Annotated in this window: 24 protein-coding genes and 3 pseudogenes (1 of these 27 only partly in view); 4 read left to right on the top strand and 23 right to left on the bottom strand. The window is 41.0% G+C overall.

From position 1 onward, the window contains the following. Positions 1 to 118: 118 nt before the first annotated feature. The 3 genes from V7K56_RS05885 to V7K56_RS05895 form a co-directional block, all read right to left on the bottom strand. Positions 119 to 1,168: a DUF1350 family protein gene (locus V7K56_RS05885; protein WP_334908497.1), complete on the bottom strand. Its 1,050-nt coding sequence runs from the start codon at positions 1,166 to 1,168 to the stop codon at positions 119 to 121. 295 nt (positions 1,169 to 1,463) lie between these two features. Next, on the bottom strand, positions 1,464 to 2,096 hold the full coding sequence (locus V7K56_RS05890; protein WP_334908499.1) for a hypothetical protein: 633 nt from the start codon (positions 2,094 to 2,096) through the stop codon (positions 1,464 to 1,466). Between the two features lie 193 nt (positions 2,097 to 2,289). Next, positions 2,290 to 2,739 (bottom strand): hypothetical protein, encoded by a 450-nt coding sequence (locus V7K56_RS05895; RefSeq protein WP_334908501.1) that lies wholly within the window; start codon positions 2,737 to 2,739, stop codon positions 2,290 to 2,292. Between the two features lie 683 nt (positions 2,740 to 3,422). Here V7K56_RS05895 and V7K56_RS05900 point away from each other — a divergent pair. From V7K56_RS05900 to V7K56_RS05910, 3 genes are all read left to right on the top strand, one after another. Continuing rightward, positions 3,423 to 3,617 carry a hypothetical protein gene (locus tag V7K56_RS05900; RefSeq protein ID WP_334908503.1) on the top strand — a complete coding sequence of 65 codons (195 nt, stop codon included), beginning with the start codon at positions 3,423 to 3,425 and terminating at the stop codon, positions 3,615 to 3,617. Between the two features lie 46 nt (positions 3,618 to 3,663). Continuing rightward, the gene (locus V7K56_RS05905; RefSeq protein WP_334908505.1) at positions 3,664 to 3,810 is read left to right on the top strand and encodes a hypothetical protein; all 147 of its coding nucleotides are present in this window, start codon (positions 3,664 to 3,666) and stop codon (positions 3,808 to 3,810) included. Between the two features lie 325 nt (positions 3,811 to 4,135). Continuing rightward, positions 4,136 to 5,671 (top strand): phytoene desaturase family protein, encoded by a 1,536-nt coding sequence (locus V7K56_RS05910; RefSeq protein ID WP_334908507.1) that lies wholly within the window; start codon positions 4,136 to 4,138, stop codon positions 5,669 to 5,671. Here the strand turns inward: V7K56_RS05910 and V7K56_RS05915 are convergent. Further along, positions 5,668 to 5,862 (bottom strand): hypothetical protein, encoded by a 195-nt coding sequence (locus V7K56_RS05915; protein ID WP_334908508.1) that lies wholly within the window; start codon positions 5,860 to 5,862, stop codon positions 5,668 to 5,670. The two genes, V7K56_RS05910 and V7K56_RS05915, sit on opposite strands and share 4 nt — an antisense overlap. 324 nt (positions 5,863 to 6,186) lie before the next feature. Here V7K56_RS05915 and V7K56_RS36955 point away from each other — a divergent pair. Beyond that, a pseudogene (locus tag V7K56_RS36955) lies at positions 6,187 to 6,483 on the top strand (IS630 family transposase); the annotation flags it as partial. Here the strand turns inward: V7K56_RS36955 and V7K56_RS05925 are convergent. From V7K56_RS05925 to V7K56_RS06010, 19 genes and pseudogenes are all read right to left on the bottom strand, one after another. Continuing rightward, positions 6,377 to 6,910 (bottom strand): annotated as a pseudogene (locus V7K56_RS05925) (IS1634 family transposase); the annotation flags it as partial. The pseudogenes V7K56_RS36955 and V7K56_RS05925 sit on opposite strands and share 107 nt — an antisense overlap. Positions 6,911 to 7,378: 468 nt before the next feature. After that, positions 7,379 to 8,410 carry a sucrase ferredoxin gene (locus tag V7K56_RS05930; protein WP_334908510.1) on the bottom strand — a complete coding sequence of 344 codons (1,032 nt, stop codon included), beginning with the start codon at positions 8,408 to 8,410 and terminating at the stop codon, positions 7,379 to 7,381. Between the two features lie 160 nt (positions 8,411 to 8,570). Continuing rightward, a complete protein-coding gene (locus V7K56_RS05935; protein ID WP_334908512.1) occupies positions 8,571 to 10,388 on the bottom strand; it encodes an ABC transporter ATP-binding protein in 1,818 nt (605 codons plus the stop codon). Positions 10,389 to 10,642: 254 nt separating this feature from the next. Then, on the bottom strand, positions 10,643 to 12,679 hold the full coding sequence (locus tag V7K56_RS05940; RefSeq protein ID WP_334908514.1) for an ABC transporter ATP-binding protein: 2,037 nt from the start codon (positions 12,677 to 12,679) through the stop codon (positions 10,643 to 10,645). A gap of 65 nt (positions 12,680 to 12,744) precedes the next feature. After that, positions 12,745 to 15,369: a TonB-dependent receptor gene (locus tag V7K56_RS05945; RefSeq protein WP_334908516.1), complete on the bottom strand. Its 2,625-nt coding sequence runs from the start codon at positions 15,367 to 15,369 to the stop codon at positions 12,745 to 12,747. Between the two features lie 437 nt (positions 15,370 to 15,806). Next, on the bottom strand, positions 15,807 to 16,574 hold the full coding sequence (locus V7K56_RS05950; protein WP_334908518.1) for a class I SAM-dependent DNA methyltransferase: 768 nt from the start codon (positions 16,572 to 16,574) through the stop codon (positions 15,807 to 15,809). A 47-nt stretch (positions 16,575 to 16,621) separates the two neighbouring features. Next, on the bottom strand, positions 16,622 to 18,058 hold the full coding sequence (locus V7K56_RS05955; RefSeq protein ID WP_334908520.1) for an aspartate aminotransferase family protein: 1,437 nt from the start codon (positions 18,056 to 18,058) through the stop codon (positions 16,622 to 16,624). A 9-nt stretch (positions 18,059 to 18,067) separates the two neighbouring features. Continuing rightward, positions 18,068 to 23,878: an amino acid adenylation domain-containing protein gene (locus tag V7K56_RS05960; protein ID WP_334908522.1), complete on the bottom strand. Its 5,811-nt coding sequence runs from the start codon at positions 23,876 to 23,878 to the stop codon at positions 18,068 to 18,070. Between the two features lie 20 nt (positions 23,879 to 23,898). Continuing rightward, a complete protein-coding gene (locus tag V7K56_RS05965; RefSeq protein ID WP_334908524.1) occupies positions 23,899 to 24,963 on the bottom strand; it encodes a TauD/TfdA family dioxygenase in 1,065 nt (354 codons plus the stop codon). A gap of 25 nt (positions 24,964 to 24,988) precedes the next feature. Then, positions 24,989 to 29,665, bottom strand: a complete 4,677-nt coding sequence (locus tag V7K56_RS05970; RefSeq protein ID WP_334908526.1) for an amino acid adenylation domain-containing protein — start codon at positions 29,663 to 29,665, stop codon at positions 24,989 to 24,991. A gap of 19 nt (positions 29,666 to 29,684) precedes the next feature. Further along, positions 29,685 to 34,265 (bottom strand): amino acid adenylation domain-containing protein, encoded by a 4,581-nt coding sequence (locus tag V7K56_RS05975; RefSeq protein WP_334908528.1) that lies wholly within the window; start codon positions 34,263 to 34,265, stop codon positions 29,685 to 29,687. After that, the gene (locus V7K56_RS05980) at positions 34,262 to 36,814 is read right to left on the bottom strand and encodes a condensation domain-containing protein (protein ID WP_334908530.1); all 2,553 of its coding nucleotides are present in this window, start codon (positions 36,812 to 36,814) and stop codon (positions 34,262 to 34,264) included. Before V7K56_RS05980 ends, V7K56_RS05975 begins: the two co-directional genes overlap by 4 nt. A 212-nt stretch (positions 36,815 to 37,026) precedes the next feature. Further along, entirely contained in the window at positions 37,027 to 37,815 is a 789-nt protein-coding gene (locus tag V7K56_RS05985) for an aspartyl/asparaginyl beta-hydroxylase domain-containing protein (RefSeq protein WP_334908531.1), read from the bottom strand. A gap of 49 nt (positions 37,816 to 37,864) precedes the next feature. Then, positions 37,865 to 38,824 carry a cupin-like domain-containing protein gene (locus V7K56_RS05990; RefSeq protein ID WP_334908533.1) on the bottom strand — a complete coding sequence of 320 codons (960 nt, stop codon included), beginning with the start codon at positions 38,822 to 38,824 and terminating at the stop codon, positions 37,865 to 37,867. Between the two features lie 65 nt (positions 38,825 to 38,889). After that, positions 38,890 to 39,654 carry an aspartyl/asparaginyl beta-hydroxylase domain-containing protein gene (locus tag V7K56_RS05995; protein ID WP_334908536.1) on the bottom strand — a complete coding sequence of 255 codons (765 nt, stop codon included), beginning with the start codon at positions 39,652 to 39,654 and terminating at the stop codon, positions 38,890 to 38,892. A 46-nt stretch (positions 39,655 to 39,700) separates the two neighbouring features. Further along, positions 39,701 to 42,715 carry a KR domain-containing protein gene (locus V7K56_RS36960; RefSeq protein ID WP_442939926.1) on the bottom strand — a complete coding sequence of 1,005 codons (3,015 nt, stop codon included), beginning with the start codon at positions 42,713 to 42,715 and terminating at the stop codon, positions 39,701 to 39,703. A 108-nt stretch (positions 42,716 to 42,823) separates the two neighbouring features. Next, a pseudogene (locus V7K56_RS36965) lies at positions 42,824 to 45,547 on the bottom strand (type I polyketide synthase); the annotation flags it as partial. Beyond that, positions 45,547 to 48,894, bottom strand: a complete 3,348-nt coding sequence (locus tag V7K56_RS06005; RefSeq protein WP_334908540.1) for an amino acid adenylation domain-containing protein — start codon at positions 48,892 to 48,894, stop codon at positions 45,547 to 45,549. The gene V7K56_RS06005 and the pseudogene V7K56_RS36965, both read right to left, overlap by 1 nt. Beyond that, a protein-coding gene (locus tag V7K56_RS06010) for an amino acid adenylation domain-containing protein (RefSeq protein WP_334908542.1) crosses the window boundary here: on the bottom strand, positions 48,863 to 57,671 show its 3' portion. 518 nt of this gene lie beyond the right edge of the window; only the last 8,809 of its 9,327 coding nucleotides appear in the window; the start codon falls outside the window, past its right edge; it ends in the stop codon at positions 48,863 to 48,865. Before V7K56_RS06010 ends, V7K56_RS06005 begins: the two co-directional genes overlap by 32 nt.

Genomic DNA, 57,671 nt, shown 5'->3' on the forward strand with positions numbered 1-57,671 from the left:
GTAGAAAATGATAATAGCCCTTTCAAAGTGAATGTTTGTACTATAAAATCAATGATGTTTTTAACCCAATTTTGGGATTTTGGCGGAGGAAAAATCGAAATTATTTGTTATTGTCTTTTCACTTTTGTTCTAAATGATTGAGCAGTTGGAGTACGTACACTTCAAATTCTGCATTTCTTCGGTTTACAGATTCAATAGGAGTAACAAAAAAATTATTTGGAAAATTGAGAACTAAATTACCTAGACGTAATCCTAAAGGTCTTAAATGTCCTCCTTTGAGTTTTGCTCGAAAATCTTCTGGGGGCTTTTTTAAGTGATTGAAGAACCATTCCCGTGTAGATTTACCTATATTATCTAAAGGGAAATAAACCAAGCCAAGCAAATTAAAGAATTTACTATTTTCAATTAAAGCCTCGGTTTCTTCGGGAGTTGGTTTGACATTCAAACCAAGATTGATAAGAAAATTTGCTAAGGCTTTAGGTTTAATGGCACTGTCAAGCCCTGTATTGACGGGTGCTAATAGTATAGATAGTTGACTTTTAATAAATATACTGTTAATTTTTACATCTGATTCATCAAAATGGATTTGGAGTTTTGCTACATCTTGATTGACATAATAGGAAGTTAGTTTTTTAGCTTCTGAGCGTTTATCATCAAGCTCACCAATTAGATTCTCTAAATCATTAACAATACTTTTAACTTTTTCTATTTGTTTGTGTGGGGATAATTTTACCGAAGTTTTTTTGATAATTTCCAGAATAAATACTTCTAGTTGATCTCGTTCTTTAGGTAGGGTGCTAAAAGCTTCTAAAAGTGCAATGTATTTACAGCCAATACTATGAGCTATCCAAGAAAAGTTAGAATCATCTAGGTAAGTTTTATAGTCATAACCTGCTAATTCTGCCATTCTCACCAATTCTGGCATGAGTTTATACTGTTCTCTAATGAGAAAACCCGCTTCTGTATAGTGGTCAAAAGTAAAGTTAAATGGTAGGAGAATTATTGTATACCCCTGCCTGAATAAACATTCGAGTAGATAACGATAAAAAAACATAGGGAGAAATGTACCAAAAAAAGCTCCACCAATAAATTGTATTACTCCTTTTGGTTGGGGATGTAGAGCAACCCAACTAAAAGAAACTGGTTGAAATCTTAGCTTTAGATTCATAATCTTCTTAATTGAGCAATAGTATCAATCATGGCGACTATAATTATTTTTAACGTCACACTAGGCTTGAATTAAGTTGAATATTTTCTAGAAATATAGAATTCGCCAATCACTAAAAATTTCATATTTAAGTGCAGTAGCCTTGGCAGTATATTTTCCAGAAGTTCAGTAATTTTTCTAATTTATAATTAAAGACTTTAGATTGACTGTATATTACATTTTCTGTGAGTTTTTGAAACACTTTATAAATTGTTATAAGCAAAAATTGTTATAAGCAAAAAAGGATTTTTATGCTCTAGGCACCTTTGCCTTGGACACTCAATCTAGGCATTCCACTAGAAATCTCCTCAGTTAACAACAAACTTATAGCCATTAAAAATTCAGATGTGCTACCAGCGAGTGTACCTACTAGAGAAGAGGGTATAGCGTTACCAACAATAGCAATCAACGTTCCCACAAACAACCACCACCATTTCTGCCTAATCCAAATACCAATACCAATTAGTAGGACAAACAGATTAATTACAATCGTGATAATTGGAAGACCACTTAAATTGGCGACATGATAGCGTAAGACACCCATAAACTGGACTGGAACTAGTTCCAATCCTATATAGTTACTGGCAACATCTATCGCAGCAAGTCCTAATGCAATTACCCAAGATAAAATCCGTACTACATTATTTGCCCAACCAGCACCAGCGCGGTGAGCGAGTTCAACACCAATTACAATAAATAGTGGTACAACTGAGTAGTGTAAGAAAAAGCGTAGTATACTGAGAGTTTTTAAAACCTCTCCTTCACCAATTAGACTTCCTATTGAAAGAATAAAATTGTCATAGCTAATGCTTGCTAGCACTATAGGCAAAATAATCATTGCTAGGCTGGTTGATTGCCGCCACTGATTAATTGCCCAGCTTATTAACACCCATTCGCTCAATGCAAGACTTAAATGTATTAAGGGATAAATTATTAGCATAAGTCATGTATGAAAATAGCAAGATTTATTCCAAGCACAAATATTTTGCGCTGAAGTTGATTCAGATAATTTGTACTTGGAATTCAAACTAGAGCAACTTATTCACGAGTCTTGTAACTGTAATTAACGTTGAAACTGTTATCTAAAAGTCATCTGATAAAACAACTTTTATATTCGTGTTAAGTTTCGGTGCAAAATCACTTCCTTCAGCTACATAAGTAAGTGCTCCGCCTGCTTCTAAAACCGCAGGGCCACCACAAGCTTTAATTAAATCAACCCCGTCCTTCACCTTAATATCTTGACACCCAAATTCGACTCCATTTGGGCCAGTAATTTTAATCTTATTGATTGTGCCTGTTTCACCAGGTACCAAAAAAAGTTTAGCAGAGCGAACGACTGTTTTAGCTGGCAAAGGTTGAGTCGTTGTGTCGATACTGAACTTCCCATCAGTAATTTGAGCTTTTTCCGTGATAATTAAGGTAGCAAAAGTGTTTGGAACTGCCATAGATGTTGTGGTGAAACATAATATAAGAAGTGACAGAGCAAATGCCAAAATCTTTGCTGACTTTATGAACATCTTCAATAAATTCATGATGATTCTCCTTGTTTAACTTTTACAAATTTTCTGGATACACATTCAATAGTCGAATCAAGGCAGTGAGCTTTAATTGTCTTATCTGTGGATTTTTAGCTATTTATGCAGATTTTAGAAAAATTTATTATGGATTTTAAACAGTTGGCTATTTTTGTCATACTGTCTATATTCATTACCCAGTTAATTGTGTATTTATACCAAATTTTTTGTATTAATTAAAATAAGTATTTATATTACAAAATGAAGTGCAGAATGTGGATTTTAGCGTTCGCAGGGACACTATCGCTAGTAGCGATACAAAGCGCTCCGACGTAGCCTGTTGCAGGTAATTTTTTGGTAAGCATTTTTTCTAGATTCAATCAACTATATGTACTGCGGGGAGGGGGCAAAGCAATTCCATCACATCACGTAACAATTTTAATGTCAATAGTTCTAATCTGAATACTGCACGCGACTAACACAGAGTCTCTAACCCACTAACGCTGATGAAGAATTTCTCCCTGCCTTAAAGCCTTCCCCACTAAGAAACTCTTCATTTATCAGCAACAGAATTTTATCAGTGTCTTTTCCTTTGTAGCTAATACGCGATAAGGACTGTTTAACTTAATCGTCAGAATTACGGGAATAGGCCCGGAAGTTTCCCCTGTCTGTGGATTCTTCCACGTCGTTTGTATACTCCCTTGCCAAGTCCCTTCAAGGTACGGAAATGGAACAAGCCAAGCGATCGCTCCTTATCGCTTTCACTCTACAATCAGTTCATTGCTATCAAAATTGATATCAAATGGCTGACGTCCAGAGTGCGATCGCTTTTCGGTGCAGTGCCAAGGCGATCGCCATTATTCTTAGAGGAACATGGTAAAAAAGCCTGCTTATAAGTGGTATGAGCAGGCTTGAAAGTAAGATGTATAGGCAATGCCAAAGGTGGCAAGCTACGCATCCATTGAGGTATCTGGCGGAATCCGCAAGATTTGGCGATCGCCTGTTAGTGAAACAGCAACTTCATTAGAGAAGCGATCGCTCTTGCCATCTCACCTTTTTAGTTCCCTCACCAAAGCACCAATAGCATAGAGAACTAGAAAAATGCCAACTGCGTTAGCGAAGCTCGCCGTAGGCATCGCAGCTAGTTCCAATTCTGGGGGAAGGGGCGATCACCAAGACTACAGGCATAACCAAGCTGTTATTTGATGCACCTTCTATAAAGTTTAAGAATATAAGGAACGCTGATTGAAAAAAGATGTGAATCAAACAAAAACAGAATAAAAAACTGACAAAATTCCCGCCTTGAAAAATGACATAGCAAACCCAAACATTAGAAAATCTGCTTTCTCCTCAGTTGTTGAGAGTGAAAAACTTGGCACAATAACTATAGACTATGCACTAATGACTAATGACTATGAACCAAAAAGATGTAGTTGTAATTGGTAGTGGTATAGGGGGGTTGAGTTGTGCTGCTGTTTTGGCGCGACATGGTTTTGATGTGACTGTTTGTGAAAGTCATACAATTGCTGGTGGAGCGGCGCACAGTTTTGAACGTCAAGGATTTAAGTTTGATAGTGGCCCTTCTCTTTACTCTGGGTTGTCTTACACTCCTTCCGTTAACCCTTTACGACAAGTGCTAGATGTAATTGGTGTGGATTTGCCATGTGTGACTTATGATACTTGGGGTTGTCGGCTACCAGAAGGTGATTTTGATACATCTGTGGGTGCAGAACAGTTTTGTGAAGTGCTGGCAAGACTGCGAGGTGAAGATGCAGTGTCCGAATGGCGACGCTTGCAAGCGGTGATGACACCACTAGCCGCAGCTGCGACCGCTCTTTCTCCAACTGCATTACGTTTAGATACAGGTGCAGCTTTGACTATCAGTAAATTTGCTCCATCGTTAGCTAAACATACTGCCAATATTCTTAAGTTAACGGGGTCTTTTGACCGGATCATGAATGGTGTTGTCCATGACCCCTTTATTATTAACTGGTTGAACTTGTTATGTTTTCTCCTCTCTGGACTACCAGCATCAGGAACTAACGCCGCGGAAGTCGCATTTATGTTTGCGGAGTGGTACAAACCAGGAGTAGCGTTAGATTACCCTGTTGGTGGTAGTGGTGCTTTAGTCAATGCACTGGTGCAAGGACTAGAAAAACATGGCGGGAAATTAATGTTAGGCTCTCATGTTGAGCAAGTTTTGGTACAAGGTAAACGGGCGGTAGGTGTCAAACTGCGAAATGGGGAAGAAATTCGGGCGCGGCGAGCAGTTGTTTCTAATGCTTCAGTATGGGATACGTTAAAACTATTACCAGAAGGAGCAATACCAAAAAAATTCCGCAGCCAACGCCAAGCGATACCAGAGTGTGATAGTTTTATGCACTTGCATCTTGGTATTGATGCTCAAGGTTTACCAGCAGATTTAGCTTGTCATTATATTGTGGTTAATGATTGGCAATTGGGCATTACTGCACCGCAAAATGTTGTGGTGGTATCAATACCCTCAATTCTTGATCCATCCCTTGCACCCCCAAGTAAACACGTAATTCACGTTTACACTCCCGGTAATGAACCCTACGCACTTTGGCAAGGGCTAGATAGGAGAAGCCAGGAATATGAGCAACAAAAGCGATCGCGCGCCGAGGTGATGTGGCAAGCTTTAGAACGAATCATTAGCGATATCCGCAACCGTTGCGAAATCACCCTGGTTGGTACACCCCTCACCCACGAACGTTTTTTACGCCGCCATCATGGTTCCTATGGCCCGGCAATTTCTGCCGCTAAAGGTTTGTTTCCTGGTCACGGTACACCTTTAGCGGGGTTGATGTGCTGCGGTGACTCTACATTCCCCGGCATCGGTTTACCCGCCGTCGTCGCTAGTGGGATGATTGTTGCTAATACCCTGGCTCCTTTGAGTAAGCATTTAGCTATGTTGGAGGAGATAAGTTAGGCACAAGACTGGCTTTTAATCATTAGCCTTCGGACAACTTCTTCAGGAGTAGCCGTCCCATCAATTACCTTTGGTATAATCGCTATCACTTCCAAAGCCAGGTTCGTAGGAATTCCCCTTGCTTCTAACCGCTTCAATTCCAAAATATCAATACCTGCTGCCAATCCCTCTAAATACTCTTCTACACTCATATGATGTCCGCCAAATCACCCATAATATATATCAGGATGCATTTGAGTGCGATCGCAATTCTCTAAAAGCTAGTGTAAATTGGCGCTTTCAAGCTACTGATGCACGTAAGAAAATGGGACGTTTATATCCACCTGTCTCACCAAGCAAAGTTGACTTGCCAGACCACTAGTTTCACGATGGTGGGTTTAGATTATTGCGCTAGCTAACGCATACCATCAGCAGCCCGTGAAACGTCTTCCCATTCCGACCAGACCTTTAACCGCTGTTCATAGATCTGCGGCACAATCTGAGTTGGAGCCGCCCCCAAAAGCAGACGCAATGGTGGATTCTCGGCATCAACAGTCAGCTTTTTAGAATACCTTCAATCTCAACGACCCGGAGCAAAACTTTTGATTATTTGGGACGGTGCAAGCTATCATCGCTCGCAGCAGATTAAGGATTATTTGGACTCACTAAACCGTGAAAAAGAAAGAGCGCAATGGTTAATAACTTGTGAGCGGTTTACTCCTAATGATCAGACTCCTTTCTCTCCTGACTTTGTACAACTAACCATCTCTGTTTTATTCCTCCATAGTTATTTGTTTTTACTACAAATGAATATCCTAATAATTCGCTTTTGATAAATTCTGACTCTGGAGTTGTTGACACTAACAATTCCGCCTCTTTAATACTTAAAGTGACTCTAGATAACCATTTAATCTCGGACATTAACTTAATATTTTCTTCTGTATACAATGCATAGTCCGCAACCATTAAGCTATCTATTTGTGTTTGTTTCTTATACTCAATAGCAATCTTGCCAAAAGAGTGAGAATCTGATTGATTACCAGATGCTGATTTGAAAAATATTGGAATATCTCCGTCGCTACTACATATTAGTTCAAGTAGAAATTGTTTTAAATCTGGTCTGTGGTCATGGGAATACCCATAGGTTATATTTATTGCTTTCTTACTTCTTAATTGTGATTCATCTTCTTGATTTTTAAAGATGACTTCTGGTAAAGATGATTTATATTCACCATCTACATGCATTGATGATGAGCGGAGCCGGAGACGCTCTGCCTCCGGTCTAAGTGTGATGTCAATTTCAAATTCTGTCCAGGGTATTAAATCAGCCATTATCACCCAACGATTATCTGATAATAACTTGCCCTCGAACGGAAGTTCAAAGCTTGACGCTGGAATTGGAGTTGATTCTTCTTTTCGGTACATAGTTATTTATGATACACTATGTTGAAGCTAACCATTTGATGCAAGGATATTGGGCTATTTTACCCTCTTTCCTTGCACCTGAATGTACTTATTTGGTTTGAGAATCTAGATATTGTCTCCTTTTCTTTTTTTCAGCAAGCCCTATTTATTGATGCGTTTACTAGAGAACATGTATTAATTTATTATTTTTAAAGATATTTTATTCCGTGATTACCGATTGTGACAGTTGAGGTGCGGAATATGGGTTAACAAGCGATGCTTCAGCAACAAAACTTTGTGTATCTTGTGGCATTGACGTTGAGTTTACTCAACCTTAACCAAACGGCTAACGTAATACTGCTTCACTGTTTTTAATTCCATTTGTTTTGCTGAGTTCAATGCACTCATAACCTCACCACAGACTTCAATTCTGGCTTCATAGGCACCTGTTGTACTACCATCAGTCTCAGCAAAATCAATCCGAACTTCTGCCCATTCAGCCTCCTGTCTTTGAGTAACTTCTTCCATTGCAAGTACTTTACCTGCTTTCAAAGAATCTAACCAACTCCAGCCAGACTGCATCCAAATTTCGCGTTCGGCAATTTGCTCAAATTCGTTTAAACCTGTCCATCCTCGGTAGTATTGACGCAAAGCAGAAACTGAACCATTTCGCTGCACCAGTAGATCCAGTATCTCTGGCTTTAGATGTCCCCACAAGCATCCTTGAGGTAAATCAATTAGGGTAGGAGCAAACTGATGACCACCAAAGTGAGTTGTTTGCCAGACTCTTAACCTTCCGTTGGCAGCAGGAGCATATTCCTTACGTAATTGTCGATATATAGGAGTCCCAAATCTGCCACAGGCAAGGTCTACTTGAGTATGGGTGCAAACCATGAGTTCACGAATATGACTCGTTTGTTGTTGATATTGCTGAAATTCGGATAAATTATTGGGTTGTTCCATTAATTGCTTGAATATTGCTGTCACCAAAGCAGCAGCTTTGCTTTCTGGAACAACAAACTCCTGTTTCTCAAACTGAGAAAATAGTTTTGCAGGGCGATAGTAGTAGAAAACGCGGGTAAAGCCAACATGAGAGTATTCGCGATCAGGAGCAATTAGTATCGGTTTCAACTTTACCCCATGCTTAAAAACTAACTCTTGGAATAAACCCATTAATGACTTGAGGGTTGGATTTTCCTGAAATATTTCTTGCGGCCAAGGTTGTGGAACTTCCATAATCAACCAATGATCGTAAGTACCTGCTGTACCAATTGGATCTTCTCCATTAGCTTTAGAAACCAACGAACAAAAACGACAGTCTCTTGTGAGGAGTTGGTGAGTATGTTGAGTTTGCATATTTACTATTTTTCTAGACACTAATTGGGAAGCAATACGATTTTGTCACATCGGGTTCTTTCACTAACTTGATTCACTTACACTGAATCACACTACTTGGGCGTGTCTTTTGATACGATGATAAACTTTAACAAAAATTATCATTTTACTAGAGATTTCATCAAATACTTCCTTGTGCTTGCACTCTACCTGCTTTCAATACAATCACTTTGTCAGCGCGGCGCAAAACTGAACGTCGATGAGAAACCACAAAACAGGTCGGTGTCCAATTATTTTGCTTTGGTTTTGTACTGTTAATAAATATCCGCGACCATAACGCCAATTCTGTTTCCACATCTAAGGCACAGGAAAGGTCATCAAACACTAGCAACTCCGGTTGACGTATAAACATTCGCGCTGCTGCTACGCGCTGTATTTGTCCACCAGAAAGCCGCACGCCCCTCGACCCTACCAAAGTCTCTAGATTATCATTCATAGTTGCTAAATCTTGCTCGAACACAGCCATGTTTAAAGCTGTTGCAATGTCACGATCATCTTTAGACAAGCCCAACAAAATATTTTCTCGCAGGGTGTAACTAAACAACTGGGGAATTTGGGGAGTATAAGCACTACGAGGTGGAATAAAGAAACTGGCGGGGTTTTCAACGAGATGCCCATTCCAGTAAATACATCCACCTTGGATAGGTAATAATCCTAATAATACCCGTAGCAATGTAGTTTTCCCAGAACCAATCTGACCAGTAACTACAGTCAAACTACCGCGCTGAATTTCAAAGCTAACATCTGTAATTCCTTGAGTCGTACCAGGATAATAATAAGTTAAATTAGATACTCTCAATGATTGCAGGCGGTAAACGCTAGCTATGCCGTCAGGCTTATCACTCTCGTTCCTCAACGGTTGTTCAACTGCTTGCAAGGATTTTTTATTTCCCTTGAGATCATTGAGATCCAATCGATTGGGAGCCACTAAAGTATCTGGTGATACACCAGATAGTAAACTAGCCATACGTTCAAAGGATACTTCTGTGTACTTATATAACGCCATGAAACCGGCAAGGGAGGTAAAAAAGCTAGTCACAAAAGAGAGGTTATAAACGAACAAAGCAAAGTCACCCACTGTCAACTGACCAAGACTGCTCTGCATTAATTGAGAAGCCAGTAGTAAAATTATCCCTGTCCCCAAATTCACCATATTCTGAAAGCCAGAATTAAGAATAGCGTTGAATAGGCTATCCTTAATCATCATCTGGCGACGTTTGTCATTGAGAATGCGAAAATAATCCAGTACATTTTTTTCTGCTCCAGCTACTTTAATCGCTTGTACTGAGCCAAATATTTCACCTAAAATTCCCGTGACTTTTTCAGTAGCTTCGCGGCTGGCTTTTCTATACTGTTTAATCCGAGTTTCTGCTCGTTGAATAATTACTACCATCCCTACCAATGGCAGAAAAATAAACAGCGTAATTTGGATATTAATACTTAATAAAATGACTAGACAAATAACAGCAAATATTCCTTGTCCTAAAACTTCTGATATGAATGCCACGTTTTCTTCTATTTGTTCTGCATCATCACGAAAATAGCTAATGATTTCACCCTGAGACACAGTTGTTTCAGTTTCTTGATTAACAACCATTGGTTGTGTGGTAGGATTGTTGAAAAGGCGGTCTAATAAATTATGTTGCAGTAATGAGCGCACAATGAAACGGTGCTGAGTTTTGGTAATACGTCCTGCAAATATTACGGCAATATGTCCTAAATTGAGAGCCAGCAATAATGCAATTAAAGCCAGAGGAGTAAACCCAAATTTTGCCTTGCCCGTTAAACTGTTAAAAAATTCCCGGATGATTAACCCAGGTAGGGCAGGTAAACCCATGATGAAAATCCAGAAGCAGCTATCAATTAGATATAGTTTTGGTTTGTAAAGAATAAGTTGCCATAATAACTCCCAACCTCTTAGTTTTTTTGTTGAACCCATAATATAGGACTCCTATTTGATTTTTGCTCTCGCTAGGTACACCTTTATTAAGTTGTCGATACAGCAAGATACGGCAATGATAAACTCTTCAATAGAAAACATCTTTCCCTCATTCCGGTCACTGGTGATGATTTTATCTCTCCAGATGCGGATTGTGGGAATTTTCTTTTCAATCATTCATATACTACCCCTGTATAATGAAACAATAAGTCGCACATCGCGTTAGTTAGTAGTTCGTAATTTTCAAAATATTATTAGATTAATAAATTGGTTAAACTAGTTTGCAATAATTGAGCAAAACGTGAGTGAGGATTTTTAAGTAACTCTTCTCTTGAACCGTATTCACTAACTCGACCTTGTTCTAAAATCAAAATTTGATTTGCTCTTTCTACAGTTGTCAACCTATGAGCAATAATAATGCCAGTACGTCCAATTAATAACTTATCTACAGCCTTTTCAATGAGTTTTTCTGTTATGGGGTCGAGGCGAGAGGAGGCTTCGTCCAGAATTACTAAACCAGGGTCTTTAAGAAATACGCGAGTAAATGCTAGTAACTGCGCCTGTCCCGCAGATAAGCCGCTACTGTCTGGTCCCAAATTTGTATCTAAACCTTGGGGTAATGAATGCAACCATTCTGATAATCCCAATATTTCTAAGGTTTCATATATGCATTCGTCGTTAATATTTTGATTAAAAAAGGTGAGATTATTGCGAACTGTAGTTTGAAACAGTTGCACATCCTGAGTAACTAATCCTATTTTTTTAGGTAAATCTGTTAAGGAAGTCTGGTTGATAGGTACACCTCCCAAGCGAATAGAGCCTGATTGGGCATCATATAATCTCAGCAATAACCGTGCTAGGGAAGACTTACCGCTACCTGTACGTCCTAATAAACCCAGTAGATGACCTGGAGGTAAGTCAAAGGATATATTTTGCAATACCAAATCCTGAGTTCCCCATTGCCCCTTATCCCCAACGCCACTTGCTTCACTTGGGGAGCCACCCCGTTGGGTGGCTTTGCCGACTTGAAGGGAGTGGCATGAGCCACCGCCCTTCGGGTTCGCAGTCGCCTGGGTCGGGAAAGCCTCCCGCAGCGCTGCTTCACCGTGCTTTGGTTCCCAAAGTTGAGGCGACTGGCGTGAAACCCCAAGACCGCAGGGAGAAGCCACTGCGGTCGTGGAGATACCGAGTTCCCCATTACCTCTTATCCCCTCTGGGAACTCCGAGTTCCCCAGTCCCCAGTCATGATAGCTAAATGAGACGTTCTCAAAAGTCACGGAAAGTGCGCTATGAGGAAGTTGCTGTTCGCCTCCTGCACTCAGTTGAGATTTTACTCGAAGTAAATCTTGAATACGGTAAATACTGGCTTCTGCTTGTTGGAGGTCTTCAAATTGGTTGCGAATTTGCTCAATTGGTTCGTTCAGTAGATCGGTGTAATAGTAGAGCAAGTAGACTGTGCCGATAGTAATAATATTTTGACTCCAAAGGTAAGCACCCACGCTTAGGGCGATCGCAGTCCCTAAAGTAAAGATGCCGTTAGTTGTACCCCAAAGAATAGTACTGGCAAAGCGTGCTTTGTGAAAGATGGTCAACCAGCGTTGCAAAATTTTGTGAAAGCGCTGCATGACATAACTTTTCGCTCCATTAGCTCGCACGTCTTCCATGCCAGCAAGTTGTTCGCCGACGAAACCAAAAAAATCGGCACTAATTTGGCGATAACTTCCCCAATGGGGAACGGCTATAGAACGCAGGCGAATCAAAGTAGATAATGCTGTTAGGGCAAAAAATGCAATAGCCAAACCAGCTCGCCAATCTTCTGTAAACAGAACGACAATTACACCTAACATCAGCAGTAAATTGCCCAAAATGTGAACAGTAAAATTGGAGAAAAATTCAGAGAGAGTCTGAACATCACCGTCTACCCGTTCTAGCAATTCACCAGGTGTACATAATTTATGAAAGGATAAATCTAGTCTCAAACAATGCTCAACCAAGTCAGCACGTAAGGTGTTAGTGACTCTCCAGGCGACGTTTTCCCCGTAGTAAGTAGCAGCAATTGAGATGACTTGAGTTACTAAAGCTACACCAATAAATAGCAAGGCGGCGAAGAATAAATTTTGTCTAGAACTACCTGCTACGGCTGCATCAATGAAATAACGCAGAATTTGGGGGTTAATTAATTGTAGTCCAATGCTAGTGAGGAGAGCGATCGCAAATTTGATAACTTGTCCTTTTTGTGGCTTAAGATAATCTACGAGTAAGTTCCAGTATTGGTGTAGTCCAATTTTCATAAAGCTTTAGCTATCAACAAGCAATTTTTTGAGGCTGACTTAAGAATCTTAAAGTACGAGAAAATCTAAAACTCCACTGAAATTGTGCCTAGAACTGTAAACGGCGCACCAGGGTAAACATCTGTTCTCCTAAAGCTAGTTTCAATGTAGTCAACATTGAAAAGATTATTGAAGTTCAGTCCAAGTTTCCAGTTATCTCGCCGATAAAAAATGCTGGCATCGGTACGCACATAGCTAGGTAGCTTAAAAGAGTTACCCAGATCCCCCTGCCGTTCACCCACGTAGAATATACCTAAGCCAAAACCTAGCCCTTTCAAATTTCCGGTTTGCAGTTCATATGTTGTCCACAGGCTGGCGGCGTTGAACGGTACGTTAGTAAGTATGTTTCCTTTTAAATTACCTTCTACGTCGCTATCTTCAGTAACGTTGGCATCAGTGTAGGCATAGGAACCAATAATATTCCAACCAGGAAGAATCTCACCAGCGACATCCAGTTCAATTCCTCGACTTCGTTGTTCCCCGACAGAAATTACAAAGTCTGGGTTATCTGGATCTATTGCAGAGACATTGCTTTTAGTGATTTCGTATGCTGCCAGATTTGCTATTAGTTTACTATTAAGAAACTCGCCTCGGATACCCACTTCATATTGAGTGCCGCGCTCTGGTTCTAAGAGTGAACCATCTACACGAGTGCCAGAGTTGGGTTGAAATGATTGACTAAAGTTTGCATAGAGCGAAATTGGTTGAATCGGTTGGTAGACAATACCAATCCGGGGAGTAAAAGCATCATCTTGCTGTTGACTTTCGCTGCCATCTGAAGTGGACCGTTGATCGACAAGATCAAAGCGTCCACCTAAGAGCAATTTTAAGTTTTCCGCTAGGGCAATTTGATCTTGCAAATAAATGCCTAAAGTATTTGTTTGAGTCTGACTCGTGAAGACATTTGACAGCTGGTTGCGACTGGGGCGAGTTACAGTTCCGTAAATGGGGTTGAAGATATTAATGCTGGGAGCCACGTCCGATCGAATATCAGAATCGTTTGTTTGCCGCACCAAGTCAACACCAAAAACGAGTGTGTGCTTAACTGAGCTAGTGGAAAACTTTCCTACCAAATCAGTTTGCAAAGCATAGATTTTGTCATCAAACGTATTATCAAAAAAGCTTCTATCCAATACCCCAGTCTCCTCGTCCAAACTGTCAGACGAAGTTGGGCGAACTCGGTTTTCACTAGACGCGAATTGAAACCGATTGCGAAGCGTCCAACTGTCGTTAAAACCATGTTCCAGCCGATACCCAGCTAAAAATTGCGTGGTTTTAGTCACATCATCCCGCTCACCCAGAACTCGATCAAAGGGAATATCTGCCACGCCTGTACCAACAGCAATCAATCCCCGATCAATAGGTCGCCGATCATCTAAATATTCAAACTCAAAGGTCAGTTTGGTGCGATCGGCAATTTGCCAACTGACTACAGGCGAAACAAAATATCGCTCAACATCTTGGTCAAAGTCCCGAAAATTGCCGCCTCTTTCATAAGCTGTGTTTAAGCGATAAAGCAAGTTACCTTTTGAGTTCAATGGCCCTGAAAAATCAAAGGTCGGTCGCACCAAACCAAAACTGCCAGCTTGGAACTCAGCGCCATAAAAAGGCTTTGCGAGTGGCTGTTTGGTGACAAAGTTGATCGCACCACCAGGGTCTAGATTGCCGTATAGAACTGAAGCGGGGCCTTTGAGTACCTCAATCCGTTCCAAATTCGCAGTTTCGGTAAAACCAGAGCGATAATCTTTAAAACCATCGCGGAGATTACTCCCGAATTGTTGAAAGCCACGAATGGTAAATAAATCAGTTGCGTTGCCACCAGTTCCTGTACGTTGGACACCACTGACATTACGCAGTGCGTCTGATGCTCGAATCACCTGTTGATCGTCTAAAACCTGTCGCGGAACCACCTGAATTGATTGAGGAATATCACGCAGGGGGGTATCAGTTCGGGTCGCAGTTGAGGCATCTGGCACACTGTATCCATCTCGCTCACCCGTCACTACCAGTTCAATTGGCTGATCGCCCTCTGCCGATGGTTGCTCTGGCTGAGTTTCACTTTCTGATTGATTTGGTTGGGGCTGTTGTGTTTGCGGTTTTTGTGCTTGCGGTGTAGAGGATGCTGGACTCGCCACACTAAAAATTAACCCCTCATCTGGACTATCAAACAACTCAACAGCAGGCAAACTCGCCTCACCCTGAACTGTCACTCGGATAGTATTAGCATCAAAGTTAGTAACTATTATTTCAGTAATTCCTTTAACTGGTTTTTCGGAGCGGAATGTGAACGCATCGCCACTAGGTAAGCGTAGTTGGGCATTAGGAACATCTGCAACAAAGTTATTATTAGCGCTGCGATTTGTGATTTGTAACTGTTGTCCTTGAGTCGTCTGTAAAATCAACTCTATGCCTTTATCTGTGGGATTCGCTTTGACTCCTGTCACTTCTACTATTGGGGAATTAGGTACTTGAGAGAGCAATTCAGCCGTAGTTACAGGAAGTTCACGTAGTCTTCTTCGTGTAAAATCTTGCAAAGAACTGGATTGGAAAATGCTCGATTGAGTTAGAGAAATTTGAGCAGACGCAGGCTGTACGAGCAACGCATACACAATGCCTATCAAGCAAATGCCATAAAAAAGTTGTTGATTCACAGTACTTACTCCAAAACTACAGGTACATGACACCTAAAAGTAAATTAGAACTAGAGTTTTGATCTACTAGTTAAAAATTGTTTTCAACTATCTTTCAAAAAGATTGATGGTTATTTGGGTACTGAGTCTATTCCTGTAGATACGTTCTACATTATCTAGGGAAAGTTTGACCTTAGATAGGTTAACCTCTATGTCTTTGATTAATAAGATACCAGTCATCTTTAGTTGCACGCTCTTAAAGCTAATATTTTCAACTAGGTTAGCAGCTATTAGGGAATATTTATCAAAATAAAGAACTTAATTCATCTTTAACCTGAACTTATCCAGTGCAAATGTACTAAGCAGTTCTTAAAGGCTTGCGACATAAAGAACATAGCTTTTGTGTCTAAAAAGACCAGTATTGATTTCAAAGCACATCCTCAACGGTTACTTTACCTCTACTCGCCTAACCTTTTACAACAAACAAAGTAAGCTTTGCCTGCTCCCCATTCACTTATGTCAAAATCATGCTCTGCATCATAGTTCTTAACTTCCGTGAAGCCCACGCTCTCTAAAGCCGAATAAACTTCGGATCTGGAATAACATCTGCCAAGCAAATTAGTGTCTGTACGCTGCCAGTTATTGTCTACCAGATGAAATATAGTAACCTGAGTTTGGCTAATTTTTGCATCTCGGTTATAGCTGCGTCGAGCAGCCCAGGCATAATCATCTTGCACATCTCCAACAATAGAACCGTTCCACCAATCTGTTTCAAACCGTTCTTCCATATTCAAATCAAATACGAACAAACCATTTGCTGAGAGTGATTTATACACATTCTGGAAGACATTAGTTAAATCTTCTAGATTCATAACATGGTTGAGGCTATCAGATGTCGAAATAACTCCATCAAATATAGAAGGTAATTCAAAAAAGCGTGCATCAGCAAGGATAAAGTTAACATCTGGTGCATTGTTACGGGCATAATTTAACATTCCTTTTGAACAGTCAATGCCAGTTACTTGATAGCCTTTTAATTGCAAATGTTGTGCTAATTGTCCCGTACCGCAACCAAGGTCAAGAATATGCGCTCCCTGAGGAAGAAAAGGCAATAGTAATTTTTCCAAAGGTGGTAGCGCCAATCTACTGGTTTCCAGACCAATTTTCTCGTTATATATTTGAGCATAATTGTCATATCCTGAATAGGAATTTGCTAAAGAAAGCATTACATTTTCTCCTCTTTTAAAATTTGAAATACTATGAGAAATAAATTTTATGTTTGGGTTAACTTCTTTAAAGAAATAGGCAAAAAGCCTGCCTCTCGAAGTTCCTCAATACTTTCTTTGACTACCTGAATTACGTAACTAATATCTTCATTGGTATGAGTAGTAGATAAATAACCACCTGCTCGAAGTAAATAAACACCTTTGTGAAGTAGGTGATAACGTAACAAGTCCATACTTCCGGAAGCAGCAGAATTTTCTGATGATGTGGAATTATCTGAGGAAGCAAGACCGAAGAATGAACCAAAATTAGCCATCCGTATAGGTAGTTCTTCTTCTTCAAAGCAAGTATTCAGTGCAGCAATAAATTGAGATGTGCGTTGATTTAATTGCTCTTGAAGAGTTATTCCTTGAGTCTTGAGATATCTCAATACAGCTCGTGCAGCCGCTATTGCTAAAGGATGTTTACAGAAAGTACCTGCAAAAAATGTTGTTTTCGCAGTGGGGTAAGAATCATCTCCATAATTCCACATACCACCATCGATCGCATCCATATAAACAGCCTTACCAGCAACAATCCCAATTGGCATACCGCCCCCAACAATTTTCCCATAGGTGGCTATATCTGCTTCAACCCCAAACCATGCCTGAGCACCGCCTGGATGAATGCGAAAACCTGTCACCATTTCATCAAAAATTAATGCAATCCCTGCTTGTTTTGTGATTTGCCGCAATTGCTGAAGAAATGTTTTCGGCTGTAAATCAGGTCGCGTCGTTTGCACAGGTACAACTAAAACAGCTGCCAATTCTTGCTCATGGTCTTGGATTACATTGAGTGATTCGGGATTTCCATAATCTAATACCAAAACATCTTCAACAATATTTGATGAGATTCCGGGAGCGATTGGTAGCGTGTACAGATTTCCATCTATCTTTTGGGCTTTAACTAAAGTTCCATCGAAATGACCATGATAAGAACCTGAAAACACCGCTATTTTGTTGCGACCTGTGACGCTTCGTGCTAGCCGTATCGCCGTCATGACTGCTTCTGTACCTGTATTGCTAAAGGTAACTCGCTCCATTTTTGTGAACTCGCAAATCAACTCAGCCACCTCGCCAGCAAACTCTGATTGCGGACCAATTTGTATGCCCTTTTCTAGTTGGTTTTCCAGGACTTCTTTAATAAAAGGCGGATTATGCCCAAAGAGATTGACTCCCAAACCCATCATCAGATCTATATATTCGTTGCCATCCACATCCCATATTCTGGAACCTAGAGAATGCTTTGCTACAATCGGATAAAATATTTCCTTTAAAGGGAAATTAAAACCTTCTGATACTCTATTGTCAGCTAGAACCGAACGATAGTTTTGCGTCAGCTGTTTTGAGGTTTTTGTCCGTTGAGTGTAATGTGTAATGAATTTATCCAAATACTTCTGCTGATGCGAAGCTAGGTTTGGTATATCTTTGATATTGTTACTTTCCATTTTCGTTAACTAGTAAAGCATCTTTTGTGGGGCATTTAAAAAGCCGCTTTCAATTAAGTAAGAGAAATAAGTACTAAGCAACTTTGCATCTACTGGTGGGCAAACAATCGAAGTATCTGCAAGTCCATCGGTTGTATTCTGACAATTAAACTTTAATGCTGCTAAGTGAGAAATTTCTTCTGAAGACTCTTGCTTGCTTTGTCCTTCAGCTTCCATACCAGCAAAAAAAGGTATAAGCGGGTACAAAGGATTGTCTAAAGAAACCTCAGAAGCGTTGACAAGTTCTGTTTGCCACTGATTGTCAGACATCGGTTGGAGTGAGTAACCAAACTCACGTATCCAATCAAAAAGCTCAAACGAGTTTATGGGGTGGCGATTCGACAGATGAAAGATTTGATCGAGGGATTTTTTCTGCCTTGAGAGATGAACTATAGCTCTGGTGACATAGTCCACAGGGGTCATATCTACGGTGGTGTCTACATCTGGGGCAGATCTAAGTTGGATAAAGCCTTTGAGCATTCTGTACAAGCGATCGCTCGTGTTACAGACACCAGTTTTGCTATGCCCTGATACTCGTCCCAGTCTGTAAATAGAAGCAGGAATTCCTCGATTATGAGCAGTTGTAACTAATTTTTCGGCAACCCATTTAGTTTGAGCATAGCCACCAGAAGGTATTTGACTATGGCTAAAGTTGTGCAGTTCTCGAATCCCTTTGACTTGGGCATGTTCTTTTGAGGACAAAACGCTCAAAGTGGAGATATAATGCACAGGTTTAACTTTGAATTGACTAGCTAATCTCAAAACTTCTTGGGTTCCCAGAACATTAATCGCCTTCAGGGCAGAATATGGATAAACAAGATTAATTGCCGCAGCGTTGTGATAGATGACATCAACTAACTCAGCCATGACTTGAAACTGCTGCACAGAAAGACCTAAAAGCGGCTTAGACAAATCTCCTACCACTGGAATGATGCGATCGCTTAGAGATTTATTCCACAGCAAATAGGATTCAAGATGACTTTGGAGCTTCTTGTTCCCTGATTCCGCATTGGCAGCACGTACCAAGCAATAAATACTAGCATTAGTCTGTTGTAGAAGTTCATCTAGTAAAAATGCTCCGACAAACCCTGTTGCTCCAGTCAAGAAGATATGAGTCGGCTCAGTTTTATACTCAAAAGATGTCTGAGGGCGGATTGTAGAATCTAGTACAGCTTCAGTATTTAAAACCTCAACGCTTATCTTCCTAGTTGTTGTAGAAGGTTCTGTTTGGGGAACTGATAAGTATCTTGCTGTTCTCAAGGACTGGCAGTGAGCGATGATTTCGCGCAGTGCCTCTATGAAATTCTCAGCTAGACGCTCAATTGTAGTTCGGTGATGAATTGCTGAGCTATATGTCCAATTTATTTGTAATTGTCCTCCTGCAACAATTCCGTTGACATCGAGTAAATAGCTGCGGCTTGATTGCAGGCTGCGTCCTGATTCTGTAGACTCTTGGGCTGGTACAAATAAGGACGAATCCTGAAATATCTGGTCAGACTGACCAAGATAGTTAAATCTAATCTCTGCCTTCGGCGCATACGGAAGCAAGGGCACAGCTTTTTCATCGCCGAGATAGCGCAGCAAACCATAGCCTATTCCTCGATTCGGAACGTTCCGAAGCTGATTTTTAACAGACTTCAAAGCATCTTCTACTCTAGAACATTCTCTAATATCCAGAAATACAGGGAAAATGGTGCTAAACCAGCCAACAGTCCGCGACAAGTCTACATCATCAAAAATTTCTTCTCTGCCGTGCCCCTCTAAATCAACTAGCAGTGAACGCGCACCAGTCCACTGCTCAACGGCTTGTACCAGAGCTGTAAGTAATACATCATTGATTTGAGTCTGATAAACTGCTGAAACCTCTTGCAATAGAGCTTGGGTTTCTTGTTGACTTAAAGCTAACAATATACTATTAGCTCTAGCCACAGTGTTGTCGCCGCTAGGAAAGTCCACAGGAAGCTGGTCAATTTGCCCAGGAACCTCACTTAACCAATAATCTAGCTCTTGTTGTAACGCTTGAGACTGCACATACCCTTGTAATCGTTCTGCCCAATGCTTGAACGAGGTGGTTTTGGGTGGTAGTGTCATTGTTTCCCCTTGAGTGAGCTGTTTGTAGGCAGTTTGCAAGTCTTCTAACAAAACCCGCCATGACACACCATCAACAACTAAATGGTGAATAATCATCAGTAGCCGTTGAGACTTAGTACTGCCCAAGTCAAGCAGAGCAATTCGCAGCAGCGGCCCTGAAGATAGGTTCAGGCTGCTGTGCAGTTCAGCCACAGCGGCTGAGATGGCTAATTTTTGCTCTATCTCTGACAGTGTTGACAAATTCAGCAAGGTCAATGGCACAACCTCGTCAAAGTCAGCATTAATCTGCTGCCAGCCTGACTCCTGAAGGTTGTAGCGCAAGCGCAGGACATCATGGTGCTTAAGTAATTGTTGCACTGCTTGTTCTAACAAAACTGGGTCAAGAGCTTGTCGAACTTCCAACAAAACTGCTTGGTTCCAGTGGTGTATCTGGGGAAAATTCTGTTCAAAGAACCAATGCTGAATCGGGGTAAGGGGCACTGTGCCTGTCACCAGCCCTTGTTCAGCTTGAATCGCTTTGTTTATGCCGACTACCGCTGCTAGTTCGGCAATGGTTTGGTGTTCAAACAACTGCTTGGGGGTCAACTGCAAACCAGCCTGGTTTGCTCTGGCAATGATCTGCATACTGAGAATGGAATCTCCGCCCAACTCAAAGAAGTTATTATCAATTCCTACTTGCTCAAGTCTGAGAATCTCAGCCCAGATGCCAGCTAGCAGTTTCTCAGTAGTTGTGCGAGGTGTAACAAAAGTTACTTTTAAATCAAAACGGCTATCGGGTACTGGCAATGCTTGACGGTCTACCTTGCCATTGGGCAAGAGTGGCAGAGCCTTGAGCCTGACGAAGGTAGAGGGAACCATGTACTGAGGTAGTTTTTCTTGGAGGAATCCTCGTAGCTCAGTTGTAGTGGGGATAGATTGTTTTTCTGGAACTATATATGCTAACAAACACTTGTTACCCGGTTGCTCCTCACGAGCCAGTACCACAATCTCTCGAACCGCAGGGTGTTGTCTCAGTGCCGCTTCAATTTCTCCTAGCTCTATGCGAAAGCCGTGAATTTTGACTTGGTGGTCAATCCGTCCGAGAAACTCAATATTCCCGTCCGGTAAGTAGCGTGCTAGATCCCCAGTTTTATACAGGCGTTGCCTAGAGGCGATCGCTTCTGTGTCTCCAAAGGAGTGTAAAATGAACTTCTCATCTGTCAGGTCGGGTTGGTTCAAGTAGCCCCTAGCCACACCCGCACCCCCAATATATAACTCTCCAGATGTACCAATGGGCACTGGTTGCAAATAAGAGTCCAGCAGATAAATTTGGGTGTTAGCAATTGGGCAACCTAGAGGAACTGTTTGGGAACGGGAACAATCAACAGTTTGTCCTTGCTTGATGGGATAAGTTAGCACGCCGACAGTGGCTTCTGTCGGCCCATAGTGGTTGAAAATTAAGCATTCGGAAGCTAATTGCTGGATTTGGGCAATTAACTCCCAACTACAAGCCTCACCACCCAAAATCAGTCGCTGCCGAGGTAAGATTTGTGCGGCACGAGAAGATGTGATTAAAGCACTTAGGTGAGAAGGGACAATCTTCAAGCAGTCTACGGGATGGCGATGAAAATACTCTGCTAGAGACTCAGGGTTGATAGCACGTTCTGACGACACCACATACAGACATCCACCACTACACAGAGAAGAGAAGATAACAGTGTTGCCCAAGTCAGCAGCAAATGTAGAAACGATAGCGAAACTAGTACATACCGAAAGGTCTAGTCTGTCTCTAATCGCATTTACATAGTTAAAAAGTTGCTGATGCTCAACAGCAACACCTTTGGGTTTGCCTGTAGAGCCGGAGGTGAACAGCACATAAACCAAATTCTGGGGTTGAACTTCGCTACTAGGATTATTATCGGGTTCTTGAGCGATCGCTTCCCAATCTGTATCCAAGCAAATGAGTTGGTTTTGTCCTTTGGTCAAAAGTTCTTTGTCAATTACTAATGACGAATTACTGATAACTAATGATACTTGAGCTTCCTGTAACCGCAAAGCTAACCCTTCTTTTGGTAAAGCCGGATCTAACGGCAAGTATGCGCCGCCAGCTTTGAGGATAGCAAGAATTGCTACTATTACCTCAAGCGATCGCTCCATCAAAAGTCCTACCAAGACCTCTTTTCCCACACCCAGTCGCTGCAAGTAATGGGCTAGTTGATTAGCTTTGGCATTGAGTTGGGCATGAGTTATTTGTTTGTCTTCAAATACAACAGCAACATTGTTTGGTGTGCTATTTGCTTGTTCCTCAAAAAGGTGGTGAATACACTTAACTTGGGGGTACTCAATTTGCGTTTGATTAAATTTGCCTAACAGTTGCTGCCGTTCACTAAGATTTAAGATGTTTAACTTCCCTATTGCTGCTTCTGGTCGGTTAACCGCACTTTCTAACAAAGTTTGAAATTGACTTGCCAAGCGCTCAATAACTTTTAAATCATACAAAGCAGAATCATAGTGAAATTCTACATTCAGAACATCATCTCGGCGAATACAATAAAGTTTAACTTTGAAGCGGTCAAAATAGACGTAATGCTGAAGAACTGAAAATGATAAGTCGTTGATGCAATAGTTTTGAGGTTGTTCTGAAAAATCAAAACAGAAGGGAAACAATTCTGATTTTATATCATCAGACAATTCTATAACTTTATCCCAACTAAAATAATCTTGTAATTTATATGCTTCCTTAACCGATTCATCAACTTTGTTCAGTAATTCAATAAATTGGAATTTATCATCCAAATGACAAGTTAGGGGTAGATATTTGGCAAAAAGCCCTAGCGCTTGCTCTAACTCTTCATATTTACGACCATCGCCAGTTTTACCAATGATAATATTTTGCTCTCCAGTGAGCTGCCACAGTAAAACTAACCAACAACTTAGTAAGAGATTAGAAGTATTACTCTTATATTTATTTGCTAGTATTTCTAACTTTTTCAATAAATCTATATTAATATTTAAGCTCAAAAACTGAGGCTGAAATGTTAATTTGCAATTAGGATGATTTTCTAAAGGTAATTTCAGTGCTAAAGCAATACTTAGGTCATGTTTGCACCAAGATTTTATTCTTGCTTGTGCCTCTTCTGCTTCTAGAAGCTGATTTTGCCATTCAGCAACATCTGCATATTGTGTTGGTTCAGCATCTAATTCTTTTTCATGCCAAGATTCTCCATATAAATAGCTGATTTCACGCATTAAATTTATTATAGTTGCCTCATCAGCACAAAGAGTTGGTAAACTAATCAGCAATATATACTTATTTTCTGCCAAAGTTATTAGCGATATATGTAAAAGTGAACCTTGTTGAAAATTCAAAGGTAATTTCAGTACTTCCTCAAAAAATACTTGAATTTTGCTATTTTGTTCCTGTACATCTAATTTACTAAAATCGTGATAATTAACTGATGGCATACTGCTATCAGCTATTGCTTGAAGTGGAATAGTCATTCCAGGTAGACAACAGAAGTTTGTGCGGAGAATCTCATGTCGATTGACAACTTTCTGTAAAGCAACCTCTAGCATGTTTTGATTGAGATTTCCCTCAATAACAAAGGCAAACTGAGCACGATAAGGCACTGTCGGCTCAAATTGCTGTAATGACCAAAGATGCATTTGTTGAGGAGAAAGACGATAGCCTTCAATAACTTCCGTTTGCATTTTGCACCTCTATCTTGAATTTATATAACTATTTTTTTCTCAGTTAAACTACTAAAAGGTTCTGACATACCCACTAAAACTTTTCGAGAACCTCTAAATGGTGTACGTCCATGACAAACCAACATATTGTCTAACAACAATACATCCCCTGCTTGCCAAGGAAAAGTAATCGCTTCTTGTTGGTAAACTTCCCGAATTTGGTCTAATACAGAGGTTTCAATTGATGAACCGTCACCATAATAAGCATTACGTGGAAGTTCTTTTTCTTTGAAACCGGCTAGTAAACCTTTTCGTACCGCTGAGTTGAGGCTTGATACATGGAATAAATGTGCTTGATTAAACCAAACGATTTCGCCAGTTTGAGGATGGGTAGCAACTGCCTGGCAAATTTGCCGAGTTCTCAGACAATCTTGACCATACCATTCAAATTCAATACTATGATTACGGCAATATGCCTCTACTTTGACTTTGTTATTTGTTTGAAAAACGTTTTCCCAAGGAAGGTCTAGGTTCTGCCCATAGTTTCTTGTATACATGACATTTTTTTGCTGAAATTTTTCTCTGATAGTTGGATGAATCTGTGCGAAAACTCTGCGACTATCAGCAATTGGTGTATCTCCTCCCTGTGGAGCTTTTGTGACACAATGAAAAAAAATCTTCATTGGCCAGGTGCGAGAGTACGACATTTCATTATGTAATGGAATGAATTGTTCAGCTGGGTATTCAGTTGAAGTGTAGATGTTGCCGCTGACCTGACTGCGCGGTGTTGAACGATAAGAATACTCCAATAGCTTAGAGGTAACAGCCTTAATGAAATTTTCAAAGTCAGAAATTTTATTTATCTGAAAATTTCTAAAAAGGATGCCTCCGTGCTTTAGTAAACTTGTTTCAATAAACTCTCGATTTTCCTGAAACCAAGGAGCGATATTCAGCCCTTCTATCGAAGGCTGAATTATCATCGGTAATAGTTTATCAGGTTGGAAATACTCTGTTTTGACCAATTCTGTTGGAGAAAGACGGACAGCTTGCCGCCGGAAATTTCCTAACTTTTTGATATTAGGCTGATTAAGTTCTGAGTTGTTCACAATTTTTCCTATTATTTAAACGAACTTAAACTCCACTGATAGTCTTGCGCTTAGTCATCTTGAACTTTTGACGAGTAGACTCTTCAAGTTCTTGTTCTCTTTTTTGTTGTTGTTTTCTATCAGCTTCAGCAAGTATTTCTGCTAGTTTGCTGAGCTTAGTATTGGGTTGATTGACAATCTCAAGCAGCAGGATTTCAAAATTTTTGACAACTTGAGCAATAGTAGCTGCTTTAAATAAGTCAACTCTGTAGCCAATTGAGCCAGTAAGACCTACTGCACTTTCTACTAGCTCAAACCTCAAGTCATGCTTAGCTGTCTGGTTGTCAATATCTAAGGAAGTTATACTCAGACTTGGAAGCTCTAAGGTAGTCATTGGAGCATTTTGCAAGACAAACCACACCTGGAACAGCGGATTGTAGCTAGGATTTCGCTCAGGCTGTAATTCCTCCACCAGTTTCTCGAAGGGTAAATCTTGGTGCAAGTAAGCTTCTAAGGTATTGTCACGTACCCGACCTAGTAACTCTGAGAAACTAGGATTGTTAGACATATCAGTACGCAAAACTAAGGTACTGACAAAAAACCCTATTAGCCCTTCAAGTTCTGTGCGAGTGCGGTTGGCAATAGGCGAGCCGACAATAATATCTTCCTGTCGTGTCCAGCAGTACAGCAAAGTATTGAACGCTGTTAGCAGAGTCATGAACAAAGTTACCCCTTCGCGGTAGCTAAGGTTTTTGATTTCCTCAGTTAAGGGCTTTGGTAGGATAAATGATCGCGTTGCACCCTGAAAGGTTCTCACTGTCGGTCGTGGTCGGTCTGTAGGTAATTGCAATAAGGGAGGAGCACCGTCTAGTTGCTGTTTCCAGTAATTTAACTGAGTTTTTAGTATCTCTTTCTGCAACCACTGTCGTTGCCAAATAGCAAAATCCGCATATTGCAACGGCAACTCTGGAAGTGACAAAGGCTTTTTGGCACAGAAGGCTTTGTAAAGTTCCCCGATTTCTCTAATAAGTATTCCTACAGACCAGGCATCTGAAATAATATGGTGCATTGTCAGCAGTAAGATATGTTCTGTCTCGCCCAGTTGCAGCAACACCAATCGTAGCAATGCATCTTTGGCTAAATCAAAGGCTTGATTAGCTTCCTGTTGAGCTAAATTTTGAACTTTAGCTTCTCGTTCTGTCTCAGGGAGCGATCTCAAATCTACTATTGGCAAAGGCAAAGTTAAAGTTGGTTCAACAACCTGAAACGGTTGCCCATCAACTGCGACAAACCGAGTTCGCAAAACCTCATGATGCCTAACAATTTCATTAAAACTTTGTTCTAGGGCTGTGATGTTAAGTTGACCCGTCAGGCGCACTGCCGCAGGAACATTGTATATGGGGTTACTAGACTCTAACTGGTTGAGGAGCCACAGCCGCTGTTGAGCAAAAGACAAGGGTAAATTTTGATTCCGGGAAACCGACTTAAGAGGCGGAACTGCTAGTGTTGAATCAGCCCTGATTGCTGTTTCAACATGCTCCGCTAATCCGGCAATAGTGGGTGACTCGAATAAATAGCGCAGTGGTAGCTGTATCTGAAAGGTTTTGTACAAGCGGGACATCACTTGAGTAGCCAGTAAAGAGTGTCCACCCACATTAAAAAAGTTGTCGTGGATGCCAACCTGCTCAATATGCAAGACATGAGACCAAATCCCAACCAATAATTCCTCTACAGGTGTGCGAGGTGCCACAAAAGCTTCGCCTAATTCTGGTCTTACTGTATCGGGTGCAGGTAAGGAGCGACGATCGACTTTACCATTAGCTGTTAAAGGCAGCGCCTCCAGGATTATAAATGCTGCTGGCAACATATAGTTTGGCATTTGCTCCTTGAGGTAGTTTCGCAGTTCAATACTCGTAGGGGCTGGCTGAGAGTTAGGAACAATGTAAGCCACTAAGTACTTGTTGCCTGAGTCGTCCTCTTGAACCAGAACCACCGTATCTCGCACACTAGGGTATTGTCCCAAAGTTGCCTCAATTTCTCCTAACTCGATGCGGAAACCGCGAATCTTGACCTGATGGTCAATTCGCCCCAGATACTCAATATCTCCATTGGGTAGATAACGTGCCAAATCACCAGACTTATAAAGGTGATGTTTAGAGTTTGTGCTAAAGGGATTGGAAATAAACCGTTCGGCGGTCAGTTCTGGGCAATTAAGATAACCACGCGCCACACCAGCACCACTAATGTACAATTCACCAGGAACTCCAATTGGTATTGGTGACAAATTTTTATCTAATAAATATATATTTAAGTCTGGAATTGACCGACCGATAACACTCCCCGTTTTGGTAGTATCTGCTGCTGTTAATGGGCGATAAGTTACATGCACGGTGGTTTCTGTAATGCCGTACATATTGACTAACTGAGGAAACTTGTTGCCGTGGCGGTCAAACCAAGGTTTTAAGCTTTGAGGTTCTAAGGCTTCTCCACCGAAAATTACCAAGCGCAAGGCAAGAGTTTTGTGGGGGCGACTTGCAGCTTGGTCATTCGTACTAATGAAAAACTCTTCTTCCTGCATGAGTTGGCGAAAGGCAGAAGGTGTCTGGTTAAGTACTGTCACCTGGTGTTCGCACAACAAATTGTAGAAGTCTCTGGGCGATCGGCTGACTAGGTAAGGTACTATGACTAACCTGCCACCGTGGAGTAGAGCGCCCCAAAGTTCCCATACAGAAAAGTCAAAGGCAATTGAGTGGAAAAGTGTCCACACGTCTTGTTGATTGAAGTGAAACCAAGACTGAGTTGCAGTGAATAGCCTGGTGACATTTGCATGGTTGACTAAAACACCTTTGGGTTGACCTGTAGAACCGGAGGTATAGATGATATAAGCTAGGTCGCCAGGCGTGGATTTATTGATTAAGTCCTCCTGGCTCTCCTGTGAAATACGCTCCCAGTTTGTATCTAAACAAACTACTGTTGCTGGAGGTTCTGGTAACTTCTCCAGCAATTGCTGCTGAGTTAATAAGATTGATACTTGAGCATCATCCAAAATGAAAGCTAAGCGCTCTGGTGGATACGCCAAATCGAGGGGTACATAAGCACCACCGGCTTTGAGAATACCCAAGATTGCCACCACCATATCGAGCGATCGCTCCAGGTAAATTCCCACCAGCACCTCTGGTCTAACTCCCTGTTTTTGCAGGTAATGCGCTAGCTGGTAAGCTCGCTGGTTGAGTTCTCGGTAAGTCAAATATTGGTTTTCAAAAATTACCGCAATAGCATCAGGCGATCGTTCTACTTGAGCTTTAAACAGTTGATGTATGCACTGATTACTAGAATAGTCAGCTTGAGTATCATTCCACTCTACTAATAGCTGATGCTGCTCGGTTGGTGTTAATAAAGGCAAGTCCTTTAAACGCCTCTCAGGATTAGCCACCGTCCCTTCTAGCAAAGTCCGCAAATGCCCTAACATTCGAGTAATGGTAGCTGTATCAAAACGTAGAGTATCATACCAAACGTTAAGTAATAACTGTGAACCAGCATCTACCAGTACAGTCAGCGGGTAATTTATCGATTCAACAAAGCGAACTTCATCGATATTTAGGTTTTTGCTTTGTTGTCCTAAGGAAGAGTCCACAGGATAATTTTCAAAAACCAAAATACTCTCAAATAAAGGTGTACCTCGTGGCACCTCACTCCATGCTTGGACTTCCACTAACGGTGTATACTCATATTCTCGTGCCTCAATTGCTTGAGCTTGCAGTTTTTTGAGCCAAGGCACAAGAAATTCATCGGGTATCACCAATACTCGCACTGGTAGATTGTTAATAAAAACACCTACTATGTTTTCGACTTCTCTGATTTCTGGCGGACGACCAGAAGAAGTTGCCCCAAAAACAATATCTTCCTCGCCACTGTAACGACTCAAGAGTAAAGCGAAAGCTCCTTGTACCAGTGTGTTCAAGGTTAGCTGATGTTGCTGTGCTAGAGTTGTTAAAGCAGATGTTGTTGATTGTGAAAGCTGGATTTGTTGCTCACCGTGGTCTTTCTGTCCACTATGGGAAGCTCCCAAAGTTCGATCTACTCTAAAAGGAGTGGGTGCAGTAAAACCTTTGAGAGTACGCCGCCAGAAAGCCTCACAGCGAGATAGGTCTTGCTGTCGTAGCCAAGCAATGTAGTCCCCATAAGGTTTGGTACGGATGATTGGTAAATCTTTGTGATGATTTAGCGCTGAGTAAGCTTCAAAAACTTCCTGGAAAACTATTGCTGTTGACCACCCATCTAGAATTAGATGGTGTTTACTCCACATAAATTGGTACTTGTCCTGAGCTAACTGAATCAAAATCAAGCGCATTAATGGTGGTTTGTTAAGGTCGAAGTCTCGCTGACTATCTGCCTGCAAGAAATTTTTTAGTAATTCTTGTTGCTCAATTGACGAGATTTCTTGCCAATCAAACTGCTCCCAAGGCAAGTTTACATAGCGATAAACTACTTGAAATGGTTGGTCGCGACGTTCCCAATGAAAAGAGGTACGCAATACTGAGTGCCGCTCCATGACCAGTTCCCAGGCTTGCTTTAACGCTAAAATATTGACCGGGCCGCTCAGGGTGCAGCTAATTTGAGCCAAATATATCCCTGACTTGGGTGCATAGAGAGTATGAAAGAGTATGCCCTGTTGCGTAGGGGAAAGAGGATAAATATTTTCTATATTTTTTTTATTTTCCATTATTTATAATATTGATTCACTATAGTTCTGCAAGCAGTTCATCAAGCTCTTGTGAGCTAAACTGCATTTGAGGAAAATCGGAAGGTGTGTAACCCCCAGCGTCAGAGGACTGACAGTGGTGAATTAGTTTGTGTAACGCTTCTACAAAACTCTGAGCGAGATTCTCAATCGTGGTTTGGTGATGAATATTCTCACAATAATTCCAATTCAGTTGTAGTTGACCCGAAGCAATCAACCCGTTAATGACTAACAAACGGTTTCGGCTTCCCTGTAGACTGCGCTCTGCTCCACTCGACTCTTGAGCTGGTTCAAACAGTGATGAGGAAGACAGAACTTGGTCAAATTGACCCAAATAATTAAATTTCACTTCAGCCTCAGGTAAAGCTTGCAATTGCTTGATAGTTTCTTCATCTTTGTTCAAATAGCGCAGCAACCCGTAGCCAATTCCTCGCTTTGGAATACCACGCAACTGCTCTTTCACCAACTTCAACGCTGCTCCAAGATTGTCAACTTCTTCTAAACTCAATAGCACTGGAAAATGGGTAGTGAACCAACCAACTGTGCGTGATAAATCCACATCAGCAAAAATTTCCTCACGTCCATGACCTTCGAGTTCAACTAATAGCAATTTTTCTCCCGTCCACTGTGCAAATGCTTGCACTAGTGCAGTTAACAATACATCATTGATTTGCGTCCCGTAGGCAGCTGGAACCTTTTGCAGCAGGGCTTGGGTTTCTTCCACACTGAGTTTTATTGATATTGTCTTTTCTGACACTAGTGTGTTTTCGTTGCCCAAATAGTCTACTGGCAAACAAGGAACAAGTTTTTTAGCTTGACTCAACCAGTAGTCCAGTTCTTGGTGAACTGCTGCTGAGTGGGTGTACTCTGTGAGTTTTTCAGCCCATTGTTTAAATGAAGTTGTTTTCGCTGGTAGTTGTATTACCTCACCTCGTTCTAGTTGTTCGTAGGCTGTTTGCAGATCCTCTAACAAAATTCGCCAAGAGACACCATCAACAGCTAGGTGGTGGATGATAATCAACAGCTTACTGGGTTTGTTTTTACCAAACTCAAAGAAAGCAACACGTACTAAAGGCCCTAACAACAGGTTTAAACTGGTTTGCAACTGATTTACTGTTGTTTCTATAACTGATTTACCATCCACTTCGGACAACGCCGACAAATCCAATCTGATAAATGGTGTGATTTCTTCCGCATCAGCGTTAATCTGTTGCCAACCTGATTCAGCCTTGACAAAACGTAGACGTAGTGCGTCGTGATGCAGGAGTAAATGCTGCACTGCTTTCTCCAATAGTACTGGAGCGTTCGTCAAAGATGTTGCTAAAGGCATCACTTGTTGCACTTGCAGCAAAATTGCTTGGTTCCAGTGATGAGGAACGGGCTGATTTTGTTCAAAGAACCAATGCTGAATCGGGGTGAGAGGCATTTGACCTGTTACCAGTCCTTGTTCAGCTTGAGTAACTCTATTAGTGTCAGCTACTGCTGCTAAATCAGCAACTGTCTGATGTTCAAACAATTGCTTAGGAGTCAGCTTGAGACCTTGCTGATTAGCTCTGGCAACAATCTGAATACTGATGATGGAGTCACCACCCAACTCAAAGAAGTTATCGTGAATACTCACCTGTTGGACTTTCAGGACTTGCGCCCAAATCTGGGCTAATATTTCCTCTTTTGCAGTGCGTGGTGCAACATAAGCTGCTTTCAACTCAGGTCTTGTCGTATTGGGTGCTGGCAGCATTTGGCGATTCACTTTGCCATTAGCTGTCAAAGGCAAAGCCTTGAGCTGCACAAAAAAAGCAGGCAGTATATACTCAGGCAGCAACTCAAGCAGAAATTGGCGCAGTTCGGTACTTGCGGGAGCCGCTTCATGTTTAGGCACTACATAAGCTACTAAACGTTTATTCCCCGTTTCATCCTCCTGGGCTATCACCACGGTTTCACTGACAGCTGGGTGTTTCAATAATGCAGTTTCAATTTCCCCTAACTCAATGCGGAAGCCGTGGACTTTAACTTGGTTGTCAATTCGTCCCAAAAATTCGATGTTACCATCGCTGAGATAACGAACTAAGTCTCCGGTTTTGTACAGGCGTTTCCCAGGATTAAAAGGGTCGTTAATAAATTTCTCAGCAGTTAAATCTCGTCGGTGCAAATAACCCCGTGCTAAACAAGCACCACCAATGTGAAGTTCTCCAGGTACTCCCATTGGGACTAATTGCCCCAGAGAGTCGAGCAGATAAATTTGGGTGTTAGGGAGTGGACGACCAATAGGAACTGTTTCATATTCCTCGCTAGTTGCTTCCTTACTGACTTTGAAGGTTGTCACACCTACGGTGGTTTCGGTTGGCCCATAGTGATTAATAATTTCGCACTCTGGTGCTAACTGCCGAATCTGCTCAATCAAATTCCAACTTGTTGCTTCACCTCCTAGTACTAGCCGTTGGCGGGGTAAAATTTGCTTGTTTGTCTGTGATGTTAGTAAGGCTTTTAAGTGGGTAGGCACAATCTTGAGGCAGTCGATCGCATAGCGGTGAAAGTAATCTGCCAAAGCTTGGGGATCGGCAGCGCGATCGCTAGAAATTACATGCAGACATCCGCCACGACACAAGGAAGGAAATATCGCGGTGTTACCTAAGTCTGCGGCAAAGGTGGAAACAGTAGCAAAACTGGCATCAGGCGGAAGATTCAGGATTTCTTGGATACTATGCAGGTAGTTAAGTAATTGCTGATGCTCAACAACAACGCCTTTAGGCACACCTGTAGAACCAGAGGTGTAAATGACATATGCTGAATTTTCCGATTTCACCTGACTGGTTAGATTTTCGCTGGCTTGTTGATTAATGACTTGCCAATCGCTATCTAGGCTAACTATCTGTGCTGTGCTTTCTGAAAGACGCTCAACCAAATGCTGTTGTGTTAGCAATATTGGTACTTGAGCATCTTGCGATCGCCAGGTAATACTAGAAGTTGGTAAGGTGGGGTCTAATGGTAGGTAAGCTCCACCTGCTTTGAGGATACCAAGAAGTCCCACGATTATTTCTAGGGATCGCTCTACGCACAGCCCAACTACAACTTCTGGCTTGACTCCCAGTTTTTGTAAGTAATGAGCTAGTTGATTAGCTTTGCGGTTCAGTTGTGCATAAGTCAATTGCTGGTCTTCAAAGACAACAGCAATGTTGTTGGGTGTTTTTTCAACCTGTTCTGTAAATAGTTGGTGAATGCATTTATCTTTTGGATAATTAATCTGCGTTTGGTTCAATACTAGCAATTGTTGGCGATCGCTAGCGCTAATCATTTCTAATTGACTAATTTTCTGTGCTGGGTTGGCAGTTGCACTTGTTAATAAAGTTTGAAAGTATCCGGCTAAACGCTCAATAGTATCGTTCGAGAAGTAATTAACATCGTAGTAGAACTCTGCAACCAAAGAGTTTTGATGCTGAGTACAAGTTAATTTAACTTTAAATGGTTCAATGCAACTAGAGAATTTTTCTAGCGAAAATGAAACATTATTGGCAAAGCATTTTTCTGGTAATTGCTCAAACTCAAAACCAATGGGAAATGCTAAAATATTACCCTTTTCTACGGATTCAGGGACAAAATAATCCTGCCATTCTATAGCATCATCTAGAGTTTTTCTATCAAGTTCTAAGACTTCTTGGAAGCGTAAATCTGGTATGAAATGAGTTTTAATTGGTATCCAGGTAGCAAGCAGTCCTAAGACATCATTGAGTTCTTCATATTCTCTGCGATCGCAAGCTGTGCCAATGACAATCTCTGACTCTCCTGTGAGTCGCCAAATCAGCGTTTGCCAACAGGCCAATAACACGACAGCAACAGTGGTATCATACTTGAGTGCTAAGTTTTCAATTGCTATCAGTTTAGAACTGATTACTAACTGGAAACAGTCTATTTCAAATGCAGATTTTTTCAAACACTTATTTTCAAAAGGTAACTTTATTGTAGCTAACGAAGCTATTTTTTGCTGAAACCAGTATTCATTAGCAGTAGGAGCATCCTCATCTGTAAGTAATTCATTTTGCCATTCGGAAAATTGTATGAATTGCACAGCTTCATTGTCAATTTTCTGTTCTTCTACACAGCAATAATAAGAATGACTAATTTCATTAACTAAATTCTTAATCGTTTGAGTATCTGCACAAATAGCAGGTAAGTAAATCAGTAAACTATATTTTTGATTAGACAGTTTAACTAAAATCATACGTAGTATTAAACCTTGCTCAAGGTCAAAAACTTTGTATTTATTCTCCTGAAAAACTTCCTCAACTTTCGATGACTGTTCTTGTTGATAACAATCACTTAAATCAATATATTGCCATAATAATGAACTACTATCAAGCACAATCATAATAGGAGTCTTAACACCAGGTAAGCGAGAAAATCTGGTTCTAAGAATTTCATGTCGATTCACGATTTGCTGTATAGCCGCCTTTAAAACTTCTGGTTGGAGATGACCTTCTACTAAAATGGAACCTTGAGTTAAGTAAGCATCACTATCTTGTTGCAATAACCAAAGACGTTTTTGTCCAGAAGAAAGTCGAAAACCATTAATAGTTTCAATGATCATTTACTTCCTCCTTGACTGCTTTGGTAAGCAATGTGTTGGCTTTGAATCATTTCTCCCATTGCTACCACAATTTTGCGTTGTCCTAAATAGGGATAGCGTCCGTGTGCAACCAGCATATTATCTAACATTAAGATGTCTCCTTTTTGCCAATGAAAGCTCGTCTTTGACTGTTGATAAACCTCATTAATTTCGGCAATGTCTGAATCTTCTATAGGAGTTCCATCACCGTAATAAACATTACGTGGCAACTTATTATTCGTAAATAAAGATAATAAAGATTCTCGAACTTCCATATCTAAATAAGATACGTGATGTAGTTGGATTTGATTGAAAAATACCAAATCACTTGTTTTGGGATGTACTGCTATTGCTGGACGTATTTGGCGAGTTACTAAACCGTTATTATCATCCCATTCAAAATCAATGCCAGCTTGACTACAATGATTTTCTATTACAGCTTTATCATCGGTACGAAAGAAGTCTTGCCAACTTACGTCTAAACCATCTGTGAAATTACGAACATACATTAGTTGTTTTTCAACTAATTTTTTTCGTAGCTGAGGATTGAGGATTTGGTAAGCTTTCCGACAGTCAACTATCGGCGTTTCTCCGCCTTGTTGTGCTGGTTGTACGCAGAAAAACCAAATTTTTAATGGACAACGATGCAAGTGAGAGCTTTCATTGTGAAAGAGGATAGCTTTGTTTGATGGATAGGGAGTAGAACCGTAAACTTTACCACTGATGCCTTCACGGGGCAAATCGCCATACTGATTGAATAATTTAGGAGAAATAGCTTCAGCTAAATTTTCAAAGCCAACTGAATCTGCGATTCCAAAATCTCGGAAAAGGATTGCACCATGATGTAGTAACTTTGTTTCTATAAACTCATGGTTATTTTTAGCCCAATTTATATTATCAAAGATATCACAGTTTGGAGTTATTATTAAAGGAAATTTTTCACTATTTGGGAAACATCGAGTCTTAATCAAAGTATCTTGTGACAATTTGATGGCTTGAGGCTGAACTGCTTTAAATTTATTAATTTTGGCAGTTTTTTTCTGAATTTTTGTCACAGCTTGTTGTTCGAGTTCAGTTTCTGTTAATATTTCTAAAGTATTAATTCGGGCATCAGGGTTTGCCACAATACTATTTAATAACGTTGTTAAATGACCTGATAAGCGAGCAATGGTACTACGATCAAAAAGGTGAGAGTTGTAGTGCCAGTAGTTCCTCACCAATCCTTGCTCTGTTTCCACTATAAAAAGAGCCAAATCAAACTTTGCACTCTCGTGGTCACTCTTAAGTGGACTGAGAGTCAGTCCTGGAATCTCAAGAGTATGATTGAGAAATCCATTCTCCATGACGAATAACATCTCAAACATTTGCGTTTGGCTCAGATGTCTATCGGGCAGTAATTCTTTCACCAGCTTGGCGAAGGGTAGATTTTGATGGTCATATGCCCCTAAAGTCACTTCTCGCACCCGAGCCAACAGTTCCCAAAAAGTGGGATTACCTCCAAGGTTGGTACGTAAAAGCAATATGTTAACGAAAAACCCGATTAACCCCTGAGTTCCAACCTGATTCCGGTTCGAGACATCAGTAGCAACCACAATCTCGTCTTGCATAGTGTAACGGTGCAACAGCATTGTTAAGGCAGCCAACAGAATCATAAAAAGGGTAACATTCTCTTGCTGGCTCAGTTTCTGGAGTTCTTGATACAGGTTTAAAGACAAATCAAAATTATAAGTTGCACCGCAAAAGCTTGGGACTGCTGAACGTGGTCTATCAGTAGGCAGCTTTGGTGAAGGCAAATTGCTACCTAATTGGTGTCGCCAGTAGTTCAGTTGATTTTCTAAGACTTCTCCCTGCAACCACTTTTGCTCCCAAATAGCATAGTCTACGTACTGGATAGGAAGTTTTGGCAGTGGAGAGGGCTTTCCATGAGAAAAGGCTTCGTAAAGAGCTGTTATCTCACGAATGAGTACGTTTAAAGACCAACCATCAGAGATGATGTGGTGAATTGTCAACAATAACGCATACTCTGGTTCGGCTAGCCACAGTAGACTTACTCGCAGTAAAGGCTCTTTAGCTAGGTTAAAAGGCTGTTGAACTTGCTCATTAGCTAGTCGCAGAACCTCAACCTTTCTTCGTTCTGGAGGCAGTTTCTGTAAATCAATCACAGGTAATGTTACATCTAGATTAGGAGCAATAACTTGGAGCGGTTGCCCATTAACTACGCTAAACGTAGTTCGTAGCGCTTCGTGACGTTTTACTAGTTCATTAAAGCTTTGCTTTAGTGCTGGTACATTAATACATCCTGTTAAGTGTAAACCTTGAAAAATGTTATAGGCTATGTTGCCCGGTTGCAACTGGTCGAGAAACCACAGTCGCTGTTGAGCAAAAGATAAAGGAAAAGAGTTGGTTTCTCGACTATGATGAGGTATTTGTGGTTGCGAGAATACATTTTCTTTTTTTTGATTAAGCCGTTGCACAAGAAGCTTTAGTTTCTCTGGGGAGAGAGCAGCAATGCGTTGAGAAAGGTCACTCATAGTCGCAAAATTTAATGTGTGAGAAGATAAACGTAATTATGGCGTTTATTGATGTCGAAGTTCCATACTGCTGGAGGTACTTATATTCGCCAAAATTCTCTTTTGATAAGTAGGTCGGCGTGAATGTTTATCATTGGAATGAGGCAAGAGGGAAGAGAGTTTGAGTCTATTTAATTTTTATTAACACTTGTATTTTAAAGTACTCACATTTATTAGCCTGTAAAATTTAAATGCTTCAGCATAACATCTAATAAAGCTTTTTCAACATTTGTAAGTTCTGGGTGATATAAGTCCAACAATAAAACCACTCTATCTTCTTGACTTTGATTCCAGGCTTCGTGTTCAAAACTATTCTCAAAAAATAAAGTCTTACCTCTAGTCCAACTTCGCGTTTCTCCGCCAACTTTTATGCCACAATCTTTTGGAATTGTTATGCCTAATTGACATGTTAAAGAAATATTTAAGTTATCAATATGTGATGGTAAGACAACTCCAGGTTTCATCACAATAAATACCACTTCACCAAAAGAGTATAGAAAACAATTTAGTTGAGATATAAATTTTCCTGTTCTAGGAAAAAGAGATAAACCTACTTCCGTAAATTTCCCATGTCTCCAAATTACATAATATTTCCAGTCTTCATCTTTATTTTTAAATGATTCACCAAATATTTCGCTTGGCTTTAAACGTGGAATTATATTATACCCCGAATGCAAATAATTAAACCACTCATCTGCTATATCTGTATATCCATTTTCGAGAATTTGAGAAACGAATTTTAACGTATCATTTTCATCAGATTCATGCCAGGGTTTATGAGTAATATCAGGATATACAAAGCTTGTGTTATCTGTATAATTGAGAGTTGATTTAGTTATCATTTTTACGTAATATCTTAAAGCTTTCTCAAAGCGATAAATTTTTTGTTGGAGATAAAAAGGTTTTAATAAATGTATAAAGAAAATGAATAAATTCATTTTTATTGAATTATAATTAAGCATTTGTTTTATCCTGAAATATTACAAAGTTGATTTTAGTATCTACCGTCCTTTAAATCACACCAATAGTAAATAGAACTTTGCCAATCCAAGGAAATTCTAAAACTAATGGTAAAAGATGACCTTTAATTGGAACTTTTTCTAAAAAAGATTGAAAAAATAATTCTGAGTTCCACTCATTTAATAAAAGGCTTCCCAGAGCGATGCTGTCTTCAAGATTTTTTACGTGATGCCACCAATTTGGCGGGATGTATAAAATTTCTCCTGATTTTAGGATAACTTCTACTGGAGTTGTCTTAACATACATTGGAAACTTGTCTAGATCTGGGTTGAAAACATTAACTCTTCCATCGTATAAAAACTCTTCTTGGTCTGGTGTAAATAATACTATTTGTTTGCTGCCTCTAATCATTCCCAACCATGCGGAACCATTATTGGGGTCTTTATGAAAACCGACTGATGTATCTTTATGACCTATAAATAGTTCAGGGTTATCTAATTCATATTTCCTTAAAAGATTTCTTGGTAGTCTCTGTAACCAATTGGGAAAGTAAATTGGTTCTTTAAAGTCTTCTAAAAGTTTTGGGTGATAAGAAATAAACCAGTTAGCTAAGTACAAACGTCTGTCACTATTACTAACAGTTATGTAATCTATGTAATCAGCAATAGTCATTACTGCCTCTGTTTTCATATTGTCTTTTTTCACAACACACTCGATTCCTCCGCACTCTGATTTGAAGAAATCAAAAGTCCACTTTTTCATAGCTGCCCAATCTTTCATAGCATCAGTAATGATCACAGGCTTGCCAACAGATGCATACTCTTGGAGAAAATCATCATAAGAGAGGTTACTACGACGGTCAACCACAGAAATTGGTGTCCATACTAATTTACATTGAGACTTATGCCACATTCTCTTCAGTAGATATATGACTAAATGTGTGACAAAAATCAGCCCAATTGCCAAAAATAGCAACTTAATAATTTCGGGAAAAGCAAGTGTTGATTGCATAGTTATATCCAGGTTATTTATTTGTAATTTTATGTTAATGTCAACTTTTAAAAACTTCTTTTAAATCAAACAGTTAGTATAAATTGTAATAAAATTTTCTCTATATTTGTTAGTTCAGGATGATATAACTCTAATAGTAAAATTACTCGTTCTTCCTGGCTGTAATTCCATGCTTCATGTTCAAAACTGTTATCAAAAAATAAAATATTTCCTTTTTTTAAGTTTCGTGTTTCACCGCCGACTTTTAAACCACAATTTTCTGGAAGTTTTATTCCTAAATGACATGTTAAAGAAGTATTCATGTCATCTTTGTGCGGTGGTATGTAAACACTTGGTTTCATAACAATCAATTCTACTAAACCATTAGCATATAGAAAAGGTTCTAACTTATGCAAAATCTTTACTGTTTTAGGAAAAAGAGCAAGACCTGTCTGTGTGAATTTACCTCCAAATCTTAATTGGTAGCCTTGCCAATCTTCATCCTTAAGATGTGAATATGCTTCACTTGCACTGAGAAGACTTACGACTTTTTGGTTAGATGACAAATGATTTAGCCACTCATTTTCTATGTCTTCAAATCCTTTTATTAGCGTATAATTTACCAACTGTAAAACGTCATAATCATCAGGTTCATACCAGGCTTTATGGGTAATTTCAGGATATAAAAAATCTTTTAATTTTTGAGATGTTTTATTGCTTTTAAAACCAATTATAAAAGACATCATAGCCTTTTGAAAGCGGTGAATATTATCTTTTCGATAAAATATTGTTATAAGCTTGATCAGTAAAAGAAAAAATATCATTTTCGCGTAATTTAACTTATTGAGCATAATCTACTCCTGAAAGTATTCAAAATTTTAGATTGCTGTTAATTACTTAATTAGATGAAGTAAGTATAGCTTGTACTTCTTTTTCTGATAATTGTTCAATATCTGCTAAGGCTTTAGCTAGTTCTTCTTGATCTGTCTGTTTTGCCAGTTTTTCTACAATCACCTCAGACAATGCAGCTATAGTTGAACCATTAAAAAAGCCTTTATAAGACAGTTCTATCTGGAAATATTGGCACAACCGAGCAATCAACTGAGTTGCAAATAAAGAATCTCCTCCCAACTCAAAGAAGTTGTCGTAAATGCCCACCTTTTCTATACTCAAAAGTTGTTGCCAAATATCTGCAATAGTTCGCTCAACTTCGTTGCGGGGGGCAACATAAGCATTCCCCAATTTGGGGCGGGGGTGAGTTGGTTGCGAACGAGTTAGTTGAGTTAATTCCTCTGCCAAAGATTTGGTAGATTCTTTTGGCTTCATCAAGGTTGGGAAATCTTGTGTCGATACAATGACCTGAGGCACTGTGCTATTACACAGAATGCGTCTAAAAGCCTCAATTGCCTCAAAACAGGTCATTCCTGCTGTCAATTCTTCTCCTGTGATCTCCTTATGCCGTGCTTCGACAGCAACTGCCATTCCTACACTGTTCCACCTATCCCAGTTAATGGATCTGATAAAAGTTCCATGTTTAAAAGTATTGTAGTGAGCAAATGCGTCAATGAAGGCATTTTCGGCAGTATAATCTACCATCCCAGAAGTGCCTAAAAATGAACTGAGTGATGAACAAAGTACAAAGAAATCCAGATCGTCATCTTTAAAGAGAGCTTCGAGTACCCGTATTCCTCTGACCTTCGGTGCTAATGTACTTACTGCCGCTTCTTTTGCTTTTAGTTGAATCATCCCTCCTCCTGAGACTGCGGCTGCATGGATCACACCATTAATTTGACTAAATTGCTGCTTGCTCTTTTTGAGTACTGCCGACATTTGTTCGAGATTGGTAACGTCAGCGCTGACTACCATAACTTCTGCACCCAGTGCTTCCATAGTCTGTAATTTCCGAATTTTAGAGCTTACAGCATTTTGCTGCTCGTGAGTGAATAGCCAATGTTCCCATTCTGAGCGGTTGGGAAAAGGCGATCGCCCAATCAGTATCAGTTTTGCCTGTACAATCTGTGCTAGATATTCTGCCAGTGCCAGACCGACACCCCCTAATCCACCAGTAATTAGGTAAACTCCTTTCTCTGTTAAGCGTTGTTTGCTTTCACCCACTTGATTCAAACGGACTGGTTCAAAATCTTGTACCCAGCGATGATGTCCACGGTAAGCTATCACCTGATCAGATGTTTGGGTTTGTAGCTCGTTGAGGAGTTGGTCTATAAGTTTTTCCTCTTGCCGACTTTCTGCCGAGGGAATAACTACATCAATGCTCCGACAGGTTATGTTTGAGTATTCTTGTGGAATGACCTTACATGGTCCGAGTACGAGTGCCTTCTCTGGGCACAGTACGTCTGAACCTGTCACTTCCTGCATATTGTTTGAAATTACCTCAATTTGAAGAGAATCTGTTTGATTATTTTCCCCAAGTGCCTGGGTGAGAAACAGCAGGCTCCAAAAACTTAGAGCTTCAGACTTTTCCAGGTAATCAATTGCCAATTCTCCATAACTGTTCGGCGTGACATTCCATAAATGAACAATCTTTTTCAGGGTTTTGTTCAGTGAGCGAAGTTCTTTAAGCAGGGCATCATAGTCATCCCTTTGTCGGGGATTAATCGTATACAGACGATCGCTTAAGCGGTTAAACTGTTCCCCAACGCTTACGGTAATGACATCCTGACCCTCAAGTATCAGCCGCTTCACCATTGTTTCACCAAAGCCACACTCATCCACAAACACTAACCAGCAGTTCGGCTGAGTCGCGTTAACACTCGATTTAAAAGGCTGCGGTGGCATAGAGCGTTTCCAGGATGGGATATAAAACCAGTCAGCAATATCCGGCTTTTTGTTTAATAAGACTTGATGGTTCTGGTCAACATTCTTTTGCTCAAAGGTCGCGGTAAATGCGACAGGTGCTGAGTCAGTTGCTAACGCAGAAACCTGAGCCACTAAAATCTGTTCTCCGAAAGTTTCGGTTTCTGAAATAGCTGCTACCTCAATAAATCCATTCGAGTGCAGTGCTTCCTGCCACTGCTGCTGTGACAAAAACGGATTCCCCTGGCTGCGTTGTTCATCCTCTAGGGGATTCATCAGCAGACCATCCGTGATGTCGAAGTCTAATTGAGGTTGAGTGATCTCCCATAATAATAAGAATCCACCAGGAGCTAACAACGAGCGTACATGCTCAAGGGTTGTTTTTATATTCTGGGTTACGTGCAACACATTGACTGCTACCACCACATCATAGCTGTGGCTAGAATACCCTTGCTCAGTAGGAGGTTTCTCAATGTCTAGGAAACGATATGCAACAAATGGATAATCGCTAAACTTCTGTCGGGCTTGGTTTAGGAACAAACCACCGACATCTGTAAAAGTGTAGGTTGTTTGTTTTAGGGGCAATATAGGTAGCAATTCATCTGTGGCGATACCTTGTCCACCCCCAATCTCTAGAATTCTTAGGTTCAGATTAGGTGGCAGTGACTTCACCACCGCCATCAAGCTTGCCCGCATAATTTCTTTTAAGTGAGTATTTAGGGGCGACTCTGGATTTGAACTTCCTGCTTTGTTGTTTGCTGCCGCAAAGTACAACCCCAATGGTTCTTGTTCACCAATTAATACATCTGCCAAATTTTCTCCACATTGTTGGACGATATTTACCAATTCTGGTGTATTTGCCCATCTGACTCTAACTTCTTCTACCAGAGTATTAACAGAGTCTGCTGACAATGGCACAAGGTTGGTATACTGTCCTTGCTTTTGTTGCAGCTGACGTTGCTCTATTAGTACATCCAGCCAGCGATACAATAATTGTTGATAGCGAGGAATAATATGACATTGCTCAAACAACTCCTCAAAGGAATATTTTTTGTCAGGATTACTAAAAGCACCTAAACGCCTTAAAGCCTGGTTCATGTAAGAAATACATAAACGCTCTAACCATTGTTTGTTCTCCAAATAAGTTTGTGCATCAAGTTTTGAGAAGCTGGCATAAGACTGTGTCTGACCAGCCTCTACCAGAAATTTCCACAGATCATTTGCTGTTGGTTTTAGCTGGAACTGTCCCTGTAAAACTGTCTGTTTCTGTGGTTCAATCCAGTAACGCTGGCGTTCAAAAGGATAAGTCGGTAATGGGATGCGATCGCGTTTTTCATGAGCATAAAAACCAGACCAGTCTACTTTGACTCCTGTAAGCCAGAGACGACCCAAAGTGTTGAGTAAAAATGACACATCTGACTGTTGCTCCTGTGGATGGCGGATTGAGTTTAGTACTGTCAGTTCATTTTGATGATGCTCAAGAGCAAAAGTACTTAAAGTTCGCCCTGGTCCAACTTCCAGCAGGATGCGTTCATCTGTTTTGAGTAACTGGGCAATACCTTCGCTAAAGCGCACAGTTTGCCGTAGATGTTTTGCCCAATAGTTAGGATCTGTTGCTTCGGCTGAAGTTATCCAAGTACCACTGACGTTGGACAAAAATGGAATTTGGGGTGGGTTGAGATTAACTTTTCGTAACTGTTCTGTGAATGGCTCAACAATTGAGTCCATGATTTGGGAATGGAAGGCATGGGAGGTATGCAATCGCCGACACCTTACACCCTCCTCCAGCAATTGCTGTTGCAATTCATCTATCGCCTCAGTTGAACCCGAAACAACGCACAACGAAGGACTATTAATTCCAGCCAGAGAAAGTTCTGCTGTTAAAAAGGGTTGCAACTTTGACTGTGAAAGTTGAACTGAGAGCATAGCACCTTGGGGAAGCTGCTGGATTAATTGTCCCCTGATTGTGACTAACTTTAAAGCATCTTTCAAAGAAAAAACTTCCGCCAGAGTGGCCGCCACGTATTCCCCAATGCTGTGACCAATCATCGCTTCTGGCCGCACACCCCATGCCATCCACAATTTAGACAAGGCATATTCAATTACAAATAGTGCTGGTTGGGTAATATGAGTTTGTGTGAGTTGCTGTGCCGCTGCTTGAGCTTGTGCTTCACTTGGATACAGCACAGAATGTAAATCGAAACCCAACAGAGGTTTAAGTAGTTCGCAGCAGAGATCGACTTGTGAGGTGAAGATAGACTCACTCTCGTAAAGTTCCCGTCCCATATTCACATACTGCGTTCCCTGTCCGGGAAACATAAACACAACGGGGCGATCGCCCGATTGTTGGTACTGGGTAAAAACTCGTTGAGGATCTACAGGTGTGAGGGCCTTGAGAGCATCGTTGATGCTTTGGCAAAGCACCATCTGACGATGATTGAAAGCTCGGCGACCGACACCAAGAGTGTAAGCGACATCAGCAAGATTTAATTCAGGATGCTGTAACAGATGGTCTACTAAATTGGTGGTTGCAGTTTCTAAAGCCGTACTAGTCTTAGCTGATAGCAGCAACAATTGCCACGAGCGAGAAACACTAGAGAGTTCTAAAGGAGGCGCTGCTTCCAGAATCACATGAGCATTACTCCCACCAATGCCAAAGGAACTGACTCCAGCACGGTGCGGGATGCCATTTACTTCCCATTGGCAAACAGAAGTATTGACGTAGAATGGACTGTTGGCAAAATCAATCTGAGGATTGGGTTTTTCAAAATGCAAGCTGGGTGGGATCTGTTTGTGCTTGAGAGCTAAGACAGTTTTAATCAAACCTACTACCCCAGCAGCAGCGTCCAAATGCCCGATATTTGTTTTTACTGAACCGATCGCACAGAAGCCTTTTTTGTCTGTGCTGGCTCTAAAAGCTTGTGTGAGCGCGGCAATTTCCATCGGGTCTCCCAAGGCTGTTCCCGTTCCATGAGCTTCGATATAAGTAATCGTTTCAGGTTCAACCTCGGCTATAATTTGAGCCGTTCTAATCACCTTGGCTTGGGTATCGATGCGGGGTGCTGTGTAACTAACCTTGTTTGAGCCATCGTTATTAATAGCGGAGCCTTTTATGATAGCATGGATGGAATCTCCATCAGCGATCGCGTCTGTTAATCTCTTCAAAACTACAATGCCTACACCTTCGCCGCTCACAGTTCCCTGTGCTTTTGCATCAAAGGCGCGACAATGCCCGTCAGGAGAACCAATTCCGCCCTCTTTGTAAAAATAGCCAGCTTTACGTGATGCAGATATGGAAACGCCACCAGCCAAAGCCATATCACATTCACCATTCAGCAAGCTCATGATAGCTAGGTGAACAGCGACTAATGAAGTAGAGCAAGCAGTTTGAACGGTATAACTAGGCCCCGTTAAGTTCAGTTTGTAAGAAACACGGGTGCTGAGGAAATCTTTGTCACCCGCAATTGCAAGTTGATGATCGTCTATTGAGTCTCTAATGTTTGGGTTTAAATAAACATTTAGTGAATATTCACTGAGACTCGCTCCAGCAAAAACACCAATCGTACCTTTGTAATTTTCCGAGTCATAGCCAGCATTTTCCAGGGCTTGCCAAGCACACTCTAAAAAGAGGCGGTGTTGGGGATCTGTGATTTCTGCTTCTTTAGGATTGAAGCCAAAGAAAGCAGCATCAAATAATTCTATATCTTCTAATATAGCCCGCGCTTTGATGTAATTAGGATTACTAATTAAAGATGAATCTATCCCTGAAGCCAACAATTCTTCATCACTAAAAAAAGTAATTGTTTCTACACCATTTTGAATATTTTGCCAAAAGTCATTAATATTTTTTGCTCCAGGGAAACGCCCTTGCATACCAACTATCGCTATTTCTGAACCATTTGAGTGAGAAAATACTGAGGAAATATTCATTATTTATTAAATCCTTCATTAATATTTATAGATTTGATTTTTTGCAAACGTTTTTTTTGGTGAGATTTTCCCACAGCAATCGTGTCAGTTTTTATATCAATTTCCTGAGATGATGTTTGATTTTTGGCTCGGCTAAAATACTCGGCGAGGGAACTTATAGTCGGATATCTAAACAAATCGAGTAATAATAAATCAGTTTTGAAGATTTCACGCAATTGGCTATGAATTTTAACTATCAGCAATGAGTGACCACCAAGTTCAAAGAAGTTATCTTGAATACCTATTTTTTCTAGAGCGAGAGCTTTTTGCCAAACAGTGGCGATCGCTTGTTCTGCCTCGGTTCTGGGCATCACGTAAGCAACTTCCATCTCTGGGCGCAGAGTTTGCGGTGTAGGCAGCGATCGCCGATCAATCTTGCCGTTGGGCAACAGTGGCAGGGCTGTCAGTACCAGGAAGGCTGAAGGAACCATATATTGTGGTAGCTTTTCTTTGAGAAAGCTACGCAGTTCAGTTACTGTAAGTGTTTGTCCTGATTGAAGAGTTACATAAGCTACTAAATACTTGTTGGTGCGATCGCTATCCCCAAGGATTACTACAGCTTCGCAAACTTGAGGGTGTTGGAGCAATTCCGCCTCAATCTCGCCCAGTTCAATGCGGAAGCCCCGGATCTTAACTTGTTGGTCGATGCGTCCGATGAACTGAATGTCGCCATTTGGCAGGTAGCAGGCTAAGTCGCCGGTTTTATACAAAGATGCCCCTGATTCACCAAAAGGATTGGGGATAAACTGAAGGGCTGTAAGTTCAGGACGATTGAGATAACCCCTAGCCAGACTGACACCACCAATATATATTTCACCCAGCACACCTACAGGTACAGGGTTTAAATGTCGATCTAACAAATAAACTTGGGTGTTGGCGATCGGACGACCAATGGGAACCCAAGATATCTGCTGGTTTTCTTGGGAGGTATCTGGTTGATAAATTGTTGTACCAATAGTTGCCTCTGTTGGGCCGTAAGCGTTGAGCCAGAGGATGCGATCTCCTGCAAATTCCTGCCAAAGCGCAAGTTTTTCTGGTAAAGCTGGTTCAGTTCCTACGATCACTAAGCGCAGCGCAGTCGGCAATAGTGCTGATTTTTGAGTCAGGTAAGAAACCCACTCATGCCAGTATGCCGTTGGTAGATTTAGGACGGTTAGTTTTTCCTGCTCCAAGAATTGATGAAAGCTAGTAAAATCTAATATCCAATCGGGTCGGATAATAACAGTTGCTCCGGTTAATAATGATGGAAACACCTCTTCTGCGGCAACATCAAAGCTAATAGAAGCAAATTGTAGAACACAATCGTCTTTTTGTAGTTGATAGGCTTTGGCTACAGAAATACTGTGGTTCACCAAAGCTCGATGCGTAACCATTACCCCCTTGGGTATTCCTGTAGAACCAGAGGTGTAAATCACATAAGCCAAGTTTTCGAGGGTGAGACTACTATGACAATTTTCCTCACTGTAAAATCCAAACTGCTGAGTACAACCTTGGGCAATTTCTTCCCACTCTGCGTCCAAGCAAACAATTTGAGCTTTGTGTTTGGGGAGTTCAGTAATTAGTTGCCTCTGGGTTAGCAGCACCAATAGATTTGCATCCTCTAAGATCAATGTTAGGCGCTCTTTTGGATAGGACGGATCTAATGGTAGGTACGCGCCACCAGCTTTGAGAATACCCAAAATTCCTACTACCATATCAAGCGATCGCTGTGTGCAAATTCCCACCAGTACCTCTGGTTTTACTCCCAGTGATCGCAGATGGTGCGCTAGCTGATTTGCTCGTTGGTTGAGTTCACGGTAGGTTAATTGTTGGTCTTCAAATACTACTGCTACAGCATCTGGTGTCCGTTCTACTTGAACCTCAAACAACTGCTGGATGCATTGGTCTTGAGGATATTCAGCTTGAGTATCATTCCACTCTACTAGCAGTTGGTGTCGCTCGGCTTTTGTTAAAAGTGAATACTGCCAAAGCTGGCGATCGCAATTGGCAGCTATATTTGCCAGCAAAGTTTTTAGATGCCACAGCATTCTGTTAATAGTAGCAGCATTAAAATTTTTGCTTTCATCGTAGGCAAGCGCGAGCAACAACTCTGAACCTGGTAAAACAGTCAGTGTTAAGGGATAGTTTGTCCTTTGAAAGCCATGAAAATCCTTAATTTCTAAATCAGCCCTGCGCTTTCGTAAAGCAGCATCAATGGGGTAATTCTCAAAAACTACAATACTCTCGAATAAAGACACACCTCTAGGAACTTCGCTCCAGCCGTGAATTTCTACAAGAGGGGTATATTCATACTGTCGCGCCTCAACTTGTTGAGCTTGAATTTGCTTCAGCCACGGTAAAAGGAAGGCTTCGGGATCAACCTTGACTCGGACTGGAAGGGTGTTGATAAATAGCCCCACCATCGATTCGGCTTTTGGCAAGGCAGAAGGACGACCTGAGACAATTGCCCCAAACACTACATCTTCCTCGCCGCTATAACGACTCAGGAGTAAAGCCCAAGCTGCTTGTACTAGAGTGTTTAGTGTTAGTTGATGCTTTTGTACTAGAGATTGTAGTGCTGCTGTTGTTGCTGCCTCTAGTTGAATTTGTTGTTGAGCGTAGCTATCATTGGGCAGTCTCTGTTGATTTTGGTCTAACCATAACTTTGTGGGAGCAGTAAAACCTTTGAGCATCTGCCGCCAAAACGTCTCAGCCTCAGATAAGTTTTGCTGCTGCTGCCAGACAATGTAATCTCTATAAGGACGTGAAGGTGCTACATAGGCATCCTGACTTTTACTCAAAGCGTCATAAAAAGTAAAAACCTCCTGAAAAATAATGGCAACAGACCACCCATCTAGCAATAGATGATGTTGGCTCCAAGTGAAGTGATAAGAATTGTCCGACAATTGGATTAGCATCAAGCGCATCAAAGGCGGGAGAGTGAATACAAAGCTTTGGGAGCGATCGCTTTGCAAAAAAGCCTCTAATTGTTGTTGCTGCTCGATAAAAGAGAGATGCCGCCAATCATGCTGCACAGATGATAATTTCACCTGACGGTGGACAACTTGCACAGGTTCTTTTAGGCCTTCCCACGCAAAACTAGTTCGCAAGATAGGGTGTCGGTCTACTACCTGCTGCCAAGCACTCTCAAACGCTACAATATCAAGCTTACCTGTGAGTGAGCAGCTAAACTGCTCAAAATATACTCCAGATTTGGGAGCAGCCAGACTGTGGAAAAGGATACCCTGTTGCATGGGCGAGAGAGGATAGAAATCTTCGATGTTTTTCACACCCATTTCACGTACCTCCAATTGCTGCTGTAATGGCATCGAGATCGGCTTGATCCCATTGGCTTTGCTGAAACTCTACAAAGTCGGAAGGAGTAAAACCGCCTGCTTCCGGTGATTGACAACAAGCAATGAGCGATTGCAGTGCCTGAATAAACCCTTGAGCAAGTGCTTCAACAGTGGCTCTACAATGTATCTGGTTGCTGTATGTCCAATTGATTTGTAACTGCCCTTGGGCGATCATGCTATCAATTTCTAGTAAATGAGACCTTTTAGCTAGCAAACTGCGGCTTATACCACTGGACTCGTCAGCAAAGCTCAATAAAGACGATTCTGAGAAAAGCTGATCGAACTGACCTAAGTAGTTGAAGCTGACTTGCGCTGATGGCAACTGACTCAATTGCTGGGCAATTTCCTGATCAGAACTGAGATAGCGCAGTATACCATAATCAATTCCTCGATTTGGTATCCTTCGCAGTTGCTCTTTAATTGTCTTAAGTGCTTCTTTAGGTTGGGATTGAGATGCGTTTTCTAATTTCAGATATACTGGGAAAATAGACGTAAACCAACCCACAGTTCGTGAGATTTCAAGATTTTCAAACAGTTGTTCTCGCCCATGTCCTTCCAAATCAACCAGTAGAGAACTTTGTCCCGTCCATTGTGCAAATGCTTGTACAAGCGCTGTCAACAATAGATCGTTGATTTGTGTGCGGTATACTGCTGGCACATCTTGCAGTAAGGCTTGAGTGTCTTTCACACCAAGAGATACTGAGACTGTAGTCGCTGTAGCTTCGGTATTATTTGTGCCTGGGTAGTCTTGGGGTATTGACTCAACCTGTTGAGTCAAGTTTGTCAACCAGTAATTTAGCTGTAAAGGCAGATTTTTTGATTGTGCATATTCAAGCAGACGCACAGACCACTGCTGAAATGAAGTTGTTTTGGCTGGCAATTGTAATGCTTTCTGTTCACAAATTTGCTGGTAAGCTGTTTGAAAATCCTCAAGTAAAATTCGCCAAGAAACTCCATCCACAACTAAGTGGTGAATTACCCAAAGCAAGCGACTTGGTTGCTTGTCACCAAAGTCAAAAAGCGCAACCCGCCATAGTGGTCCTTGTGTCAAATTCAAGCTAGCTTGTAGCTGAGTTGACATTGCTTCTATTTGTGCCAGTTGTTGATTTTTTGGTAGTGCTGACAAGTCCAAATATGTTAGTGGTACTTGATGGTCAGGACTAACTATCACGGCTTTCAAGCCAGATTCTTCTTTTGGAAATCGCGAACGTAGGACATCATGATGCTTTTGTAAAAACTGTACTACTTTTTCTAAAGCTACAGGATTAATACGCTGTTTGACTTCTAAGAGTACTGCTTGATTCCAATGATGCGGTTGTGCTTGCTCTTGTTCAAAAAACCATTGCTGAATAGGTGTTAGTTCTAGCAAACCAGTGACTAGGTTTTGTTCTGCTTGAATTTCTTTTGTTGTGCTAGCGACAACAGCAAGTTTAGCAATAGTCTGATGTTGAAATAATTGTTTAGGAGTTAAGTGTAGCCCGACTTGATTGGCTTTAGATATTACTTGAAGACTGAGGATAGAATCTCCACCTAATTCAAAAAAATTATCGTTGATACCGATTTTTTCTAAACCTAGTACCTGCGCCCAAATAACAGCCAATTGTTTTTCAACATTCGTCTGAGGTGCAATCAAAGCTTTTTCCAGTTCTGGACGTATGCGATCGGGTAGTGGTAGCGCTTTCCGGTCGACCTTACCATTAGGTGTTAGTGGTAGTGCCTCTAGGATTACAAAAGCCTTTGGCACCATGTAGTTTGGTAACTTTGACTCTAGGAAGGCGCGAAGCTCAGAAGTTGTCGGTGTTTGCTCTTTTTGAGCAACTACATAGGCAACTATTCTTTGAGAATCTGCTGAATCTTCATGTACTACAACTACAGTTTCTCCTGCTGCTGGATGTTGAGAAAGTAGTGCTTCAATTTCTCCGAGTTCAATACGAAAACCACGTACTTTTACTTGGTTATCAATCCGACCAATGTACTCTATTTCTCCATTGGGTAGATAGCGTGCCTTATCCCCAGTTTTATATAACTGTTCTCCTGGCTGCTTTGCGTAAGGATTGGGAATAAATTTATCCGCAGTAAATTCTGCTTTGTTTAGATAACCACGAGCTAAACCTGCACCACTGACGTATAATATCCCTGGTACACCTACAGGAACAGGTTGTAAATTTTCATCTAACAAATAAGTCTGGGTGTTGTGAATCGGGCGACCAATTGGTGGGGTGTTGGTAGCACCCTTATATATCCAACAAGAGGTTGAATAAGTTGTATCTTCAGAAGGTCCATACAGGTTAAATACCTGTTGTATGTTATCTTGCTTGTAAAGTTGTTGTACAAGTTGATTATGAAGCGGTTCTCCTGCAATATTAACAGTTTGTACTGAAGTTGGAATGCTATTAGTTCTGACTAACTGTGAAATCACACTTGGGACAGTATTAATTAAAGTCACACCAAAGGATGCTGGCAAAGTTGGTAATAAGAGTGCATTCTCGATTAAAATCACCTTGCCACCGCAACTAAGAGGAACAAACACTTCAAACACCGAAAGGTCAAAGCAAATCGAGGTTGATGCTAAAACTCCTTCTCTAGCTTCAATCGTATAGGTTTTGTTTGCCCAATCTAACATTGCAACTGTGCTAGCGTGTTTAATCATTACACCTTTGGGTCTGCCTGTAGAACCAGAGGTATAGATGACGTAAGCTAGGTTGTTAGTAGTGATTTGGGAGAATAAATTTTCCTGGCTTTGTTGTACAATTTCCTGCCAATCAGTATCTAAACAAACCAATTTAGCTTTATATTGCAGTATTGTCTTCAGAAGCGATGTAGTAGTCAGCAACACTGTTGCTTGAGTGTCTTCTAGTATAAAAGCTAATCGCTCTTGAGGATAGCTGGGGTCTAGAGGCACATATGCACCTCCTGCTTTGAGGATGGCTAATAATCCAATGACCATGAACAGCGATCGCTCTACACAAATCCCCACCAATATCTCTGGTTTTACTCCCAGTTGTTGCAAATAATGTGCTAGTTGATTTGCTCTAGCATTGAGTTCGCAGTAGGTTAGCTGTTCATCTTCAAATACAACTGCGACTGCATCAGGTGTTCTTTCTACCTGCGCTTCAAACAACTGATGGATACATTTTTGTTGAGGATACTCAACTTCTGTATCATTCCACTCTACAAGCAACTGATGTCGTTCAGTTTCCGTTAACAGTGGTAACTCCCAAAGACGCTGCTGTGGATTAGTGGCCATACCCTCTAGCAAAGTCTGCAAATGTCCTAGCATTCGAGTGATGGTGTCGAAGCGATCGCTATTATCATAAGTAATCTTGAGCAACAACTCCTTACCTGGATTAACAGTTAGAGTGATAGGATAGTTAGTCCTTTCAAAGCCATAAAAATCTTCTATCTCAAAATTGACATTTCTCTGTTGTACGGAAGCATCTACAGGATAGTTCTCAAAAACTACTATACTCTCAAACAGAGCCAAACCTTTAGGAACTTCACTCCATCCCTGGATTTTTACTAAGGGACTATATTCGTATTGACGCGCCTCAACTAGTTGAGTTTGAATTTTTTGCAGCCAAGGTAAAAGAAATTCTTTGGGCGAGACTTTGACTCTAACTGGTAGTGTATTAATAAACAGTCCTACCATAGACTCGGCTTGAGCTAGAGTTGGGGGACGACCGGAAGCTACTGCCCCAAAAACTATGTCTGACTGGCTACTATAATGGCTTAACAGCAAAGCCCAAGCTCCTTGTACTAGAGTGTTGAGTGTGAGCTGGTGCTGCTGTGCTATGGATTGCAATGCTGCGGTTGTTACTGCTGAAAGCTGAATTTTTTGTTCGTTATAGTCATCTTGTGGAGTCAGCGATTTTTTGGCTTTTTGATCTGCCCACAACCTTGTGGGAGTAGTAAAACCTTTGAGCATCTGTCGCCAGAAAGTTTCAGCTGCGGATAGGTTTTGTTGCTGTAGCCAAACAATGTAATCCCGATAAGGGCGAATAGGTTCTAAGTATACGTCTTCACCGTTGCTGAAAGCTTTGTAACAAGCAAGAACTTCTTTAAAAACTAAGGCAACAGACCAGCCATCTAGTAACAGATGGTGATGACTCCAGGTAAAGTTATAGGAGATATCCGAAAATTGAACCAATGTTAGGTGTATTAATGGTAGATGCGTAAGTTCAAAGCCACTGAAGCGATCGCTCTGTAACAAAACTTCTAACTTTTGTTGCTGTTCATCCGAGGAGAGATGCTGCCAATTATACTCTTGCCAAGGTAGCACCACCTGTCGATGTACAATTTGCACTGGTTCTTTTAAGCCTTCCCAAACAAAGCAGGTTCGCAGAATTGCATGGCGCTCTACAACATACTGCCATGCGCGATGGAATGCTGTAACGTTGAGCTTTCCTTGGAGAGTCCAGCTAAATTGTTCAAAATAGATGCCAGATTTGAGGGCTGCAAGACTATGGTAGAGAATGCCCTGCTGCATGGGCGAGAGGGGATAAAAATCTTCAATATTTTTGTTTTTTTCTCTTATAGCTGCTGTAATGGCATCGAGATCGGTTTGATCCCATTGGCTTTGTTTAAACTCAGCGAAATCGGAAGGGGTAAAGCCTCCGGCATCAGCAGATTGGCAATGAGCAATCAGCGATCGCACTGCCTCAATAAACTGTTGAGCAAGAGTTTCAACTGTAGTTTGCCGATGCAACTTATTGCTGTAAGTCCAGTTGATTTGCAGATATCCTTGAGAAATACTGCTGTTAATTTCCAGCAAATGAGTTCGTTTGCTTTGCAAACTGAGACTCGCACCGCTCGATTCGGTAGCGAAGCGAAATAAAGACGAGGTTGGTAAAACTTGGTCAAACTGTCCTAAATAATTAAAAACAACTTCAGCTTTTGGCAAGTAACTGAATTCGCTAACTCCCTTATCTGCACTGAGATAGCGCAACACTCCATAACCAATACCTCGATTTGGAATCGCCCTGAGCTGCTCTTTAATTGATTTGAGAGCTTTTCCTGGCGGGTTGGAAGTGCTTTCGAGACTTAGGTGTATCGGGAAAATAGTTGTGAACCAGCCTACAGTTCTCGACAAATCTACATCCTCAAACAATTCTTCTCGACCATGCCCCTCTAGGTCAATAAGTAAAGAAGTTTCTCCCGTCCACTGAGCAAATGTTTGCACAAGTGCAGTTAACAATACATCATTAATTTGTGTCTGATAAACTGCTGGTACCTGTTGTAATAAAACTTGAGTTTCTTCCACACTCAGCGATACAGCCACACTACAAGCTGACTCTTCTAGATTGTTCGCATAGCTAAAATCTCTGGGTATAGGCTTAACAAGTTGATGCTTTGTTGTCAGCCAGTATTCTAACTGCGAACTTAATTCCGGCAATTGTGCATATTCTTGTAAACAGATAGACCACTGTTTGAAAGAAGTTGTTTTGGCTGGCAATTGTAATACTTTCTGTTCACAAATTTGCTGGTAAGCTGTTTGAAAATCCTCAAGTAAAATTCGCCAAGAAACTCCATCCACAACTAAGTGGTGAATTACCCAAAGCAAGCGACTTGGTTGCTTGTCACCAAAGTCAAAAAGCGCAACCCGCCATAGTGGTCCTTGTGTCAAATTCAAGCTAGCTTGTAGCTGAGTTGACATTGCTTCTATTTGTGCCAGTTGTTGATTTTTTGGTAGTGCTGACAAGTCCAAATATGTTAGTGGTACTTGATGGTCAGGACTAACTATCACGGCTTTCAAGCCAGATTCTTCTTTTGGAAATCGCGAACGTAGGACATCATGATGCTTTTGTAAAAACTGTACTACTTTTTCTAAAGCTACAGGATTAATACGCTGTTTGACTTCTAAGAGTACTGCTTGATTCCAATGATGCGGTTGTGCTTGCTCTTGTTCAAAAAACCATTGCTGAATAGGTGTTAGTTCTAGCAAACCAGTGACTAGGTTTTGTTCTGCTTGAATTTCTTTTGTTGTGCTAGCGACAACAGCAAGTTTAGCAATAGTCTGATGTTGAAATAATTGTTTAGGAGTTAAGTGTAGCCCGACTTGATTGGCTTTAGATATTACTTGAAGACTGAGGATAGAATCTCCACCTAATTCAAAAAAATTATCGTTGATACCGATTTTTTCTAAACCTAGTACCTGCGCCCAAATAACAGCCAATTGTTTTTCAACATTCGTCTGAGGTGCAATCAAAGCTTTTTCCAGTTCTGGACGTATGCGATCGGGTAGTGGTAGCGCTTTCCGGTCGACCTTACCATTAGGTGTTAGTGGTAGTGCCTCTAGGATTACAAAAGCCTTTGGCACCATGTAGTTTGGTAACTTTGACTCTAGGAAGGCGCGAAGCTCAGAAGTTGTCGGTGTTTGCTCTTTTTGAGCAACTACATAGGCAACTATTCTTTGAGAATCTGCTGAATCTTCATGTACTACAACTACAGTTTCTCCTGCTGCTGGATGTTGAGAAAGTAGTGCTTCAATTTCTCCGAGTTCAATACGAAAACCACGTACTTTTACTTGGTTGTCAATCCGACCAATGTACTCTATCTCTCCATTGGGTAGATATCGAGCTAAATCACCTGATTTGTAAAGACGCGCATTGGGTTTATCACTAAAGCGATTAGGAATAAATTTTTGGGGAGTTAGTGTTGGTCGGTTTAAATAACCTCTGACTACACCAGCACCACCAATATACATTTCACCTGGTACTCCAATGGGTACTGGCTGCCGATACTGATCTAATAAGTAAACTTGTAAGTCAGAAATTGGACGACCAATTATACTTGCTAATGTTACTTCTAAGTCAGCCATTGTTAGGGGACGATATGTAACATGCACAGTTGTTTCCGTAATACCGTACATATTAATTAACTGTGGAAACTCATCGCCATGACGTTCAAACCAAGGTCTTAAACTCTCAAGCTGCAATGCTTCTCCACCGAAAATCACTTTTCGCAAGCTTAAGTTGTTACTATTTACCAGGGATTCCTCTACCTGTATCAGTTGATGAAAAGCCGAAGGTGTTTGGTTCAGTATCGTTACTTGCTGTGTTAGTAGTAATTTATAAAAGTCTTCAGGTGAACGACTCAGCAAATACGGTACTATTACCAACTGTCCACCATACAGCAAGGCACCCCAGATTTCCCAAACGGAAAAATCAAAAGCTATGGAGTGGAATAGCGTCCAAACGTCATGTTGGTTAAATTTATACCAGGATTCGGTTGCTGCAAATAGACGAATAACATTTCTGTGATTGACTAAAGCACCCTTGGGTTGACCTGTTGAACCAGAAGTATAGATGATATAAGCTAAGTTATCAGTTATACACTTACTGATTGGGTTTTGTGAGCTTTGTTGAGCTACACTTTGCCAATCTGTATCTAAACAAACAATTTTAGTCTGATTTTTTGGCAAATTCTTTATCAAGTGCTGCTGTGTTAGCAGTACTGACACAGCAGCATCTTGCAATATGAAAGCTAAACGTTCTAGTGGATACGCTAGATCTAGCGGTATATATGCACCACCTGCTTTGAAGATGGCTAATAGTCCGATGATCATAGAAAGCGATCGCTCTACACAAATCCCCACCAATATCTCTGGTTTTACTCCCAGTTGTTGCAAATAATGTGCTAGTTGATTTGCTCTAGCGTTGAGTTCGCAGTAGGTTAGCTGTTCATCTTCAAATACAACTGCGACTGCATCAGGTGTTCTTTCTACCTGCGCTTCAAACAATTGATGAATACATTGTTGTTGCGGATATTCAACTTTTGTATCATTCCACTCTACTAATTGCTGATATAACTCATCTGCTGTTAATAGTGGTAAATCTGATAATCTTGCTTGTGGATTTGCAACAATTCCCTCTAGTAAAGTACGGAAATGCTCTACGATTCGAGTAATGGTTTCAGCATCAAACAAATCGGTGTTGTATTCTAATAACCCCCTCAATTCTGGCTCTGCATTTACTATGTGTAGAGTTAAATCAAACCTAGCAGTCTTACTGTGTGTCGGGAGCCAATTCAAAGTCAAACCAGGTAGTGTTAATTCCTTTTGGGTGTCTTCGTGCAAGGCAAACATCACCTGAAACAAGGGCATATGACTGAGATTTCTATCTGGCTGAATTTCTTCTACTAATTTTTCAAAAGGTATATCTGCATGGGCATATGCACCCACACACACCTCGCGCACTCTATTTAATAATTCTAAAAAACTTGGATTACCAGAAACGTGAGTACGCAGCACAAGGGTATTGACAAAAAAACCAATCAACCCTTGGATCTCGCTTCGGTTGCGGTTAGCAATTGGGGAGCCAACGCAGATGTCTTCTTGCCCTGTGTAACGGTACAGTAAAGCTTGAAACGCTGCCAGTAGAGTCATAAACAGGGTTACATTTTCCTGATTGCTTAGATCCCTAAGCATATCAGTTAAGCTCACAGATAGCTCAAAAGAAGCAACTGCGCCTCGGAAGCTTTGGACTGCTGGTCGCGGACGATCTGTAGGTAGGGCTAAGGTTGAAGCATCAGCCAACTGTTGCTTCCAATAGTCAAGCTGCGTCTTTTGTAATTCTTTTTGCAGCCATTGACGCTGCCAAATAGCAAAGTCTGCATACTGAATGGGGAGATCGGGGAGAGGGAATGTTTTGCTTATAGAGAAGGTCTCATATAGTGCTGCTAATTCACGGATGAGTACTTTTATAGACCAGCCATCAACAGCAATATGGTGGATCGCAAATAGCAGCAAGTAT

It is taken from the genome of Nostoc sp. (assembly GCF_036917535.1).
GTDB lineage: Bacteria > Cyanobacteriota > Cyanobacteriia > Cyanobacteriales > Nostocaceae > Nostoc.

What these genes read in the sequence shown, in the direction of transcription:
- V7K56_RS05885 (WP_334908497.1), bottom strand. Translation starts at nt 1,168, where the DNA reads ATGAATCTAAAGCTAAGATTTCAACCAGTTTCTTTTAGTTGGGTTGCT.
- V7K56_RS05895 (WP_334908501.1), bottom strand. Translation starts at nt 2,739, where the DNA reads ATGAATTTATTGAAGATGTTCATAAAGTCAGCAAAGATTTTGGCATTT.
- V7K56_RS05910 (WP_334908507.1), top strand. Translation starts at nt 4,136, where the DNA reads ATGAACCAAAAAGATGTAGTTGTAATTGGTAGTGGTATAGGGGGGTTG.
- V7K56_RS05915 (WP_334908508.1), bottom strand. Translation starts at nt 5,862, where the DNA reads ATGAGTGTAGAAGAGTATTTAGAGGGATTGGCAGCAGGTATTGATATT.
- V7K56_RS05930 (WP_334908510.1), bottom strand. Translation starts at nt 8,410, where the DNA reads ATGCAAACTCAACATACTCACCAACTCCTCACAAGAGACTGTCGTTTT.
- V7K56_RS05935 (WP_334908512.1), bottom strand. Translation starts at nt 10,388, where the DNA reads ATGGGTTCAACAAAAAAACTAAGAGGTTGGGAGTTATTATGGCAACTT.
- V7K56_RS05940 (WP_334908514.1), bottom strand. Translation starts at nt 12,679, where the DNA reads ATGAAAATTGGACTACACCAATACTGGAACTTACTCGTAGATTATCTT.
- V7K56_RS05950 (WP_334908518.1), bottom strand. Translation starts at nt 16,574, where the DNA reads ATGCTTTCTTTAGCAAATTCCTATTCAGGATATGACAATTATGCTCAA.
- V7K56_RS05955 (WP_334908520.1), bottom strand. Translation starts at nt 18,058, where the DNA reads ATGGAAAGTAACAATATCAAAGATATACCAAACCTAGCTTCGCATCAG.
- V7K56_RS05960 (WP_334908522.1), bottom strand. Translation starts at nt 23,878, where the DNA reads ATGCAAACGGAAGTTATTGAAGGCTATCGTCTTTCTCCTCAACAAATG.
- V7K56_RS05970 (WP_334908526.1), bottom strand. Translation starts at nt 29,665, where the DNA reads ATGGAAAATAAAAAAAATATAGAAAATATTTATCCTCTTTCCCCTACG.
- V7K56_RS05975 (WP_334908528.1), bottom strand. Translation starts at nt 34,265, where the DNA reads ATGATCATTGAAACTATTAATGGTTTTCGACTTTCTTCTGGACAAAAA.
- V7K56_RS05980 (WP_334908530.1), bottom strand. Translation starts at nt 36,814, where the DNA reads ATGAGTGACCTTTCTCAACGCATTGCTGCTCTCTCCCCAGAGAAACTA.
- V7K56_RS05985 (WP_334908531.1), bottom strand. Translation starts at nt 37,815, where the DNA reads ATGCTTAATTATAATTCAATAAAAATGAATTTATTCATTTTCTTTATA.
- V7K56_RS05990 (WP_334908533.1), bottom strand. Translation starts at nt 38,824, where the DNA reads ATGCAATCAACACTTGCTTTTCCCGAAATTATTAAGTTGCTATTTTTG.
- V7K56_RS05995 (WP_334908536.1), bottom strand. Translation starts at nt 39,654, where the DNA reads ATGCTCAATAAGTTAAATTACGCGAAAATGATATTTTTTCTTTTACTG.
- V7K56_RS36960 (WP_442939926.1), bottom strand. Translation starts at nt 42,715, where the DNA reads ATGAACCAGGCTTTAAGGCGTTTAGGTGCTTTTAGTAATCCTGACAAA.
- V7K56_RS06005 (WP_334908540.1), bottom strand. Translation starts at nt 48,894, where the DNA reads ATGCCATTACAGCAGCAATTGGAGGTACGTGAAATGGGTGTGAAAAAC.